Genomic DNA, 56862 nt, shown 5'->3' with positions numbered 1-56862 from the left:
ATCAGCTGGTGTCAGATGGTCGCTTGAATGCGCCTGAGGGCATTGCGCATAGCTTAAAATCACTCACCTCCGTCAAAGGCCAGTTTTCCGAGTGCGGTATTCGCGGCCCGGAAGGCTGGCTCTTTGGCCGTCTTCTTCTCGATAAGTATTCTCTGGCGATTTTCTCGACCACCGGACACATGGTCCAGAAGCTGAACGACCTTGTAAACGTGCGCGGCATGAACATGGGCGACGCGCTTGAACAGCTGGTTGAGAGTGGGGAGGTCATCTGATGCTTGATGGGCTCACCATATGGTTTGCGATGGTCGGTGTAGCGACCATTGCAATGTTCACATTTGACGGCCTGTGCTGGGTTTGGCGGAAGCTCTCTAAGGCGTTTCGCCAGGTCTCGGCAATTGCTTCTCGTCGGTCGGTGAAATCCGATGACTGATCAAACAAGCAATGTCAGCAATGCTGACTTATTTAACATAACCAACCTTATTGGCCTTTTGGCTGGGGCCGCCTGTTTCGCTCTTGTGAACGTCGCAATCACCCTGACTGTGTTGGATCGTACCGGCAATCTCGGGCGCCCTGAAATTGTTTCGATTGACGCAGCTGATCTTATTCGCGGGTTCGTTGATGCTCAGGGCCGCGATGTATCTGATGAAGAGCTGCAGGCGCGTGTCAGAGCATTGAACGCCAACCTGGATCCGATTGTCCAAGCCTACGCGAGCGAGCGTGGCCTGATGATCGTCAATTCAGCCGCGGTGCTTGGCGGTGTGCGCGACATCACCCCTGACCTTCTTCAACAAACGGGGCTCTTGCAATGACTGACGGTTCTCAGACGAAATCGACAAAATCTAAGCCTTCACGCGCACGCCGTGCATTTGGGTACGGGACGATCATTTTCGGCGTTGGCTGCATCTTTGTGTTGGATCAGTTCAACCTCATCATGAATGCCTCGCAGTCGCTGGATGAACCTGCTTTTGTTGTGTTTGAACATCCCATTCTGCTTCGCCGTGGCGCTGTTATTGCTGCTGAGATGCCGGAGGTGCTTCAGGATCGATTTGGTGAATTTCAGTTTGTGAAGCGCATCGGCGGTCTGCCAGGCGATGAAATCACGATAGACGCCGATGGCAGCCCGTGCGTCAACGATCAGTGTTACCCGCTTTGGATCAAGGACGGTCAGCCTGTTGCTGCCAGGATTGCGCCCGGCGTGATACCAGATGGCCACTACGCTGTTTTCGGCACGTCGCCAGACAGCCTCGACAGTCGCTACAGCGTAATCGGTCTTATTTCCGATGATCAGTTGATTGGTCGTGGCTGGCCTCTTCCTGTGATGGCGGATTTCCGGGAGGCAGGGCTATGAAACCTGTCTTGCGTGCTTTGGCTTCAATTCTCTTTTTGGCCGGTCCTGCTCACGCCGTTGACTATGGCGTGTTCGGCGCATTGTTCCCTGTCGAAGAGCCCTCCATTCTTGATATCATTCTGGGTCGCCTGTCCGAGATGGATGCGAATGGCGAACTTGCGCAGATGCAACAAGATATGCAGGATAAAGCGCGTTCGTGGGTCAACCGGCCGATCCCCGTCGCCGGCATGCGCCCTGCAGAGGTTTACAGAAGCTATAACGTGGATCTGTCCATCATTCTGGATCGCGATCTGGTGGACCATCGCGGCGTTGTGTTCGCCCGAGCCGGAACGCGCGTGAACCCGCTTGAGCATAGCCGATTTAATCAGCGCCTCGTGTTCATCGACGGCGATGATCCTGACCAAGTCGCATTTGCCGTGGATCTTGCGAACCAAGAGCCGGTGAAGCTGATCCTGGTCAATGGCGCTCCATTGGAACTGACAGAAACGCATCAGAAGCTCTTCTACTTTGACCAGGGCGGCGTGATTTCTGAGCGCTTCGGTCTGACGGTCGTACCTTCGGTCGTCAGCCGGGCGGATCCTGTGATGCTCGTCGAAGAAATTCCTGTCTCGGGAGGTGAGAACCAATGACCTATATTTCAAGGATCATTCTGGGTGCATTTGCCGCCCTTTTGTTGTCCGTCAGTGTCGCAAACGCCAAATGCAATGCCCGCTTCCTGAACCCGATAACAGAAGTCTGTTGGGACTGCATTTTCCCGATCTCGGTTGGCGCTCTGACGATGAACCTCGGTGCATCACGGCCTGACACAAACAACCCAAACTTTCCACTTTGCGTCTGTCCCGCTTTTCCGATCCCTCGGATTGGCCTGTCGATCGGCATCTGGGAACCTGCGCGTCTGGTCGACGTCTCCAATGAAACCGGGTGCTTCTCAAACCTCGGCTTCGATGTTGATTTCGGTCTGTTTTCACGCGGCAGGACCAGCGTCAACGCGAGTAATGGGAGCGACAACGGGTCAAAATGGCATGCCCATTACTACTACTACCCACTGATTTCGATGCTGGGAACGACGATTGATGCGCTGTGTCTGGAGACCACGGCTTTCGATCTGGCATGGATGAGTGAGCTTGACCCACTTTGGATGGATGCAGAGTTGTCTACCCTGCTAAACCCAGAAGGTCTGCTGTTCGCCAATCCTATCGCGCAGGGTGCTTGTGCTGCCGATTGTGCCGTTGCCTCGTCAGGCAACCTGCCACTTGATGAACTTTTCTGGTGCGATGGCTGTTCCGGCTCGCTTTACCCCGTAACCGGTGACGCGAATAATCACACCGGCGGTGTGCAAGCGACGTCTGTTGTCTCCGCGAAACTGCTTGCCCGCATGCATCGGATGCTGCTCGCGCAACGCACAGCTTCAAGCACCTCGCTCTGCACGCCGCAACTCGCACCCATTATTCCGAAAAGCCAATATCGGCGTCAGATCACGCGCCCCTTCCCATCCACGTCCGGCCGCTACGCATGTGCGCCAATCGGGGCAACCACCCAGTTTTACGACCGATATAAAGAGACCCCCTACGTTGGCGAGTCATTTGGATATCTATTTTGGAGGAAGAGAAATTGCTGCGCACTTTAACCCTTCTCATTGGCTTTTCAGCTTCCTCTCTCTCCGCCGATCAACTGCCAAGAGCTGCCACTCACGGAGCCTTGATTGATGATCGAATGGAAGAGGCAGACGCGATCGGAGAAGATCTCCAGTCGCGTCTGCGCCTTCTTCAACAGGAATTTGACCTTCCCGATGATATCACCGCGCGCGCCCTCGACAGCCTTGAAAATGGTCGCGTGCGCGAGATGCTGAACATTGGTCCCGGGGACCTACCGGAGGGTGCCGGTGAAGATCGTCGTTATCCAGGGGGCGTGTTTGTCTTTGCTTCTTTTTCGATGCCAGAACCGTCATTGAAAGCTGTTCTTACTGACGCGGCCAATCTTGGCATACCCGTCGTCTTCAATGGCTTTGTCGACAACTCGGTGTTGGCAACTGAGGAACGCGTTCGGTCCATCTATGAAGGCTCTGATATCTCTCAGGGATTCATTATCGATCCAACCCTGTTTACACGATTTGAGGTTTCAGCGGTCCCTACCCTCGTTTCAACAATGGTCAACCTTGATGTCTGCGAGACCCAAGGTTGCGATGCCGACGTGGTTCCGGAGCATGATCGTGCCGCTGGCAATGTGCCCCTTCGATTTCTCCTGGAAGTGATTGCCAAGGGCGAAACTTCAAACGCCGTGCCGGTGCAAGTGATTCTGGAGTCTGAACAATGACTAGATCAATAGTAGTCGTGCTCTCAATCATAGCTTCAATTGGTCCTGCGCAAGCTGACAATCATTATCAGGGGCTTGCTCAAGACGCGTTGGGGAACGCTCAACGTTTCACCGACTACGACAGATCTACCGCTGAAGATTTACTCGGTGTTCCTGTTGAAACCGATCTACCCCAGTCGGACATGGGTACCGGGGATCTCGAAGACGGCGGGTTAATCCTGTCAGGCTCGGATACTGCGGAAGGCAATGCGTATTCAACATTTACGAACAACGTGCACGATTGGAGTGTATCAGCCGCTGATCAAAGCCTGTTGGGTGTTGCTGATGGCGCTGTGTCCAATCCTGAAGCACTGATTGATCCTACGACGTTCTCGACTTCTGGTGGGACCTGCAGCGTAGAGAACTTTGAAGATGCGCCGCTCTTGCAGCGGGTCTGCAATCGTTCGCGCACGCAAACGACATCGGTTTGCATCTCAACTGCCGAAATCTCCGTCATTAAGACACAAGCGCACCGCTGCGAGACGCTTGGTGGCATCTTTGGTGATGATAGCAGCTGTCACGATGGTCTCACTGCAGCGCCCTATTGCGCAATGACTTCTAATGAATGCGAGTCCTTCTTCTTTTTTGGCGAGTGTTTCAGGCGCGTCTCAGAGTTTGTTTGCTCCAGCGACGAGCCGATGACTGTTGTTGGCAATCCAGTTGGATCCGTCATCGTCAATGACCCGATCATCACATGGTCTGAAACCTGCGAAGATGGCTTTTCATCAATGTTGTGTGGTGCGCCTGAAACGACTTGTACGTCTGGTCCTTCCGTCGAAGTCGTGAACGATGAGCTTGTCCCAATGGAGTGTACGGAAGAGCAGACGGAATGGACCTGCGCCTCCACTGAATACACGAGCGATTGTGGCCCTCTCGAAAGCGATCCTGGATGCAGTTTGACCAATTCAGTTTGTTATTCGATGGACGAAGACGGCGTTTGTGGTGCCTTTGAACAAACCTATCAGTGTGGTTCGCCCGATAGCCAGGCATTCGATGCGACCTGCGACGCGGTCAACGTGACCGTTGGCGGTGTCACACAGTCCATCCCGCACGACACCAATGATGATATTGGTTACGCGCTTGTTGGCATCGAAGCACTGAACACGATGGCGACCGAATTTACCCATGATATGTCGATTATTGATCGCTTTCTTGGCAACGTCGAAGGCGATTTTGACGTTCAATATTTCAGCGCGACCCGCCGGCGTTGTCGTATTGGCATACTGGGGACCATTAACTGCTGTGCCGACTCGGGTTGGGCGCTTGGCAGCATCGCTGAATGCACATCCGACGAAGTCGCTCTTTACGGCGCAAAACAGGCCGGAGCTGCCATCTACATGAGCACTTATTGCTCTGAACGCTTTCTGTTTGTCTGTGCCCAACGTTCCCGTCGTTTCTGCACGTATAACAGCCGCATCGCCCGTATCATCTCTGAGCAAGGCCTTCGTCAGTTGTACGGCTCGTTTAGTTGCCGCGCGATGACCCAGGCGGAGATGGAAGCCATCGATTGGAGCCTTATCGATTTTTCATCAGCGCTTGGCGATGCCTTTGAAGGCGTTGGATCAATCGCGCCGTCCGATCTTTCAGGGTTGATCCAGGACAACATTCTTCTTTCGCAGCCGGAGATTCGAGATGTCTATGAATAGGCGTAAGTTTGTTGCTGCTTTGCCAGCCGCACTGCTTCTGTCCGCCCAAAAAGCCAATGCTTCACCTTCGGGATTGGGTGTGATTTTTGTTGCGCAAAGCACTTGCCCATACTGTGCGGCTATCGCGCCAGTTTTGAAGCAACTTCAAGACGAGACAGGCATCGATGTTCTCCTAGCTTCGATGGACCTTCAGCCGGTTTTGCCATTCACCAGCTTTGAGGACGGCCTAAGGCATCCACTCACAGCCCATTTTCAGTCTGTTCCGCAGGTCTTGATCTTCAACGGTAAGCATCAGCGCATCACGCATCATGTCGGCGGTGTCAGGACCATGCGCCACTTCCTGTCGCGCCTTTCATCAGCTCTTCGAGAAAGTTCGGTATTATGAACCGGTTCGGCTCCACCCTCGTTGCCACGTTGGCCCTTGCTGCTCCCGCGTTTGCCGATCTGACCGAACCGAACTCGAGTCGTGGCTTCGCCTGCGATGATCAGCGAACCAAAGGCTGGAACTTCTACTGCGATCCCAACACAGTGGTTGAGGAGGAGCCGGAAGCGGCTGCGGAACTTCCCCCTGCCCCGCCGCCGGCTCCTCCGAAAACGTACACCGAACAAATTGAAGAGTACCGCGCCCAACTTGATGAGCTGAAGCATCGCGCGATACTCGAACCGACTTCGGATAATGTTGTCGCTTACATGGAAGCTCAAGCCGCCATGGTCCGTCAGGCAGGCTTGTTTACCGAGGTATGGCAGCGCAGCTTGTTTGCGAACCCTTACCTTGATGCAAATGTCGATCGGCCGCTGTCACAAATTGGCAGCAACCTCTATCAAGATCGGCTCGATGTTGACCGTGAATCGGCGTTTGAGACAGCCACGACGGAACGCGCGCTTATGTTCGTCTACGATGGTTCACCGTCTTGTCTGGTTTGCGCCACGCAAGGCGAGGTCCTTCAAGCACTCGTTCAACAATATGGTGTCTCCGTCCTGGCTGTGACGCGGGATGGCATCGTCTTGCCGACATTTCCAGAAAGCAAAACCGATCAAGGCGAAGTGCGAAACCTCGGTTTCGCAGATGTTCCATCGCCATTCCTGGCGTTGGTAGAACCACGTTCTGGTCAGGTAGATCTCATTGGCGCCGGCCTGATGACCCAAGACATAGTCTTGGATCGCATTCGCATCATTACCAGCATTCCAGAAGGAGAACTCTATGATTAAGTTTCCGCTCTCGGCCTTGGCAGTTTCTGTCTCTTTGCTGGCACCTGGTGCAGCGTTTTCCCAAGTTGAAAGTGACCTCGCTGATTTTTGGTCGCGTTCATCTGGCGGCGTCAATGTGACCAGGCCATCGGCGTATGATGGTCAACGCGCGGGGTATGTTTCTTTGGGGTCATTGTATGTCAGGACACAGCCGCGCAACAGCCAGCTTGCCTCAATCCAACTCCCAAGTGTACGTTCCGGTTGCGGCGGCATCGACATTTTTGGCGGTGCGTTCTCGTTTTTGTCCGCCGACGAGCTGATCGCGATGATGGAAGCGATCATGGCGAATGCATCGGGATTTGCCTTTGAGCTTGCTCTGGAAAGCCTCTCCCCAGCGGTCCAGGAAGTCGTCGGCAAGCTGCGTGACCTTCAGCAACAGGTCAATTCAATGAACATCAACTCATGCGAGGCCGGCCAGGCTTTGGTCGCTTCTGTTTGGCCACAGACCGATGCCGCGTCTCAGCACATTTGTCAGTCCATCGCGACCCAAAGCGGATTGGTGGCTGACCGCGCCCGGGCCCGTCATGGGTGCGGAACTGGGGGTGACCACACAAGCACACTCGCTGCTGGTGATCCCGAAATGCAGGCCCAGCTTCCGGTCAATGTGAACTATGCCTGGAAGGCATCACGCAATAACACGTTCCTTGCTTCAGACGATGAATTGGCCGAATTCTTCATGACGATCACCGGCACGATCATCGTCATTGGTGGCGCAGACGATGACACGCCGCGCTCTCACACCAATTACCCGCCTCGCGCATTTTCATCGCAGATGATCCGGACGATGGTTGAGGGTGGTGACGTCGAGGTGTTGCGCTGTGACTCTGATCCCACTGATCGCTGCCTGAACCCAACCTTTGCTACTTTGTCTCTTGCCGCTGACCAGGCTCTTTATGCGCGGGTGACCGAGATCCTTGAAGGCATCAACAATGCGCTGGCGACCGACACTGGTTTGCCAACTGGATCAGAGGGTTTGATTGGTATGACGTCGGTGCCGGTCTATGAAATCCTGAAGACTGCCCGCTCCTACAAGTACGAGTTTGTTGGCGACGAGATCGCTCTCATGGCCGAACTGGTCGCACTAGACTTTGCGATGCTTTACACGCGCGAAGCCCTTGAAGAGATGCTGAAACTCGCAGGCAATACTGAAGGGTTGGGTCCGCAACTTGGCGAGTATCGCGAGCAGGTAACCGACAGCTATGCGAACTTCTCCGCCATGCGTCGTGAAGCTGCAGAGCGCTTCAATGATGCTGTTGCCACCCTGACAAGGCTGATGAGCGTACAGTCAACCCTGTCTGGCGAGCGCGCCGGATGGCTGGCCACGCAAGTGGTGGAGTTCTGATATGCTGGAAATCTACTCAACGGGTGGCGGCGAGTATCTAACCACCACGCTCAATGCCGTTGCTGCGTTCTTCAATACCGGAAATGCTTTAGCGATGGTAAACTTGGCGCTACTGGTAGGGCTCATTGTTCTGGTTTTCCAGCTCGTCTTTGGTGGTGATTTCAAACAAGCGATCAAGGCATACGTCGTCATAGGCCTTGTTGGTGGTCTGAGTGTTGCTGACAAGTCGGACGTCATCATTTTCGACAAGACGAAGGGTCCACTATGGTTTGCGACGGTAGACAATGTACCTACGTCCGTTGCCTATGTTGGCTCGTTCACATCGCGCGTGTCGGATGTTCTGACCACCCAGATGGAAACGCTTTTTTCGCCGCCAACCAACCTCGCTTATCAGCGTCACGGTATGCTCTTTGGGGCAACCCTGATGACGAAATCTGCTCGCTGGCGTGCCGTTACATCGAGCGTGCACGAAAACCTGACAAACTTCTTTGATCAATGCGTCATCGATGCCGTCGATCTTCGCTACATCTCACCCGAACTTGTGACCCGCTCTGGAAACCTTGAAGCCACGATCACGGCCAACATGCCGGCGTCTCTTGCTTACTATGATGTCGTCACACAGACGACGCGGACCTGCGCTGACGGGTGGCCCGACATTGTCAGTCAAATCAATGCTGAGGTGGACGTCGTGTTGGGTGCACAAGCGGCGTCGACCTTCCAAGGTGGTGATCCCACTCTTGCCATCAATGACTTGCGGGCGACGATATCCGATTTTGCGACTTTCGCTGGCTATGCGTCGACCGCTGCTGAAGACCACATCAAGCAATCGATGCTGATCGCCGCCTTTGATGACGCCGCAAATCGTGGCATATCCGCAACCGGCAACGCAGCCGCGCTGCAACACCTGCAGTCGGCGCGCGCCGAAGTTCAAACCAGGTCGAGTTATCAGGCGATTGGATCCAATGCTCTGAGTTGGGTGCCCTACCTCAAGATCGTCTTCGAGAACCTTTACTACGGCGCGTTTCCGATCGCCCTGGCTCTTATGATGACCCCGTTTGCCCTGACTGTTGTCCGGGGGTATTTCGGCGGTTTTGTGTGGCTGGCTTCGTGGGAACCTCTCTCGGCAATTCTGCATTCCTTGATGATGAACGCCTCCGTGGAGCGTTTTCAGACCATTACCTCCGCCTCGACCAGTGGTGCTTACACGGACAGTGTCATGAATTGGGCCAATCATTTTGGGGTCTATTCGATTGGTCAAGATGTCGCCGTTATGGCTGGATATTTGATGATGTCTGTCCCATTCGTTGCTGCCGCAATCTTCTTTGGCACCCAGAAGATGGTGGGTCTTGCCACATCGATGTTGGCAGTGTCGCAAAGCGCCGCGTCGGAGACCGGTCGCGAGATGGCGACAGGTAATCTCGCCTATGGCAATACAAGCGTTGGTAACCGCAATTTCCGCAACGTGAGCATGGATAACTATGCCCGGAACAACGTCTCCTATGACAACACTTCAGCCAATCGCAATGTCACCTCGCCATTCACAGATACGGGACGCTCAAGTTACTATGGGCAGGATGGTTCTCTAATAACGTCAAACGCGAATGGATCTGTCGGCATTGATGGCGGTAGTTCTCGTGTGAACACGGCCGCAAATCTATCGATCGGTCAGAGCGTCGTTTCTTCTTTACGTGATACGGCAAGCAATTTGCGCGAGACTGGTAGCAATCTTCGCCAGAGCTGGGAACGATCCGTGTCGGAGCTGTCCTCGAACACCAGCTCATTCATGCAATCCATCACGACTGGTGAAGCCTGGTCAACTGGATCTGGTGTCAATACCAGCTCTGAGGAAAGAGCGTCGCTTACAGAGTCCATGGATGTTGTCGATCGATTTGCGGAAACACATTCCATTTCTCGCCAAACCGCAATCCAGGTTGGGACATATGCAAGCGCTGGCATAGGGTGGGGCGGGTTGTCAGCAGGTGTCCGTGGCAGCCTTGAGCGTCAAGGAGTGTCCGCAGAGAAATACGATTCCCTCTCTGAGGCAAGTCGTCGTCAAGGCATCGACAATGCCATTAGTAACCTGTCTCGTGCTTCTGAATCTGCCAGTCATACCGAGAGTGGTAACCTGAACACGACTGGCGACAACGGTTTCAGGGACACTGTTGACGATATCGAGCGCCAGGGCCGGACTGCAGATAATTATTTCCGAACCGCCAACAGCTACAGTGAGGCTGCCGATCGCGCGCAAAGCGACTTCTATGACAGTCGTCTTGACGTATCTGGGGCCTTCGCCAGTTGGATGATCGACGATAGAGGCATGAATGCCGGTCAGGTCGCTGAGTTGATGAACGGTCGCACCGACAACCCCCGTTTGGCGGAGCTGCGTGGCGAGTTTTCTGCACAGTACATCGATGAAATGGTGAAACCACAAATACAGCAGGATTTGAGCGGTTCCGTAGGTACACCAACTGATCCAGGCCATGACGGATTGCCTGTACCTGGTTTCCCCCACAATCATATGATGCCTGAACATGCCCCACTCGCGGAACGATCAGTGGCTGCAGAGAGTGAAATTCTCTACCAATCAGGCAGGATTGATGATGTCGGACCGGGTGCTGCCGGAATCGAAGGCCGGGCTTCCAACATTGCCGGCCGCAACGCGCAAGCCGACACCAATTCTTGGGCCAATGGTGCCGGCGAACTCATTGACCGGGCACCAGGCGGCGAGTTAGTTCAAGACGGCAACAGAGTTGAGTGGCGGCCATCGGCTGCAAATGCACCTAACTCTGTGAGCCTCGATGCCGGCGACCGTGACTTGGTGATCCGAACGATTGCAGCTGAAGCAGGTTCTGAAACTCGTCAAGGTCAGGTCGCTGTTGCATCTGTCATTCGGAACCGGGTCAATGATGATCGACACCCCAATGATGCCTCCGAAGTTGTTTTTGCTCCTAACCAGTTTTCCGCATGGAACACTGATGGTACCGGCAACAACATTGGTCGGGACCTTCGGACTGATTCAGAGCTGTATCGCCAAATCGGTGACGTTGTTGACGACGTGTTCTCAGGCAATGCCATCGATCCTACTGGCGGAGCGACGCACTACTACAGTCCGGTTGGGATGCAGGATTATGTGAATAACGGTCATCAAAGCAATCTTGTGCCGACGTGGCAGAAAAACACTGAGGCGGAAAGCGGCGGGACGGTCGGCATTGGCAACCATGTCTTTTCTGGACGCACACAGGACGAGCGCTAGGCGCTCATCCTCCTCTTTTCAACGGTGACGACTGCGAACGTCTCGCATCCATGCGAATTGTCCGCTTTGGTTAGTTTGATCCATCTCCTCTAGATCGATCCCAGTTTTTTTCATGCTGGGAAACACGCTTTTGCGCCCAAATCCGCCGTGAAAAATGCCGTATCCTAAGACGGCAAAGAACGCACTCACCATGCATACGAAAACGATCAGGTTGCTGTCTACTGCCAATGCAACTCCGTTCTCATACGCCCAAAAGGCATATGGAGCCAGAGCGCCCAAAAAAGCACCCAAGACGCCGCGACGGCGCGCATTATGGATCACAGAATACAACATGCTTTTACCATATCAGACAATCGACCTCGTTGCTACTTTGGGGCGAACCATTGTTTGACAGCGTGTCCTTTTAGGGGTCGCTTGCAGGACGGGGCGAAATACTACTGTAGGCACTCATCTCAGACCAGCCGTCCAAAACGCGCGCAGAGAACGACGGCAAAGAGCCCAAAGTGACAATTTCATTCAGGTAGACTAGACTTAAAGCGGGCCGCGTCAGGAGAGTAAAATGCGAGCACTTTTATTCACGACCGGATCACCATTTGCGCGGGCAGTGCGGATTGTACTTGATGAGCTTGGTCTCGACTACGAACGGCGCGAAGAAATCACCACGCCAAGCGCAGAAGAACGCGCAGCAGCAACGCCAACTCTGCAGGTTCCGACTTTCTGGGATGGTGATCAAACGCTATGGGAAAGCGGAACCATCGTCGAATACCTTTTGTCGACGTATCGAAGCCGACTAGCAGTTGAGCCACCTCTTGCGTTGCATGCATTCCGCCCCGACAATGAGTGGCAGGATAAATTGATATTTTCTACGATCCAAACCTTTGGAAATGCGGCAACAATCATTTCTCAAATGAAATGGTCAGGTGTCGAGGCCCCGCAAAACGGGCATATGAAGCGATCAGCTGAGAAGCTCGCGCACATACTTGGTTGGCTCGAAGGGCAAATACACCAATCTGCCGTGGGGTTCATGCCTGATTGCATTTCTATGCAGGATGTATTCCTTGCAGCGCATGTGCGTTTTGTACAAGCTCGACCGCTTGGCATTGACTTGGAACTCTCTCACTACCCGAAACTTGAGGCGCTGCTTGACCGCTTGGACGATCGAAGCAGTTTCATGGAAAATCCTGTATGGTGGTGGGAGCCGGGCGTTGTCGGATATCAGCCAGACGGAACGCCCGTTCATAACAGTTGAGGGAGCAATCTAACGGCAGCTTCGTCCCGCTTAGCAGACCTTATGCCACTAGATGCGTGGAGTTTGACAGACTGTTTCCGTCAGATGACTGGTTTGAGCCCAACCCGGTCATAGTGATTTCGCGCTGCGCGCGCCCGCAGCAGAAAGAATGGAACATGAGCCAAAATATCCATTCTGCCGTGCAGCGGGACAAGCGGCCATTCGTGGAATTGCCAGCACGGACCACGCGTCGGATTTACAAAAAGCGACCCTCGGTTTCATCTCGTCGCAATTGGCTTGGCAATTTGCGAAATTCGTCGGAATTTCTTTCGGTACGCAGCCGGAGAAAGTCCGACACCACGCTTAAACACCCGACGGAATGATGCTGGATCTTCGTAACCAACTGAACATCCAACATCGTCTACAGATTGGGCATCCGTTTCTAGCATCTGCTTCGCTTCTTCTATTCTGAGCGCCTGAACATATTCTATGGGCGCAAAGCCAGTTGCGGACCGGAACCGGCGCGAAAAGGTTCGAGGGTTTAGGCCGGATCGCACAACCATTTGCTCGACCGGCTTTGTAAGAGCGTAGTTGTCAGCGATCCAAACTTGACAGTCGGAAATTTGTGCATCTGATGTTTCCATCGGTCGGGTCATGACAGAATAAGGTGACTGGCCTTCAGAATGACCGCTGATCAGGAAGACTTTTGCTGTTTCGACCGCATGTTGGTAGCCACAGAACCTCGCGATCAAGTAGACGGCCAGATCATGCCACGCGCTGACGCCACCCGCCGTCACGAGGCGGTCAGTCTCAGCGGCCAAACACAAAATCGATTCATTGCGAAAGGCGATCTTGGGATAATGGCGCTGAAACATATCACGATACGCCCAATGTGCTGTCGCTTCTTTACCGTCCAAGAGACCTGCTTCGGCAAGAAGGAGTGATCCGGAACAGACGGACGTAAGGATCGCCCCATCCGTGTGCATCTTTCGTAACCAAGCAATTTCTCGGGGATACCGGCCCTTGGGGACATCATAGATCGACGTGTACATATCACAGATAACGATGGCATCGGGTGTCACTTGGTTGTCAGCTGACATATGCGGTTCAACCGGGATATTGCCAATGCAATGAAATGGTTTTCCGTCTGCAGACGCGATCTTAATGTTCAACAATTCGTCGCCTGGCGATCCAGATACCATATCGGAATAAACTGCGCCTACTGATAGCAAGACATCATACAGTCCATAGAGAACAGAGGCTGATGTTTCTGGTGCAGCGAGAAGCACAATCAGGGGCTTTTTAGTTTGGGTCATGACTGCTCCTTGTCCAATTAGGCGCGGTATTGGCAAATATGCCATGGTCACTTGTCTATTATGCCCCTTTCTTGGCCGTGATGCCACTCTGCTCAACTGTTGTATTGGGATAGCCCGGAAACAGGTTTGAAAAGGAAGTACAAGATGGATGACTTTAGAAAAACGGTCGATACGCTGTCACTTGAATTTGGTGGCGAAATGATTGGCCCCGAGGACGCGAGATTTGATGACGCGCGAGGCGTTTGGAATGCGATGATTGATCGCCGCCCTGCACTGATCGCTCGATGCAAAGCGACGAATGACGTGCAGACTGCAGTCAAGTTCGCGGCGGCCAGTGAACTGTCTATTTCCATTCGGGGTGGAGGGCACAATGTAGCAGGCCATGCCGTTTGTGACGGTGGTGTCATGATCGACCTTTCTCTTATGCGCAACGTGACCGTTGATGCATCGGCACGTATTGCAAAGGTCCAGGGCGGCGCGTTGTGGCGTGACGTAGACGCTGCAACGCAGGCGCATGGGCTGGCGACGCCCGGTGGGTTGATTTCCGATACCGGAGTTGCCGGATTGACGCTTTCCGGTGGCATCGGTTGGCTGCGCGCGCAGCACGGTTTGTCGATCGACAATCTTGTGGGCGCCGATGTCGTCACGGCGGACGGCAATCTGATCCACACAAGTGCTGACGAAAACCCTGAGCTGCTTTGGGCTCTGCAAGGTGGAGGTGGCAATTTTGGTGTCGTCGTACAGTTCGAATTCGCGCTTCACGCCATTGGTCCAGAAGTCATGTTCGCTGCTCCAATCTACCTCGTAGAAGACGGTCCCGAACCCATTCGGGCATGGCGCGACTTTCTTGCTAAACACGGTGACAAAGTTGGATCGCTTTGCGAGTTTGCCACCGCAGGGGGCGAGGACTTCCCTGAGGAACACTGGGGTAAGCGAGTCTTCACCCTCGCTTGCGTCTACAACGGTGACGCCGCTGAAGGAGAGGCGCTTCTCCAGCCGCTTCGAGAACTTGGCGAGATGTCGGCCGATTTTTCCGGACGGATGAACTACTGCGACGTACAACAACTGTTTGACACGCTTATGCCTGCCGGAGAGTTTCGCTGTTACTGGAAAGCCCGCTATCTGACCGACCTCACTGACGAGATGATTGATCTTGCCATGGCCAACGCTTTAGCAGCCCCTTCGGATAGCTCACTTTCTTCTCTTTGGAACTTTGGCGGCGCGACAGCAAGAGTACCAGCAAACGCAACCGCGTTTGGCGACCGGTCTATGGGATGGATGTATTCATTGGATGGCGTCTGGACCGATCAAGTGGACGATGAAGTGAACATCGCTTGGTCTCGTGACGGCTGGTCCAATTCCGAGCGCTTCGGCCATCATGGGCGTGCTTACCTTAACTTTGCAGGACATGGTGAGGACAACGCGTCGCTGACGCAGACCAGTTTCGGTCCGAATTACGAACGGCTTGTTAAAGTAAAGACCAAATACGATCCGCAGAACCGTTTTCGCTTCAATCAAAACATCGCGCCGCAGACTTAGGTTTTGCGTAGCTTCTAACCAACAAAAACTCCGTAAGAATTTCAAAAGGGGAGCAGACGATGTTGCAGCGATCACCTCGATTACCGCATCAAACGGACGAAATTTTCCTGACCGATGGCGGGTCGGAAACTTGGCTTATGTACAAGCGCGGGTTCGAACTTCCGAATTTCAGCGCCTTCCATCTGCTGAACGACAAACGGGCGACCGTAGCATTGCGGGAATATTACGCCGCCTTCGCCCATGTTGCAGTGGAACTTGGAACGCCTTTCATCTTCGACAGCCTGACCTATCGTGCAAGTCGGGACTGGGGGGCGTTGCTTGGATACTCAGCCGAAGGACTGGCAGAGATGAACCACAAATGCCTTGAGCTTTATCGCGAATGTGCTGCAGCGGCCGGTCTGGCCACGGAAGATACTGTTCTAAGCGGTTGCATCGGGCCGAAGGGCGATGCCTATTTGAGAAATCTTGGCTTAAGCGCAGAAGGTGCCGAGAGCTACCACAGCGAACAGATAGAGACATTCAAAACCGCCGGCGCCGATGTCGTAACAGCACTTACGCTAAGCACGACCGAAGAGGCGATTGGTATCGCAAGGGCCTCAGCCAAAGCAGGGTTGCCTTCGATCATAGCATTCACAATCGAAAAGGATCGCAAGCTTCGAAGTGGAGAAACGCTAGAACAGGCTATCCAAAGTGTTGACGCCGCGACATCCAAAGCGCCCGCTTATTACATGATTAATTGTTCTCATCCTGTAGATTTCGGCCCTGAACTGACCGACGAGCCTTGGGTAAACCGCATCCGTGGTCTGCGGGCCAACGCGTCCTCTTTGGATCACGGTACTTTGTGCAAGTTGGGTCATCTGGAAGAAGGCAATCCAGATGAATTGGCGGGGCAGTATGTTGACATCCGGGCTACGCACCCAAAAATGAATGTATTTGGCGGGTGTTGCGGCACGGATTTTGTCCATGTTGAGAAGATTGGGCGGGCGCTATTAGCTGCCACATGATCAGCTTACGCCATCAAACTGGGCCGCAAGCGAGCGAGGAAACCAGATGTGAATGAGCGCAGGTCATTCCGATACCAAGTCGCCAATATCGACGATGGCCGAAGGCCCAGTTCCCTTGTCTCTTGTATAACGCATCAGCCCTCTCGCCACCTCAATTACTTCACAGTCTGCGCCGAGGTCCTCTCCTTCAAGCTCGGCGGTTCGACAGAAAAAACCGTCACGCCATACCCATGCTCCAGAAAAACTCTTGCCACCGGCTGTGCCAGAAATTTTGCCGTCGGGCGAGATGATGAATTTCAGGCCGTCTCCGGTCAGAACCCTTCCCGTGACGCATTCACGAAATTCCCTTGCCGTATTCACACGGAGCCAATCTATCTCGTCGTTCATCTATGTTCCCTCGTGTCCTTGGCGTATTTCACAGTACCTCAACCCTAGCTCCACTTGCGCGGCAACAAAGGGGTCGGCCAGAAAATGAGGCAGCAAAAATACTGGTCCCTCATCTAAATTCCGTGCTTCTCTAAAAAGGCCACGGTTTCCTCAACGCATCTCAACCACGCAGGTTCATGCCCAAGCAGGATGTGGTTCTTACTTTCCAAGGGAACAAATTCAGCGTCGGGAATGCCAGCGGCAAGTTCACGTCCTTGATTGATTGAAATTCGCTGATCGTCGCGGGCGTGGAAAACAATGGTGGGCGCGCCAACTTTGCGAAGGCTCTCACGCACATCAATATGACCGAAGGCTTCTTGAAAACGAACTGCGTTTTCGGGCGAAGTCGTCTGTCGTTGAAACTCATCGAACCACTCCAGGTCTTGCAGGTTTGAATCGGGCATGAACGTTTGCGAAAATATGTGCCGATAAGCTGGGTTCGACGTCCCCCAACCGTGCTGCGTGAGCGTCAAGACGGCTTCACGACGCGCTTGTTCCTCAGCGCTGGCCCCAATACGCCACCCGGTCGCATAACCTCCTATGAGGATAAGCCCGGAAACCCGTTCAGGATGGCGCACGGCATATTCGATTGAAACCGCGCATCCCTGCGAGATGCCCAAAAGCGGAAACCGTTCAAGTCCAAGCGCATCAACGACAGTTTCCAGATCACGCACAAAGGCTTCAAAACCGATGTCATTCACGTTCCAGTCTGAAAGACCATTACCGCGTTCATCATAACGTATGAAGGTCCTTTCATTCGCACAGGCGGCGAATGTGGGCCCCCAGATCGGGCTGTTCCAATCAAGCTCTAGGTGGTTCAACCAATTGGCTGCTTTGACCAGCGGTGGTCCGTCTCCAACCGTTGCATAGGCAATGCGTGCGCCATCACGGGCCCGACAGAAACCGATCTTCTGCTTGCGCAACATGCGACTTGGTGTGGTTTCAGCGGGGCGTTCCACGGCGGTGGCCTCATCTGATAGCTCTTGCAAATCAGGCAGAAGCGATCCGACCGCAGGCAGTCCTGCCTCCTTTGCAGATACATGAAAGCTCGCGTCAGACTCGCGCGCTTCTTCAAGTCGACCGGACATGGCCAGCGCCTTTATCAAGCTGCGCGCAGCTTCTTCCTCAACCGGTGTCTCGTCCTGCCACCGCCTAGCCCACATCACACGTTCCTCGTGGGATAGTTCTGGATGCAACGCCAACCGCCGCAGAACATTGAGGTGCATCAGCCGCACATTTTCTCGTTCTGAGACAATCCAATGCTGGAAGATTTCAGTCCCCGTACTCTCCAGCCCATCCAGAAATGGACGTTCAAATAATTCAGCCATATCGCGAAGCTCGGACGGCGGAATAAACGGTGGATCATCGTGCAACCTGACCCAGATATGGCGCAGTTCAACATGGAAGTCGTCCAGCGCAAGCGTGACCCGCTCTCGATCGGCAATGATGCGCCTTATGCCGTCTCTATCGACAATTTTGCGGACCTTGCTAAGTGCCCAGCGAAGCGACGCTCGCGGATCGTCAGGCAGGTCCCAAAACAACTCGCAAAGACGCTCGCGGCGGATTGGTCGTCCTGTTGCTGCTAGATAGCCGAGCAAAGCGCGCGTCTTTCGCGATGCAGGCAAAGCGATCTCACCGCTGTCTGCAGTCACTGTCAGCTCACCCAATAGAGACATGTGTAAAATAGAGGTCATTCTTCTAAAAAAGCTCATAATTCAACGGAAATTCTACGCAATTCCAACGCTCGTTACAACGCTGGTGCACACGGTCAACCGTCACAACGGTCTCAACTCAATCAGACCGGAGAGCAAGATATGACTACGACAAACGGCCAAAAACTGCCGCACCAGACCGATCGGACATTTGTGACAGAGGCCGGTTTTGAAACCTCAATGTTGTTCCACAAGGGCTACGACATGCCCCACTTTGCATTTTTTCCGATGCTCCGCACCGAAGATGGCCGCGCTGCGATCAAGGAGTATATAGCCCCGCTCATGGAAACGGCCCGCCAACACGATGCTGGTTTCATCCTCGACACCAATACGTGGCGGTCTAGCCCTGATTGGCTAGACCTGCTTGGCTATGCCAAAGGCGATCACGTCGAGATTAACCGTGAGGCCGTAACGTTTGCCCACGGGCTTCGTCGGGAATTCGGACAAGGTGCCAACGTCATCGTCAACGGTGTGATCGGTCCGCGCGGCGATGGGTATGACCCGTTAAGCATCATGACCGCAAGCGACGCTGAAGAGTATCACGCGTTTCAGGTCGGCGTGTTTGCAGACAATGGCGTAGATATGGTGTCCGCAATCACCATCACAAACACGCCCGAAGCAATTGGCATTGCGCGGGCGGCTGCTGATCGCGATCTTCCCAGCGTGATCAGTTTTACATTGGAGACTGACGGACGCCTGCCCACAGGCGAAACGCTGGCTGACGCAATTGCAGAAGTCGACGCGAGCTGTGTTCGTAAGCCGGCTTACTACATGATCAATTGTGCCCACCCGGACCACTTTAGCGACATGTTGGAGCAAGGTGGGGACTGGGTGCAACGCATCCAAGGGCTGCGTTGCAATGCGTCACGCATGTCCCACGCGGAACTCGACGGGAGCGCCGAACTGGATGACGGAAACCCGAGCGAACTTGCTCAGCAATATTCCGAAATCACGCGCCTTTTGCCCAATCTAAACGTTTTCGGGGGGTGTTGCGGCACCGACCATCGGCACATCGCAAATATCTGCGACGCGCTGCATGCCGACTGATCAAAGGAGAAATGCAATGACCCATCTGCTTGGTGACTCGCTCCGCCGATTTCGTGACAACTGGACCGCCCGCAAAAAGTTCGCGGCACTGACCAGGTATTTGGATGCCCAGGCATTGACCGAATTGGGTTTCCCACCGGCGCGACCGAAATCTCAACTGCGCGCTTGGCAATCTACGAAAATCTAGAGCCAAGCCGCTGAAATAATTAAAATGGAGAGCATCATGCTCCGCATCCTCATTATGGCCTATGCCATTGCGTCATATGTCGCCTTCCTGGCCGTTTTTGTTTGGCTTATGGCATTTCTGCTTGATTTCGGTTCAATCCGTACGGCGAATACTGGCTCACCTTTGCCTCAGGCAGCCGCGATCAACATTCTTCTGATCTCGCTCTTCGGATTGGTACACAGCGTAATGGCGCGTTCAGCGTTCAAGCGGCAATGGACCAAGATCATTCCAAAGTCCGCTGAACGCGCAACATACGTTCTGCAATCTTCGGTCCTGTTGGCAGTGATTATGCTGTTTTGGCAGTCGATACCGGATGTGGTTTGGCGCGCCGATGGCATTGCTCAGGTCGTACTGCTGTCCGTCTTCTTCAGCGGGGTAGTTCTGATCGTCGTGTCAACCTTCGCACTCGACCATTTCGAGTTCACCGGACTGCGTCAGGCCTGGTGCAATCTGAACGACACCTCTGCCTCTACCTCACGTTTTCGCACGCCACTGCCCTACAGAATTGTGCGCCACCCCTTGCAGCTGGGGATCCTGCTTGTCGTCTTCTCGGTGCCCGAGATGACCGTCGGGGGTCTGCTCTTTGCTGTCGTCATGCTCGCCTACATCCTGATTGGCCTGCAATTCGAAGAACGCGCCCTCCTTCGCGAGTTTGGCGACGATTACGCGGCCTACCGCCATCGCGTGCCGATGCTGGTGCCGCGCCTGCGTAACGGCTCGAAACACCGGGCAAGACTTCGCGATTGACCAATTTAACCGGGCGCATCCGAGCGTTCGCTACACATCAAAGGATTAACCATGGAACTGACATTGAAATCACGCGTCGACGCACCCTCCCGTTTTCTCGTGGCCTTGCGCCATCGGATGCGAATTTATCGGGCTGATCGACGGCACCGCCAAGAACTGAGGCGTCTTACCCAGCTCCCCAATCATGTCCTGCGCGACATCGGGTTCGAAGACCTGGTCACGCATCAGACCAGTCCTGGCCCTTACGGCCTCTAATCACTCTGACAAGCGACATTTTTAAAGATTATCGGCTCGCCTTACAGGCGGGCCGACACCAAGCGACGTGCCAAAACGGCACAACCGCAAACCCAAACTTGAATCGAAAAAGGAAACTCAATGAAACCCCACAAATTCACTCTTGCTGCGGCGTTGGCCTCGACCGCGTTTTCTGCGCAGGCTGATGGAATGCTGACGTCTTTTGACGTGGCCGAAGACATCAGCCGTTTTGCCTTCGCCGAAGCACCGGTCTTCGATGACGGAATGCCTGCCTATGGCAACGCATTCATTACCCAAGGGTACGTCTATCCGGCTGGGACGCTGGATGGCGGCCTCGAAGGCACTCTTCCCAACGGAAAACCTGCATTTCCGGACTTCGTGATCGGTACCTGGACTTGCGACGGCTACCTAGTGGGCGATGGCATGCGCACTGAATCCGGCACAATCGTCATCACGCGCCAGATCATCCAGTTCACCGACGGTGATCTCCTGATCACTCACGGCCCCGAACTGGCAGATGTTGACGTCGCTGTCACACGCGCTGTCACCGGCGGCACAGGCGACTATGCGGATGCACCAGCCGAGATCAGCCAAGTCATGCTTGGTATGAGCGACGGCTACGGTGTGCGCCTGCAGATCGAACTTGGGCAGCAGCAGGACGCGTCCTAGCCAGATCCCAAATGCCACTGTGGCGGTACTGGTGTCTTGGATCAAGAAACCGTCCTTGGACCTTCGTGAACTTACAAGTCGGCGCGCAAATCTGCCCGCCGACTCCCACAACTGCATTCATATTCACCTTGGCGCAGCCCGACATTGGACAGGGGCTACAGCTTCATTCTTCGGTATCATCATGAATTCCTTCGACATATCACATGCGCTCCCCGCTAATGCCGCAAAAGGCGCCGCCAGATTTGCAGAGGCACGGTCGCTTCTTCGGTTGGCGACGCCGATCGCCGCAATCGCGCTTGTCTCGATGGGGATGAGCGTTACCGATGCGGCCATGGTCGCGCGACTGTTCGGTGCCGAGGCTTTGGCAGCCGTTGCAGTCGGCAGCGATCTTTACTCCATCCTCTACTACTTCGGGGCCGGTATTCTTGGCGGCCTCGCCCCTTTCTACACAGCTGCTGTCGTCCGCGCCGACGCAAACGCACAAGTCCGCTTGCAAAGGATCGGCTGGGTTGGAGCGCTGCTTGTCGCCGCCCTTCTGGTGCCAATCGTTTGGAGCGCCCCAGACTGGTTGCGCCCGATGGGTATCGATCCCGCGCTTCTGGACCACGGGCGTGGCTATACTCAGGCGATGGCGGTGACATTACTTCCAATGCTGGGCGTGGTTCTCTATCGGACAATGCTGACCGCCGCAGAGCGGCCACGTGTTTTTCTTTGTGTCACGCTTGTCATGCTGCCCCTGAATGCAGGCTTCAATTATGCTCTGATGGTGGGCGTCGGCCCGGTGCCAGCACTTGGTGTGACTGGCGCAGGCGTTTCGTCATTTTTGGTCGCTTCGACAATCCTTGTCGTGATGGTTGTCATCGGTCGGGTTAAGACGACGAAGTCAGAAACCATTCGGTTTGATTGGAGCGAGCTGTTCGCCGTACTACGGGTCGGGCTGCCAATCGGCATCACAGCTGTCGCCGAGGTCGGTGTCTACCTTGGCGCCACAATCTATGCCGCGACGCTCGGAGCTGCCGAGGCCGCTGCACATGTTCTGGTACTAAGGGTCGCGGGCGTGGCCTATGCAATCCCCATGGCACTTCTTCAAGCCGCGATGGTGCGCATGGCGCGCGCCGAAACACTGGGCGATCAAGCGCTGCAACATTCGGTCATACGGTCCAGTATCTGGCTGGGTTTGGCTGGAGGCGTTTTGTTGTTTGCATGTTTGGCCGCGGGAGCCGACCCACTTGCCACGGCATTCCTCGGAGCCGGTCAATTCGGTGCCACGGCTAGTCTTGCGGCGGGACTTCTGCTTTTGCTTGGCGTCATCGAGCTATTTGAGAGCCCCTGTCTGGCCGCGGCTGGCATTTTGCGCGGGCGCAAAGACACGCGCGCGCCCATGCTGTTCACCATCGCCGGTAACTGGGTCATCGGCGCGCCTTTGGGCATCTATCTTTGTGAAGTTGAGCAGATGGGGATCACAGGCGTTTGGACCGGTTTATTGTTTGGAATGGTTCTGACAACGCTTTTGACATTGGTGCGCCTCGCCCAATCAGCAGCGCACACGCGCTGGTCCCTGCCGCGCATCTATCGAGCATGGAGAGCAGCATGACCGGCGCGAGCGCCCAGTTCCAGCTGCCCAACAGACCGCACCCAACCAGGAGACAACGTATATGTTGATCAAACACAGCACATTCATCGCCTGTCCGATCCAGGAGGTCTGGGAGGAAACAACAGACATCGACAGTTGGCCGTATTGGGCACCAACAGTTCAGACCGCACGCCGGTTGGACAAGTTAAGCTTTGGGATCGGCAGTCAGGCCAGCATCAAACAGCCGATGCAATCAAGAAAAGTCTGGACAGTGACAGAGATTGAGGACGGTCGTTACTTTGTTTGGGAAACCTCTGGCAAAGCCTTTCGTTTGCAGGCGACCCATAAAGTGGCCAGCCAAGGCAGTGGAACCAAATGCACCTTGAAGGTCCAACTAATTGGGCCCGTTGCGTTGATATCTGCGGTTTGCCTTGCCCCGTTGATCTGGCTTGCTCTGATGCAAGAGAACCGTGGACTAAAGCGTTGGTGCGAGACGGTCCGCACGGCAAAACCCAATCCAGAAAGTCACACACTCACCCGGTTTTCAACTGCAGAACAGCAGATCTCCGACTCCGTCAAACTAAACAAAGGATAGACCTATGAAATTGAATGGACGTCACATCTTGGGATGGCATGCTGCTGCCCTAATGACTCTCACCCCGGTCCTGACTTGTGCCACATACCTTGGTGGGGCTATGGGCGTAGGACCCTATGGTGGACTTGCTGGAAACGACATGGCCATTGTGGGTCTCGTGCAGGCCTACCCTTTGATGGGGCTTGTCGCTGTTTCTATGTGGATGGGTTCTCGCGGCTCTGCGCCGGGGCGTTACAGCGCGCTTGCAATTGCGGCTCACTGTATCCCGTTTTCAGCGATCTTTTTCTTGTGGGCACCAATCATGGAAAGCCCTATCGCACCAGCGATCCCATTCAGTTTTGTCATTCATGGCAGCGGGATTCTAGCGGAACTGATTTCGTTCAGGCTGGGATATGACGATGCATAGTCTGCGAATTGATCAGGAAACGGAGTAACCGATGGGCATTGCGAAATTCTCAGAACGGCTCATGAGCATGGATGATGCGGCATGGGTAAGGCATTCCAACCCTTGGAGCGGCTGGACGCGTCTCACCATTCTGCCGTTTCTCAGCCTTGCTGTCTGGAGCCGCGTTTGGCTGGGTTGGGGCGCAATCTGGCTCATTTTGATTGTGATTGTCTGGACATGGGTGAACCCACGTTTGTTTGGTCCACCTATTCATAGCCACGCTTGGATGACAAAGGCGGTTCTGGGAGAGCGTGTTTGGATAGATCGGGGCATAAATCCCATCCCGGCCCACCATGTCCACGTTGGCCGGATCTTAATGCTTGTCACAGGAATTGGCGTTTTCGCACTCATCTACGCCCTTTGGCAGCTTGACCTTGGTTGGCTCATCGCCGGGCTTGTGACTTCCATGGGCGCGAAACTCTGGTTTCTTGATCGCATGGTTTGGCTTCTGGCAGATCAATACTCAAAAATGCAGTGAAGGCTCGTTTCATGACAAAATCGCAGGCGACTATACTCGGGTTTTGTGCTGTGCTGATGTGGGCTTTGCTTGCGCTTCTAACGGTAAAGACTTTCCCGATCCCCCATTTCAACTGACTTCCATGTCGTTCGCTATTGGAGGCGCGCTCGGCCTCGGGTGGGTCATAGTAACTGGGGACAGCAGATCTCTCGGAAGGGTGAGCTGGAAGATCTACTTCTTTGGGACGGCCGGGTTGTTTGGCTATCACTTTTTCTATTTCTCGGCCCTGCGGCTTGCTCCTGCGGCGGAGGCCGGGTTGATTGCATATCTTTGGCCACTCTTGATTGTACTTTTCTCGGGCCTGCTTCCGAGCGAACGCCTGAAATCAGGGCATATCATCGGCGGTGTGATTGGATTTGCAGGAGCTGCAATCTTGATAACCCAAGGCGGAACAAGCTTTGAAGCAGGTGCGATGTTTGGATATGGCTCAGCACTTTTATGTGCCGTCATTTGGGCAAGCTATTCAGTTCTGTCACGAAAACTCGGCGGGACACCCACTTCAAGCGTCGCGGTTTTCTGCCTTGCAACATCTGTCTTGTCGGGTATCGCGCACTTGGGTCTTGAGACCACTGTTTGGCCTAATGAGGCAATCGGTTGGCTCGCTGTTATTGGGTTAGGTGTCGGCCCAGTTGGGTCGGCATTCTTCGTTTGGGATATCGGTGTAAAACGTGGGGATATTCAGTTGCTCGGCGTCGCGTCATATGCCGCCCCATTGCTTTCGACATTTGTGCTTGTGATCGCCGGCGTCGCTGGCCTAACCGGAGCCCTGTTTGTGGCAAGCGGACTCATCACACTAGGTGCAGTAATTGCAGCCCGCGCAAGCCGATCTGAGGCATAGTAGATGTCGTCACTGGCGGACACTCGCGGCACTGCAGTATGCCGAGAACTTGGGCTCATAGCCAGATTGAATGACCGCATTGGCGACGTGACCTGCAAGGCGGTGGCGGGCCTTCCGCAAGCGCGAAGCGATGCTGCGTCAGCGAAGTACGAAAAACGAATGGCTGGAAAGTCCGCTTAGCAGACCTTATGCCACTAGATGCGTGGAGTTTGACAGACTGTTTCCGTCAGATGACTGGTTTGAGCCCAGAGCGGAAATATCAGATCTGTGCTGCGCGTGCTCGCCGCATGAAAATCGCCGCAGATGCATAGGTTTCGGTGCTGTCATGCAGCGATCAGACCAGCCGTTCATGCAGCCTGCAGCGAGGAACTGAGGGCAATTTTACACATCGCGGGCTTTGCCGTCATCCGCTGCAGCTGCGCCAATGGCTGCTTCGAGGCAATGCCGGAAGCAGCATCATACTCTAGGGTCATCCAAAGTCGAGCGCTGCTGTCGTGCGATAATAGTCGCCGATGATGTGCCGGGTGAACCACGCTCCTTGGTCTCTAACTGCAAATTTCGGGTACCCATCTCGGTCCAAATCGTTCGCATCCATGGCCGCAATGAAACGAAATGACCCAATCAACAATTCTCTCCCATCTTCGAGGATTGGCTCCTTAGGCCGATAGGCCTCTAGATAAGGCAAACTTGCGTTAGCAATGTCTTTACCTTTCTTCCAAAGACCTGAGTCTTCCCAAAGTTGCTCGTTTAGGAAGTCAAGCGCTAACCCATTTAACAGCGCCAAGCAGCCTCGCTCAAACAGCCATACGTACCGTTTGCATTCAGCGTAGCGTTCCGTGAAGAAAACAGACAGATACTTCCAATACTCAAGCTTAGCGTATTCTGGAATGACGTACACATTCACAGGCTCATGCAAGTTTTCTTCATAATAGTGCAGGATATCTCTTCGAACTTCGTGCATCTCCCGCCAATCAATCGGAAGAACTTGTCCCGTTAGGTCAGTTCGAAACAGAATTGGTTGTGTCATAAATGGACTTTCAAGCACCATGCAGCATTCGTCAATAGGGGCTAATTGTGTCGAAAAAATTCTGCTTGTTTGGGGGACTGAACGCTGATTCAATCTTTGCATTGATGCTGGGGGTTTCCCGCGGTGATGGGGCCAAAGCTGGAAGCGCAAGCGGCGTGGTTTTATGAATTTTCGCTTGAGGATCACGTTCGGCAAGATCACCTGTTATGCGATTGATCGGTTCACAGTTCTAAGCAGCATTCGTATACATCTTGCGGATTGAGGCGATTAGCAGTCATGCGTCAGCCGACGCGATTGACGTTTCCCAGTCCTTCGCCAATCGGCGACACCGGCCGAGCCATGCAAATGTGCGCTCGACGACCCAACGGCGGGCGATGACAACGAAGCCGGTCACCTTTGGGGGTCGTTTGACGATCTCGATTGTGGGCCCATCCCTTTCGCGCAGAGCGGTTTGCAGTTTTTCCCCTGCATACCCTCCATCGGCGAACACATGGTCCAACGCGGGGAAACTGTCGCGGGCCTGTTCGGTGACGCCGGGCGCACCGTCACGGTCCTGGATGTCGGCGGTATGAGTGATCAGAGCCAGAAGATTGCCTTCGGTGTCCGTCACGATGTGCCGCTTGCGCCCCTTTATTTTCTTGCCCGCATCATAGCCTGTGGGGCCGCCGCTCTCTGTGGTCTTCACCGATTGGCTATCGATGATCCCAACCGTCGGCTCCGCTGTGCGGCCTGATAACAGGCGGGAGGCGGCGGCAAGGGTCTCGTTGAGGATATCGAGCAGGCCGCTGTCGCGCAGCAGGTAGAAATAATACTGCACTGTGGTGAAGCGCGGGAATTCTCTTGGTAGCATCGCCCATTGGCACCCCGTTGCCGCCATGTATTGAATCGCGTCCTAAACCGCCCGCATGTCCGTCTAGCGAGGCCGGCCGACCTTCGAAATCGGTGGCATGAACGGTTCCACGAAACCCCATTCATCGTCGGTGCTATCGCTTGCGTATCGCTGGCCTCGCCGGTCATACTGCGGGCGAGTAGTTTCTGTCCAAGGCATCGTGCTCTTCAGGTTTGTCACCCAAGGAAAATCACAACTGACTGAAATCACTCAACTTAGTTTTCGGTTGGGCTCAAAAAAATCAGCCTCCAGCAAACCCGGTGCGGTTCACTTCAGAACGTCTTCGTATATGTGTCGCTTCCTCGACATGCCAAATTGCCCACTCACGGCCAATCTAGTGGCCGACTGCTTGCGGCTGTCCGATCTGTTGGTATACTTCTTCATATGATGCTTTCTGAGCCGACTGGCATTTCCAACACGGGCGCACGCGACCCCGGGATCTGACATTGCGTTGACTGCGGAAAGGAGGGGTCGAGACGGAAGGATTATCACGCCATGTTTCTACTCTTTCCACGCATTCTGAAGAATTGTTGTCCGATCCTGGTCGCGTTGGTTCTATCTGCCGGAGCCACGGCCCAGACCGTTACGGATGAACTCGATCAGCGCCTCGACCGGCTTGAGGGGCTGCTGGACCAGAGCCAACTTTCGGTCGCCGGCCTTGCCGCGTCGTTGCCTGATGACCCCGAATTGATTGCGCAGGAGATCGCAGCCCGGATCGCCTGGCGCATTTATCCGGGGGTCCTGCGTGGGGCGGAAGGGGCGCTGGCAGCCGGAGCCGGAAATTCATGGGATCAGGCGCTGCTGCTCCGGGCGGTGCTGGACCAGAAAGGCTATGAGACGCGCCTTGCGTTGGCGCGGCTCGAGGAGGAAACGGCGATTCGGCTAGTGGCCGGGATCGAATGGCCTGCCACACGGCCCGCGACTAGCGATCCGACCGCATTCGAGTCGGCCGTGGTTGCCCTTGGCGGCGGCGATGTCGAGGTGCCCGGTCCCTTCCTGGACCTCATTGCCGGGCGTCCGCCGACAGCCACGCCAAGTCCTGCGGCCGAAGAAGCGGCCGGGATGCTCAGACAGGCGCTGGGGCCACAGTTGCCCAACGGCGCGGCGCAGGGTGAGGCGAGCGTCGAAGCCGCCCGCAATTACGCTTGGGTGCAAGCCAGGATCGGCGGAGCCTGGCGGAACCTGCACCTCGCCGGGTTGGCCATCGACCCGGCGCCCGATACCACTCTTACCGATGTGCCAGACGAGGCTCTCCAGTCAGTGCGACTGACATTGAGCATCGAGCGGAGCGATGGCAGTTCCGATGTCATTCTTGAGACGCTTGATGTGCACGCGGCCGATGTGCTGCACTCCGATCTGCCCTTTGTCATCGCTCCCCTGCACGAGATCTCGGGCGACCCGGCACCCGAACCGGGGGCGGAAATCTTCCTGCCGATCGTCGCCGGTCGGCTTCTCGAAGGGACGCATCCGTTCGGTGCGGACGGCACGCTGCGCGAGCTGGACGACGTCCTCGCAGGCGGGGCGAGCGAGGCGATTGGTGGCTTTGCCTCGGCGCTTGGGGGCCTTTCCAGCGAGATCGGCGGGGGACTGGGCGGCGAGCTAGCGGAGAGCCTGACCTCGTCAGCCGACCTCGTGGCCGTCACGATGGAACTGGAGATACACGAACCCTTTGAGGCTTGGAGGGTTGACTGGCGGCAACTCGCCGCCGAGGACGGACGCCTGCCGCGCGACTGGGTGCCGGGCTACTGGAGCGTGATTGTTCACACCGGTCGGGCAACCCCAGCCCATCTGCTCGACGTGCAGATCGCGTCGATCAAGGGGGCGCTCCGTGTCTGGGAGACCGAAGATTATGTGCCGCTTTCCACCTTGCCGCTGTTGAACGGCTATGATCTTGCTGCGGGGAGGGCAGCGGGGGCCGACGGTCTGATATACCGCGGTGCGCCCCTGATCGCCGTTCGGACGCTGCGCGCGCTGGCCGGCGGCCGAGAGATCGAGACCTTCGATATCCGTCAGTCGGGCCTCAACGCGTGGCGCGAGACCGCCGGCGGCTGGGAGCCCGCGGCGGATATTGCGATCCTGGCGGGGGTCGAGGAGACGCTTTTTGAGGACCTGCTCGTGCTGGGGGAGGACCCCGTGGAATCTTCCAGCGCCTTCCGAGTGCTCGCCGATGCCGAGTCGCTGCGTCTTGTTGACGTGAGCGACGTGCTGACCAGCGGGGCAGACCAAAGCGCCCGACAGGCGGCTTTGGCTGACTTGGGGGCCGGCAGTCTTGTCGTCGCGCGCAGCAATGATCCTCTAGCTTGGTGGCGAGTCGATCCGGTCACCGGCACGGCAACCGGCATCGACATCACCGGCCGCGGCGGGTCCTTCATCGATCGAACCATCATCCTTGGCGAGTACACCTTCGAAGTCGCGAAGACGCTCCATTCGGTCTACTCGTTCAAGAAGGCCGCCGAGGCCTGCAATAATCCGTTGGCCCGACAGGGCATGGCCCTGATGTTCCTTTTCAATCTCTACATGCCGGTGATGAGCCCGACGACGGCCGGCATGCTGGATGCGCCCGGCTCGATCCGCGGTATGTTGATTGAGAATTCTGGTTACGGTGCAGGCGGCAAGCTTTTGTTGAACACTTATGATTTTCTCGGTGGGTTGGTCTACGACGAGTTGGGCGGGGAGACCTATGGTGTAGGCTCGCAGCTTGAAGGCGCGGCATTCGAGGCATGGTGCAATGCGTAGAGGCTGGTTTAAGCGGGCCGGTGCGGTCGCTGCGGCGGTCTGGCTGTGCAATCAAGCGGCGGTGGCCCAGAGTATGCCCGAGGCCGCAGATTTGGGTGACCCCGCGACGCTTGCGCCGTGGCTGGCAAGGTCAGAACTCTCTGACTGGAATCTGCCCGACCGACCCGTGAACATCGCGGCATCCTTTCTTGGTGGTACGGTTGCGCCCGCGACGTCGTCTGACAAGCGCGGCCGATCTGCCCTTTATCTGAACGACGGGCTTGGGGTGATCGTTGATGACCGCGGATTTGGGAGTTGCCTGATATGCGGCTGGTTGGCAGAAGATTCGCGTTTTCCACAGTCCATCGAGGTGGGATTTGCCGGGGGTGCAGTGGCCGAGGTCTCTGCCGTTGTCCTTGATACGCGGATGCCCGAGATCGGCCCGTTCCCGTTTTTCAATATCCCCACCACGGTGGAAATCCTTGTTCGTCGGGACGGCGGGTTCGAGACAGTGGCCCGGGCAGAAATACCCAAGGACCAAAGGCAGAATTTGATCCCACTTCCGGCGGGCACATCGACCGACCGATTGCGCGTCGTGATCGAGGGAACACATTTCGACAGCGCCCCCGCGCTTGCAGAAATCGAGGTCTGGGAAGCCTCAGATGCCGCGCCCTCGGTTGTCGAGGACTACCCAGCTAACCTGCTAGGTCCGGGTGCAGGCGGTCGGCTTGTCGCGCTAAGCGATATGGGCCGGCGCCGTAGCTTCCCACTTGTTCTGACGATACCAGAGCCCACGTGGTGGGGCACGTCGCGCTATGACCGCTCGGAGGCAGCCGAAGCGGTATTTGCCTTCCGCGACTTTGAAGAGGCGCTTGTAGACAAGATCGTCCTCGACGTTCTGGGAGAGGACCCGCCGGTGCGTGTTGCTGTCGATGTCTCCACCGCCGGACCCGATGACTGGGTGAGGATCACCGAGGCGGCAATCGATCCGGCGGCGGATCGGCATGAGATTGCCGTCGATGCTGATGCCCGCTGGCTCCGGTTGACAATGATCGCGGGGCCGAGCGGCTTCATTGGCATGGGGCGCATACAGGCCATTGAGGGGCGACGGGAGGGCTACGTGCCACTCTTTCGTCGGACCATGACACAGCAGGCCGTGGCCCCGGTTGCAGACCTGCCACCGACTGACGCGGCGGGCCCACGCGACCTGTCAGCTGGGATGAACATGCAGGGCCGGACGGTGTCACCCGCCACTGCTGACCTCTGGCGTCCCTCACCGCCACCCGACGGTGCCTCTGCGGCAAGGATCACAGTTACTTCCGAAGGCGTGCCGTCCCACCGGCTGACATGGGGCGAAAATAGCGCCTTGCCCCCCGAGGCTATCATACCACTTTCAGACCTACCGGACACGCTTGTGGTTAAGCAACTTGCGGCCTCCACCGTCGTCGTCTTCGATGTAAGCGGCAGCATGGAGGACAGCGCTGATGACCTATCCAATGCTCTGAACAGCTTCATCGACGCGCTGCCGGATTGGCAAGAGGTGGCGTTGGTCCGCTACTCCGACACGGTCGAGGTCCTCACAGACGGTTTCACCTCTGATCCCGCCGTCCTGCGGGCCGCACTGGAGGGTAAGGTGACGCCCGATGGCGGTACCGCGATCTTCGATGGGGTTGGCGTGGCGCTCGACCTTCTGGCGGATCGAACCGGGGAACACAGCATTGTGCTACTAGGCGACGGTCAGGATACGGCGAGCGAGTCCAGCTACGGCGTCTATTGGGACCGGATCAGTGGCTCGGGCGTGCCGATCTACAGCATCGGACTTGGCGCTGAGTTCGAAACATTTTCCCCAACCTATTCGGTCACTGGCCGGCAATTTTTTGAAACAACGGCGGTCGCGACCGGCGGGCGCAACTACTACACTGCCGACAGCGCCGCGCTGGCCGCGTTCTATCTGACCGTCGCGCAGGACTTGGCGCGACCAAGAGGGTACACGATCCGGCTGGACTACGAAGGCGGCGAAGGCCGCGTGGCGGTCGTGGCCGATGCCGAGACTGCCGCGGTGCTGCCTGCGACGCATGTAATCTTCGATCTCTCCGGCTCAATGTCACGGCGGTTGCCTTCGGGTCAAAGCCGGCTGGACGCCGGTAAGGAGGCTTTCCGCGCGCTGGTCGATGGGTTGCCGGACGAGGCTGTCATTGCGCTGACGGTCTATGGCAGCCGCGTGCCTGAAAGTGCGGGTGTTGACGTCGCCTGTGACGATATTCTCACGCTCCGCAACGCCGCGCCTCTCGACCGGGAGGAATTGGCCGGCCTCGTCAATGGCCTGATGCCGATCGGTGGCACAACCCCCATCACCGCCGCGATCTCGCAAGTGGTGCAGGGCGGTGGTCTGCCCTCTGGCAGCAAGCTCGTGGTCATCACCGACGGTCAGGAGGAATGTGACGAGACCCCCGAGGCCACGATGCGCGCGCTCGCCGAGGCCGAACTGGGAGACCTCAATTTTACCCTAATCGGCTTCGATATCCGCAACCCTGCCGCCATAGAACGGATCCGATCGCTGACGACGGCTGGGGGCGGACGCTACCTTGATGCCGCGGATGCCGGGACGGCCGCCGCGGCCTTCCGGCGGGCGGTGTCGCGCGAATTCACACTGACCGATGATGCTGGTGCAACCTTTGAGGGCGCGGTCGACGGGATTGGCGTTGCAGTCTCCGGCGGCCGCTACAACCTTCGAGTCGACGGGTCGGAGCAGGTTATCGACGTGGACGTGCTGCCCGGCCAGCTGTCCCAGATCTCCCTGCGCGGCGATAGCGGATTCGACATTGCGACGGGCCCCGATAACGCCCTGCCCGACGGGGTGGCCTGCAACGTCGAAGCGGCGAATAGAGACGCGACCCAGCGGGTGCGCCGGGTCCAGGAGAAACTGTCAGCGCTTGGCTTCGACGTGGGCACGGCAGATAACGCCATGGGGCCGACCACCCGGCGGGGCATCGCCGACTTCGTCGCGGAGAGCGGACTGGTCGACGGTGCTGACCTGGCGGTCCTCGAAGGGCAAATCGATTGCGTCATCGCGATCGGAGCGCCGGAACCCGGATGACGCACACGGCTCGAGGAGGGTTTATGTCCCGCCAATCTCTCAGACTTTCCGCGCTGGCCCTTTCACTTGTCCTTCTTGCTGGCGCCTCTGCCCAAGCCGAGGATCTGTCTCTTCTCGCACCCACAACCGGGACGTTCGAGCGCGGACTGACCCTGGCCAGCCGCGTGACGGACGTCGCGGCGTTGACCGATGGCGACCCGGCGACGATTGCCAGTTTTGATACCCCGGTCGGAGAGCCGGTTGATCTCGTCTTTCGCTTTCCCGACGGGCCGGTCAGCCCGAACCGTGTCGAACTCATCTTGTCTCCTGCTGCGGACGACGCGTCGCCCGTGCGGATCGACATTCTGGTTTCCACGGTCTCTCCCACGGCGGGGTTCCGGTCGCTGCGTGAGGAGGGCATCGACCCGCTGCGGGTCAATCAGGGTTTCGACCTTCGCCCTGCCGCCACGGGTTGGCTGATGCTGCGCCTGCATCCCGGGATCGACACGGACCGTGTCGCGCTCGCCGAGATCGCCGTCGCCGGGCATACGGGGCCGCCCGAAAGCAGCTATGCCTTTGGGGAAAGCCCGGCCAATGCTCTCCAGTTGCTTGAGGGTCTCGGCACGCTTGAACCGGCTGAGTTCGCGCTCTCCGGCGCCGAGCGGGAGATCTTCGCCAGCCGTGCCGAGGGCATGTTCGATCAACGGGCCTTTGAAGAAGCTGCACTGCTGGCTTCGGGCGTCACCAATCCCGCCGCACGGCAAGGCTATATCGCGCGGCTTGACGCGATCGAGACAGCGGCGCGCAACGCGCTCGACACCGAGGCGCCGCCCGCCCGCCTCGGGGCGGACTTGCTCGCTTGGTTGCACCTGACTGTGATGACCGGCGGCTACGTCGAACGGCAAACCGACTTGTCAATCGTGCTCGACGACGGGCAGTTCAACTGCGTCTCTTCCGCAGTGCTCTATGCCGCCATCGGCCGGCGGCTCGGGCTCGACGTCCGCGCCATCGAGGTGCCGGACCATGCTTTCGCCATCGTCTATGACGGCGTCGATCACATGGATGTGGAGACGACGACGCCAGAAGGCTTCGACCCTCAGCGCGAGCGGCTTGTGGCCTTCGAGGAGCTTACCGGCTACGTCTACATCCCAGAAAGCAACCGCGCCAAGCGGCGCGAGATTGGGCCGGCAGGGCTCGTCGCCCTTATCTACTACAATCACGGGGTGGAGGCCCTGCGCACGGATCGATACAATGATGCGCTGCTGCACAATTTCCGCGCCTTGAGCCTGGATCCTGAATTCACGTCCGCTGTCCAGAATGCGCTGGTCGCGCTTGGGAAATGGAGCGCGTCCTTCGCCGATAGCGGCCAATGGGAGGCCGCTACGCAGGTTGCCGCGCTCGGGACCCGGCTCGCGCCGGAAGACGACGGGCTTGTCGCGCGGGAGCGCGCGACGTGGGAACGCTGGGCTTATGCCGTCGCAGAGGGCGGCGACGCTGTGGAAGCCATCGCGATCCTCGATCGAGTCGCGACTGCCTCGCCGGGTGCGGATTACGACGCGGCGAAGGCGGCAGTCTTCCTGCGTCCGGCCGAGGATCTGATCAAGTTGGGGGATTGGGCGGCCGCCCTCGAAGCGGCGGAGAGCGGTCTTTTGATCCTTGACGGCACCGCACGGACGAACCTCAACGAATGGCGCCGCGGTGCCTACCTGCGCTGGACGAACGATGAGATCGACGGCCGGGATTTTGCTGCCGCGATGGACGTTCTGACCAAGGGGCTCGCCACCTTTCCCGACGACGCGCGGCTTAGCCGGAGCGTGCCCTACCTCGTCCAAGAAGCAATGCGCGCGGCGCCCGATTTTGCCGCCGGGCTGGCGGTGCTCGCGGCCGCGCTGGACCAGGTGCCGGAGCCGGGGGCGCTCGACGGAGTGGCCGAAACCTACGTAATGCGACACGTGGACGAGGCCGCCCGAACCGCGCCCATGGCGGACGCGCTGGCCTTAACGGCACAAGCAATTAAGGGGCTTGCGGCGGCGGGCGTCGATGATCCAGATTTGGGCCCGCGGGTCTACGACATATATGGGCACAGCCTCATCGACGCGGCCGACTGGCCCGCTGCTGCCGAACTCTATGCCGCCGGGCGCACGGCTTATCCCGGCGACCGGCTCCTGTCCCGGAACGCCCGCTACGTAGCGCAGGAATGGCGCCGTTCGGCATATAACGCCGGCGGGGCGGTGGCGCTGGCCGAGATTGTGGCGCGGCTCCGGGTGCTGTTCCCCGATCTTGATAGCAACCAAGGCGAGAATGAAATCGTCCGCGCTATCTCGGACGCGCTTGCTGTCAGCCACTACGACAGCGCCCGGCAGATACTCGACGCCGCACAGCTCGTGGTGTCACAGGACAGGTTCGCGGAGCTGCAGCACCATATCGTCGACAGCGAGGCGCAGGTTGCGATGCGCGCCCGAGACTGGCCGAAGGCGGCTCAGGTCTATGCTGACGCGCGGGTCGATCTGGCCGATCCGTCGCTTTTTTCCAACAACGTCGCCTATGTCGCGCAGCAATGGACCGGCGACGCGGCGGCGGACTCGGGTGCAGAGGGGATCGTCACAGTGATGTCGATGCTGGTCACGCTGTTCCCTGGCGACGCTAAAGTCGCGGACATGGGACGCCGGGCCGTGCGCCGTCATATCGTCGCGCTCGTCGAGTCCGGCGATGTTGCTGCGGCCGAGGGGGAGCTGCGCCGGGCACTCGGTTTCCTCGCGACGGAAGAGGTCGAAGGGCTTGCGGTGGACCTCTACCGCAGCTGGGGCGACGGGCACCTCCAATCTCGCGAGTGGGAGGCCGCGCTCAGGGCCTATGCCAATGGCTTCGCCGTCGTCCCCGCGTCACGCGATTTACGGCGCAACGTTCCCTATGTTATGCAGGAATGGACAGCCTCGGCCTTGGCAAGTGGTGGGGAAACGGGTCTGATCGCGGCCGTTTCCGCAATCCGGACCATCTTGCCCGACACGACGGGCCTGCAGGACGTGCTGGAGCAGATCGTCGCCCGCCATGTCGGGGGCCTCGTAGCTTCGGGCGAAGCAGAGGCAGCGCTGCAGCTGGTGGACAAGCTGTCCGAAGTGCTGGCGGACGAGACCGATCACGAGGTCCGAGTGTACCTCTACAACCAATGGGCGCGACGACATTTAGATGCGGAGGATTGGGCCGCCGCCGTCGACGTCTACAAGCGTGGGCTTGCCGACGTCGGATCGAGCAGCCTGTTGGAAAACAACCTCGGCTATGCCCGCAGCCGGCTCTAGCGCGCAGGGGGCAGAGTGCGGCTCTGCCGAGCGGGTTGCGCGCGGGGTGGACTGAGATAGCGCGAAAGTTGGTGACGCACGATAAGGCGGGGGTGAAGCTGGCGGACGGGTACCTCTGGCAGGAGCGTCTCGGGCCGCTAATCACACAACTAGGTAGGCTCGAAAAGGCCCGAGCAGAAATTGCTTGGGCCTTTATTGCTCTTCTAAAGCGCCCCGCCGAAAACCTGAGTCGTTGGGATTCCCTTGGACGGTTTGAAATTTGCCACCCTGGACGACTTTGAATGTTTGGTCCCTTGAAAACCGCTGCGTTGCCGAAAGAGTGCTGCCGCAAGTGCGAAGGAATGCTGCGCCAGCGAAGGTAGGACATCCAAGGTCGGTTTTGTCCCGCGACTCGGTCGTCCGTGGACCACGCCATTGATGTCCGCTGTTAGCGATGATCAATTTCATGAAGACTGGTGAACAACTTCGTGACCGTCGCCAGTCTGCGGCAGAGCCATCACAAGAAAAATTGTGGAACAAAGAAGGAACATGTGCAATTTGGCAGAATGCCATACGAACCTGTCACTCTCGGCTTCAAGTTTGCGATCCGCCTGAAACAGCTGACGGCGCGTGACGTTTTAGTCGTCACCTGCCCCGCCTGCCATAAAGCCTACTTTGTAGCACCACACATTCTTTTGGAACGATATCATGAACATCGGCCGATCGAGAGCTTCGCGAGCGACTTCGTTTGCAAACGATGCGGAAATCGTCACGACATGTCGTGGCGTATCGATCGCGCTGTCGGGCCTGAGTTTCCGCGCTCCGCCTAGCTGTCCGAGACTGCATGTCTTTTAGCAATCTCGGACGCCGGCCAAAGGATGTCGCCGTTCTCATCGCTTATCAGCTTGACCCCCAAGAACGGCAACATCGGTGTCTGTTCGAGCCGCGTGATGCCATAGAGTACAGCCGATTTATGCTCTCCAGAAAACATCTCTTCGCGTCCGTCCTCAAAGATAACCTTAAAGCGGTTCATGACGTCGGCTGCGCTGGAAATGTTCGGATTTTACTTTTCTTGGCCCATGAGAACTTTAGACGTGCCTCGAACTGCACTTGTCTGGCACTTCTCAAGATCCTCGTTGAAATGTCGTCAATCGTCTCTGTCCGCCGCAACCGAAACCATTCGGTTCCTCGGCGATCGCGGCGCCCAAGCCAGCGCCCGGCCAAGCCCTTAAGGGTCTTCTGCTCAGTGACGTAGGCGTGTGGCATTGAAACAGTAAACACAATTCGCAGACCTCCGTCCACAAGGCGCTTGAGCTCGTTTCTACGCGTATTCGTCTTCCGCTTCGTGAAACCGACTTTGAACAACTCAGGCTCGGAGCGAGATTGAACTAAGTAGACTGTTCCCCACCCTCTTGTCTTGAACCAGGGGACATAGTTTTGCCGGTGCCGTCGCCGCTTTCTCATCGCACTAAGCCCATGCCGGCGGTTTGGATAGTTCATCCACAATTAGCCCTGATATGCTTGCGAATGACAGTGTTCCGTCATGGTTTTCTTTGCGCGCCAACGATTTTGCCACATCGTCCGGCTCCATCCCATGCTGGAGCAAAAGCGAAAACAAAACACAGAAGTCCTGCACCTGAAACTCAAGCATCGACCCAGACTTGAAACCTGAGGAATAGAAGACCTCTCTTGGTTCATCCGGTTGGTCCGGGTCGTATCCGACTGACAGGAACACCGTTTGGCCGAGGTCCGTCTCAACCTTTCGCGTTTCTGTCAATCTCCGATCTGGCAGTTTTTTGCGTACCTTCTTTGGCCCCATCTTCTTAGATCCGTTGTTGTTGAGTTGGACGTCAGAGCGTCGCTTTCGCTCTTTGGTTCATGATCAAGTATAGCCAGAACGCTTCCTGCTTGGCCGTTGCCGGGTCCTGCTCCACCAACTCCGCTACAGATCTCTTTATCCAGTCGGAGGCATGTTCCGACGCGAGCACCTGCTCCACTGATGGCACTTCAAATGGACCCAACACCGTTAGCAGCCCTTTTCGACGTAGGCGCGCTGCAACTCCGCGGATCGCTGTAGTAGCGCCAAGGAGTCCGTCACATTTGCGATGGACCCTTGGCCTTGCTCCGCCCTACGCACTGCATCTACACCCTGCGCGGTGGCAGACGCCGCTCGTATACCGTTGAGGCCGCCCTGCGCGCCTGCGCCAAGAACGGCTGTGAGCCCAACACCAACAACGGCATCGGTTAGCGCATTGGCGCGTGCTGCACGTTGCTGTTCTGCTTCAAGCTCTCTTACTCTGACGGTGATATTGTTGTTCCTGGTCGCCAGCTCGTTGCAGCTGAGCGCCAGTGTAGATGCATCACTTGTTCGTTGGCCGACCGTAGGCAATGCCTGAACAGATGGCTGCCCAGTGTTCATGCAACCGGCCAATGTCGCGGCGGAAATCAATACAATTGGAACTCTCATCAGGATTCGTCCTTTTCAGTATCAAGAATTTCCACAAGCTCTTCGGGGTTCAGCAAACCGTCGTAGATCTGATCCCGTCCAACAAACGTTGGCGTCCCTCTGATCCCGAGGGTTGCCGCAAGCCTCTGGTTTCGAAGAATCTCAGCAGCCACATCGTTGGACTGCGCCTCACCGGCAATGGCGTCGGCGTCGTATCCAAGGCTCGCTGCAAGCCTTATGGCGCTTGCTGTATCCCCTACCCTGCCCGCCGCATCGAACACCGCATAGTGGAAACGCTGGTATGCATTATCGCCCTCAACGTTGCGGACTGCGATCGATACCTTCGCTATGTCGGTCGATTCTTGTCCCAAGATCGGGAATTCGAACAATCGAACGCCTTTCGTCAACTCATGAGGTAAAGTCTGCATCTGTGATGCGCTCTGCGCACAGTACCCACAGCGGTAGTCAAAGAATTCCACAAGCCGAATCTCAGGGTCGTCGCCAAACAGCTGGTCAGCTACCTCCGCGATCTGACGCCTTTCAACTTCCGTTGCTGCCAATTCTCGCTCAGCCTCCAACCTTTGGATCGCAAGCAATACTACCTCTGGGTTATTCAGTATTGCCTCGATGACCCGCTGATCAAAGTCATCTTCTGCCGCAAGTGGCGAACCGGCCAGCAATACACTTGCAAAAACCAAAGCACGCATTTTTTCATCCCTTAATAGTGTAAAAACTCTTCTCTAACACTTTTATGGACTAGTCTAGCCACAAATACATCAATTTTTTGGGGATCTGATGATGGCCAAGACAGTAAGCTCAGCTTCAACACTCATCCGCGGCGGCCAAACGGCACAGCATTGGTGGCGGATGGGATGGCAAGTCCTTCGGTTTGCGACTGTTGTCGGCGCCTTGATCTACGTCTGTAGCTTCGTCTTCTTAGTCGCGCGCGCATACAACCCAAGCGAGATGCGTTTCGCTTTCTACTATGAAATGGCCGAACGCGGTGTCGTAGGACAAAACGGCTTCGACCAGCTCTACACCTTCAAAGATCTGACAGGAGACACCGTCACCGTTCCAGCCGTGCAGATCTATCGAAACACTCAATATCGGCGCATCAGGGATGGGTTCTTTTACACATTTCATAGCTCGGCCAGGCTTGCAGGCATTCCTGCCATACTCTTGGGTCTGCTTTCCCTGCTTATCTTCATCAAAACGGGAAACCGCGTTCAGGAAGATGAGTTCGTTCGCGGCGCGCGCCTAGTCTCTGCCTCTCAGCTCAAAGGCTGGAGTGCTCTCAAATGGCGGAAATACAAGAAAAAGCACAAGGGACGGAAGACAGCGAAACCCTTGACGATCGCTGGCATTCCATTTCCTCCAGACGCCGTCGAAGCCCAGACGATGCTGAATGGTACCGTCGGTGTCGGTAAAACCAATGCCATGATTGAGATGCTTTCCATCATCCGTGAGAACGGTGGAAAGGCCATTATCTACGATCGGATGGGTGGCTTTGTTTCTCGTTTCCACGACGAAAGAACAGACTATCTCATCAACCCGTTTGATGATCGGTCTTCATCCTGGAACCCATTCGATGATGTTCTCGACGCGGCGTCTTTCACCCAACTTGGCGAAGTCATGATCCCAGAACATCGCGGCGCTGCAAGCGACCCTTTTTGGTCTCAGGCGGCGCGTATCGTCTTCGATTACGCTGCGCGGGAACTGTATAAAACCAAGCGTCGTACTGTTAAATCGTTGATCCAACACTTGTTGCATCTCGATTCAGAGGTTCTCGCCAAACTCATTGCCGGCACACCAGGCTCTCACTTCTTCAACGAGGATATCGTTAAGACCGCCCAGAGCATTCGCGCGAACCTGATTTCTGAACTGCGTTTTCTTGAATATCTCCGCGACGATGCTGAGGCCTTTTCAATCCGAGAATGGATGAAATCGGATGAGCCATCCTTGTTGTTTCTGACTGGTGACGCCGAACACGCTGCGGCGACGCGCAACATCATTTCTACGATGCTAGAAATCTCTGCCAACGCTTTGATGGGGATGGGGCCTGCAAGCGAGCCACGCTGTTACTTCTTCATGGATGAGGTCCCTACCCTCAACCGTCTCCCCTTCCTAATCAGCTCACTCGCTGAAATCCGTCAGTTTGGTGGGGCTTTCGTCCTTGGCTATCAGGTCTATAGCCAGCTGGAAGACATCTACGGACGTGAAGCCGCCCAGACAATTTCCGGTACAGTCAACAACCGGATTGTCTTCAACACCCCCGATTTTCGGACAGCAAAGCTGTGTTCTGAAATGCTTGGCAACCAGGACAAATGGGAGTCGAACACAAATGTCAGCGTTGGTGCGCATGAGGCACGCGACGGCGTTGGCTTCACTCAACAGCGTGTCGAACGCGCAATCATCACACCTGCAGAGATACAAAGCCTTCCGCAACACCGGGCCGCCGTCAAATTCGCCTACGACTCTCCAACTGCGGTTGTCGATATGAAACAGGTCTTTGTGGATGAAACACAACCGCGGTTCTTGCCCTACATGGGGAACGCAGCTGGTTTTGCGGAATATGTTGAGCCAAAGGCCAAGACGCCGAAAGAAGATCCGGCAAAGGCTGTCGAGATTGTTCGCGCGTTCCACCAATGGTGTGGTTGGCGATTTCACTGCGATGCCAGTGAATTTCCCCCAGATGCAACTGGGCCCTGCTCTGAGTACCGAGTCTATTTCGAGCACTTTAAGAGTTGCTTCAATGCAGGGACCCACCCCGAAAACATCCATCCTGTCGTCGCATTGGGTGATGGGTTGGCAAGGAACGCACCCATTTGTCCCCAAGGTGATGACGAAGAGGCATCGGGGACGGCCGGTGCCGGCTCGGAAGTGGTTATCAGAACTGAAGGGCCAATTCCCCCGCGTTATGAAGGTCCTGAACCTGATCAGCCCCCGGTTCAGATCAACTTGTTTAATCACTCCGAGAACCATGATGATGAACCCGCTGCCGTTGAAGGCGAACCAGGCGACGGCGATACGAAAGCCGCAACCCCATCCGAGCCGCCCCAACGCAATCTTCCACTGCCAAGCGGCTGGTCCCCAGATGCGCCGTCGGGTGCTTGATCGATGCTGTCAATGTCGAACGTATCGTCTGGCCATGCGTCCAGTGGATATTACAAGGCCGAAGGCTATTATTTGGAAGGCAGCAATGACGCCGAGAAGTCATCGCAGTTTTATGGCAAGGCAGCTGAAGAAGCTGGCCTGACTGACACTTTCTCTGACGATCGCTTTACCGCCATACTGGATGGTCAGACACCCGACGGAAGGATGCTTGGCCGATACCGAGATGGTGAACGTGAACATAGGCCCGGAATAGACCTTACATTCTCCGCACCAAAGGCCGTCTCCATTGCAGCTCTGGTTGGCGACGACACGCGGATCCTCAAAGCGCATACTGATGCCGTGAAAGTTGCCTTGGACTATGCAGAGGCAAATCTTGTTCAAACCCGTAAGTACGTCAATGGACAGGTCCAGACGGAGAAAGGCGGCAAGATCATCGCTGGCCTGTTTCAGCATGACACGTCCCGCGCTCTCGATCCCCAACTGCACACGCACGCAGTCATTGCCAATATGGTCAAAGATAGCACCGGCACGTTTCGATCCCTGTCGAATGAAGCGCTCTACAACGGAAAGATGCTCCTTGGTCAGATTTATCGCTCGGAATTGGCCGGCAATCTCCAGGACCTCGGTTACGAGACCAAAGCGTTAGACAAGGGTCTTTTTGACATTAAGGGTGTTCCCCAGGAGCTGGTCGACACCTTCTCAAAACGACGGGAAGAGATCGAACAGGCTCTCAAGAACAAGAGCTACGAACCCACGGCTGTTGCTAGCTCCCTCGCGGCACTAGCAACCCGATCGGCAAAGAAACCGGTTCAACGCTCTGAACTTCGCGCCGCCTGGGCCGCCGAAGTCAAGTCTCTGAACATTGATCTTCAGCAAGCTCTTCGTGAAGCGTCCAAGCACGAGCAACCCTCATTCACCGTGAGAGAGAAATCCGCAGCTGATGCAGTCGATTTTGCCATTGCGCATCACTCTGAGCGAGAGGCCGTCTATTCGGAAAAAGATCTTCTGATGACGGCCATGAAGTTTGCACCAGGCGTCACGGAAAAGTCGGCCGCAACAGAGCTTAAAGGATACGTCAAAGACCGCATCCTTCACCCCGTCGATCTTAAAGAAGGCCGTTTCTACACCGATGTCGAGAACATCCGCCTGGAAACGGAAAACAAGGATCTGATGCGAGCAGGGATGCGGCGTGAGGTTGTCGATCTTCGTAACACAATGGAACGGGCTACACGACGCAGATCTGACGCTGTCATTTCACGAAAACTCGACCGCACAACACTCACTGATGGCCAGAAGGAAGCCGCCGGCATGGTTCTTTCTTCGACGTCGTATGTGACTGCTGTTCAAGGCTATGCTGGCACAGGCAAAACCTACATGCTGGAAACCGCTCTTCGGATGGCGCAGGCACGTGGATACGAGATTGAAGGCTTGGCCCCATCCCATAAAGCCGTCACAGCGCTCAACGACGCCTTACCTGTGGCCTCTACCGTAGAAAGCGCATTGGTGCGTCATGAGAACGGCGCAAACCTCGGTGACAAATCCAAAACAATTCTCGCCGTTGATGAAGCCTCAATGCTCTCATCGGATTCAATGAACCGCGTGCTCAAGATGGCCGCCGCCCAAGGCTATGCCAAAGTCGTTCTCATCGGCGATGTGAAACAGCTCGAAGCCGTCGGCGCCGGGTCATCTTTCCGTGCTCTGCAGGATGCCGGAATGCCAACCGCTTTGATGACCGACATTCAACGGCAACGAACGGATGAGGGTCGGTCCGTCGTTCTATCGGCTATTGCTGGCAATATAAAAACGGCCATGGCTGGCGTCAATCAACTCACGGAAGTTGGCGGCGGGAAACTGGCCGCGGTTCGCGAGCAAATCGCGACGACGATGGCCGACTCCTACATGGCAATGACGCCAGATCAACGCTCTGCCACCGGCCTGATCGTTCTCACCAACGCTCTGCGGAAGGATGTGAATGAGCAGATCCAAGGACAGCTTCGAAGTGCCAACCTCATAGGTGAAGGCGCGGTGAAAGTCGCGTCGCTTATTCCCCGCAATTTCAGCCAAGCGGAGGCCAGAGAAGTTGGCAGCTACAAGGTTGGCGATATCGTCGTTTCGCCTGTCGCCTCTTCCCAATCTCCGATGAACGCGAACGTCCTTTACACTGTGACCAGCGTGTCTCGTGAGGACCAAAGACTTAACCTTCAGTCTCCTGACCGAGAGACCATCTCTCTCAGTCTTGCGCATGGCAGTAGCGATGCCCGCAAGCTGGCTGTGTTCTCGACCGACAAGCAGGACTTTCATGTTGGCGATGCCATCAAGTTCAAGATCACGGATCGCGAAAACGGCATCTTCAACTCAGCTGAAGGTCACCTCAAATCCATCGGCAAAGACACCTTTACGGTTGTCACAAAAGACGTCGATGAACTGACAATTCCCACCGACAGCTTGGCTGCCCGCGGCATGCAGTTGGCCTACGCCTCGACGGCCCATGACTTCCAAGGCAGCACCGTAGATCGCGTTCTCTTGGCGATGTCGTCAGCCGAACAACTCACCACGCAGAAGAGCTTCTATGTCTCTCTGTCGCGGATGCGCGACACGATCCACCTGGTAACCGATCACGTCGACAAACTGGCGACCACAATTGCTGACCAAACCGGCGAACGCATGAACGCATTGGAGGCGCTCGCCGCCCAACGCGACCAAGCAAAACCGGACGCCAAAACGCCGAACAAAGAGCGCGACGAAACCGGCCAAAACGAGCGCGATATTCAGGTCGGAAAAGCCAACAAACAGAAGTCCGAAAAACGCTCGGAAAAAGAGCCCAAAGATCAGGACCAGGATGACAAGTCGAAGGACGCTCAAATGAGCTTCGCAGACCGCCTGATCGCCAGCATGACCCAGGACCAAAAACAGCGTGACGAACGCTCCCGATAGGAGACCCAACATGAGCAATGACAACACCCAAAACATCCGAATGACGCTCGGAACAGAACTGTCCAACTACCTCCGGCGTATGCCTGACTCTTCCGCAAAAGCACTGGATGCCGAGTTCGTCTCTCTGGTCCAAACACGCGATCGCGTCAGCCACCTCGAAATGCAAGCTGTCGCAAACGCCGACACCGTCACTCGCTTTCTCAAAATCAACAGCGCACTTTCATCAGCTCTGTCCAGCACATCGGACTCGGTGACACACCTCACAGACATGATCGACCATCGCACAAGAGAGTTCGAAAAACTGCTGATCCATATCAGCACTATGGTTGGCAGCCACATGAGCGATGGTGACGAACGTGATCGTCTCCATGTCCGCCTACAGGAAATCGAAAAGGACTTGGGCAAACAACTATCCGCCCTGTCTTCGCTCGTGCAGGACCAGAACAAGTCTCGCCAGGTTCAAGTTCAAAATGCCATCGGCCGCGCGGAAGAAGAACGCTTGACCATCGCAGAGCAAGAGGCGGCCCTCACGAAACCCCAGCTTGAACGCGCAGGAACGGAACGTTGAAAATGAAAAGACTTTCCCCTCATGTCACAGAAAATCTCGAAAAAATGCTGACGCAAATGCGTCAATCAGCTAATATTGGGTGGCAGCGGCTGCCGATGGTACTGGCAGCCGCTGCCAACGCAGTTTGTAAACCGTTGAAACTAAATGATAAAAAACGACTGTACCACAGAAAACAATCGGTTTTTGCTCATAGACCCCTTATTTTATTGAGCGAAACGCCCCTGCAGCTTCAGCTGCGTCAGGTGTGCCGTCCTGATCGGTCCGAAGGGCCGAAACCCTATCTCCTCCCGCTTCTCATCCACAACCTCTGCGCTGCTGCTTCCAAAATCGCGCAACAGTTTGGGACTGCCGCTCAGCTGGTGGCTATCACTGCAGTCGTCGGTTCACCTCTCTCAGCTGAAGGCTGGGCACCTGTTTCCAGCGGTGCGGGCTGGTCATCAGCTGACAGGTTCTCCCCGGCATCAGCTGCGGCGGCACAGACTGCTTCATCCCCTGAAGCAATGCGCCGGATTGTCCCTTTCGTGCGTGCTGTCCAGCAAAGCCAAGGTCCACAGATGGATCGGCTCCTGACGCTGATCAGCCAAGCGGAAAGCCCGGTCCATGGATATGACAGTGTGCATCACGGCGCGACCATCCGTCCGCCGAAGCCACTCAGTCAGATGACCATCGCCGAGATTGTCGCATGGGTGCGTGCCACGCCTGGACAGCCCCATGCCATCGGTCGCAACCAGATCATCCCTGCGACATTCAACCGGGTGGTTCGCGCATTGGGTCTCTCAGGCGGCACGCTCTATGATCGCCGGACACAAGACATGATGGGTCGCTACCTGATCGAAGAGGCCGGCTACTCCGACTTCATCAACGGACGCATCACCCGTGATCGGTTCATGGACCAGCTGGCAAAAGTCTGGGCTGGTCTACCGCTGGCGAATGGCCGGTCTCACTACCACGGATATGCCGGTAACCGCGCGACGATTACTCGCGCTGAATACACCTCGGCCATGGCCGCAATTTTCCCAGTGCGGAGGGCGTCAAATTGATCGATATTTTCGCAGTCTTTTTCGGGGTCATTCTGACTTTCCTCATCGTTGTTGTGCTTCATGAGTTGGGTCACTTCTTTGCCGCCCGATTGGTGGGTGTCAAACCAGAGATTTTCAGCGTCGGATTTGGCAAGCCAATCTGGTCGCGCAAAGATCGCCATGGGATCATCTGGCAGGTTTCCCGCATTCCAGCGGGTGGTTATGTCCGCTTCGTTGGCGATGAGAATGCGGCCTCTCTTTCGTCGGTGGCTGACGGTCCTGTCATTGACGGGTCGCTCAAGGCCGCGTCAAAATCTGCGCAGGCTTTTGTCGCCATTGCCGGGCCTCTGGCGAACGTCATTTTCACAGTCGTCGCATTGTCGGTTCTTCCGTTTATGTCGGGTGTCACCGCCTACCCTTGGACCGTGGCGCATGTGACGCTTTCCTCGGATGTGACCGGCCTTCGGGTGGGTGACCAGATCGTTGCCGTAGCTGATGCGGACATCCAATCGCAGGACACGCTGTCTTCAGTTCTCACTGGCTTGCCTGCCCATTCCGAGGTGACCTACCAGATTGTCCGCGATGGCTCTCCACGCGCAGAACTGGCACCCCGTCCTGACCTGCCCTTGATCGGCAATGTGGCTGTCGGGTCAGCTGCATTTGAAGCTGGAATGCAAGCCGGTGATCTGCTTCAAACCATCGACGGCCAAACGGTGAATGCTTGGTCTGATCTGCAACGGATCGTCGCCGCTTCAAATGGTGATCCGATGACCATTGTCTATGACCGTCAAGGTGTGCCGATGACCACCCAGATCACGGCGCGGCAATCAGATGGCCGGTGGCTGATCGGAGTTGGTGGTCTGCCCCTCTTCACGCTTGCCACCGAACGGCCTGCCTTTGGTGATGCGGTTCAATCCGGTGTCTCCCGCTCGTGGGACCTGCTGACCAATCTGGTGACGGGTCTTGCAGGATCACTCACCGGCCAGAACGATAGCTGTGATCTTGATGGCCCCATCCAGATTGCATCGGTTGCCGGTCAAGCCATCCAGCTTGGCCCGGAAACCTTCCTGTTGTTCCTTGCTATCATCTCGCTCGGCCTCGGCGTTCTGAACCTCTTGCCAGTCCCGATCCTCGATGGTGGCCATCTCATGCTGCTCGGCTATGAGGGAGCGACAGGTCGGCCCCTTGGCAAGAAGATGCAGGCTGTCCTGTTCATCGGAGGCGTCACGATCATCGTGTTCCTGATGCTGACCGCAACCGTAAACGACTTGACGTGTTAGCGATCATCACACCTCAGCAAGTCACCCACCTGATGCTTGACGCCATCGACGTTTGGCGCACGTGGTGTTTCACCGGCGTTCTCTTTCACATGATCAAAGGTGACTCTGAACGCTGCATGTTCTGGGTCATCGTCACCGTCGTCTCGGTTCCTGCTGGTGCGCTACTGCTGTTCGTCATGCGCTTGGTTGGCCTCCCTCTCCCCTGACACCTCTCAACCTTCCTTTTCGGTCTTGCTTTGATGCCAGAGGTGAGGGAGCGCACCGGCCCCCCTCGGGGGGCCAAATAAAGATCGTGGCCGCTTGCGGCCTCTTTGTCAGGACAGCGGCCAGGGTGCGCCTCGTCTGGCTTGCTCGTCAGCCGTCGGATCGGTCGCGCGTCATTCCTCATGTGACGGAGATGGCGCGGCGCACAAGGGGGACCGTGGAATAACGAGCACGCGAAGCGCGCGCAGCTTATGCCGCGAAAGCCCCCTTGGGTGGCGTGACAGCTTCGGCTAAATGAGGTGCGCGACTGATTGACGGCTGACGAGCTGCACGGCGCTTTGGGTACATCGGACCAGGATCTCCAACGTATCAACAGACACCACGCAGCCGCCCAACAAAGGCGGCGTCTTACAGCACGCAATGCCCCGCCCGCGCAAAGCCGCCCAACAAGGCGGCCAGCGGGTGGGTGATCACACGCGCGGTGGACACGCAGTCTGATGCAATCAGTTCGCGCTTGCGCAAATGGGGGCGCGCCCGGCGTAGGGGCCAAGGCGCGCCCCCCTCCCACGCTATCAACACTGCCAAACGGTTCATTTGAGAAGGCAGACCGATCCGATTGGACCGCTCTGCCCTCTTTGCCTCTCAGAACGGGAGCCTGTCCCATTCCGCCGTATCGATCTCGGAGTGACCGTCGTCTTTGTCGATGAACCGTACCGGTTTTTCTTGCGGCCTGAGGATGCGGAAGTTGTCGCCCTGCAGGTTGTACCAGAATTCGCGACGTGCTGCCTTTGCTTCGTCAGTCATGTCAGTTTCTCCCATGTTCAACCGTACATTGCCTCTGCAGCGTCTTTCACTGCATCTGCCGCGTAGCGCGTCAGGTCTTGTTCACCCGTCTCGGCGATTTCTGGCATGGACAGTTGCCGCGCCCACTTTGCCTTGAAGGCCTGATAATCGGCGACCTTGGCCGTGACTGCGGCCGCGCGGATGATGTCCAGGTGATCCGCCACCCACTGTTCGTAGACCTGGCTTGGCCGTAGGTTTTCCAGTTTCCGTTTCACGATCGCATCCGCGTTGCGGACTGTCGTCCGCCGTTTCACATCGTCCCAGTATTCGGGTGTACTCGCGTTGAGTGTGATGGTGTCAGTCATGTGTCCTGTCCTTTGTCTCAGCTGCTCCACGGAATGCGGAACATACCGACCGCCCCCGTCCAAAGTGGTTCGGGTCAAGGACGCCGCAGGCGCCAGCTTTGCTGGGCGCGTGGGGATGGCAAAAATACGGAGGGTCCGCCCCAACGGGGTGGAAACCGTCTTTTTGATATGCCCATGCGATCCTTGAGGCGGGCCGCTTTGGGTGCCATGCCGGAGGCTATGCTTCCGCTTTTCGTAGGAGGAGGATTACGTGAGGCAGTCGATACCGGCGCAGGCAAAGGCTGGTCTGCTGCGCAGCGCCGATGACGGAGTGGAGGAACGCCTCATCTGAGCTTGCTCAGATGATGGCTGACGGAATGCAGTCTTCGGCCAAGCGGCAGATCAGACTGCTCGTGCCGCAATCGACTGACGGGCCACCCATCGCAACATCCACACGACCGTGTGAGCGCGCATGGCGTGCTTCAGGCTTTCGCACGCGAAGCCGAGAAAGGCTGGCCGTAAGGCTTTGCCACGTCTAGTTTGGATCGCGGTGGATGTCCAAAGCGCCTGGCGAAGGGATCGTTACCCCTTGTGGGCCGAGACACGCAGTGGCTCGGGTGAGGCTCCGCCGAACTAGAGCCCGGTCCAGCTTTGCTGGACGCCCCACAATCCACGACGACAAGGCCTATGAGGTAAGAATGCGCCAAGGCGGACGTGTCCTTTACTGCCAAGCCCACTATTCGGTCCGCTTGACCTCTTGGGTCTTTCTGGCGCGGATGGCCTCGGCGAAACGGCCAGCCATGACCTGCACGAATGCTTTCGAGAATGATCCGATCTCGGCGTGTGGCTCAAAGTAAAAGCTCGTTTCCAGTTCGTCGCGGTTGTACTCGTCCATGATGACCCACAGCCGCTTGTATTCGCTCAGCCCTGCCCGGCGGATTTCGGTTGCCGGGATTTTCAGTGCGTTCTGATCGGCGAATGGTTCTGTGCCCGTGATGGGCAAGAGGTAAAGCCGTGTTGATTTCTGTGATACCGGCACAATAGCCGCGAGTGCCGTTGGCCTCAGTTTGCGTCCGGCCTCTTCGCCGTCCAACGCTTCGCGCTTCCAGAGATAGGGATAGCGCCAGATATCTCCGATTTTCGGCTTAGGCATCGCTGTTGATCACGTCGTCCAGGACCTGCAGCAATGCGTCGGCTTCGTCGTCTGGCGTTTCAGACGTTGCGCGCACAGTGCGGGGATCGGCCCGCGATGTGAGGTCATCGAACATATCGCGCGGCATCAGGACAAACCGCGATGTGCCGTGATCAGACAGGCTGACGGGACCGCGCGATGCAGCCATCCATACATCGGTGGCCTTGCGGTTCATGGCCGTTTTGGGAAATTCGTCTACGATCTTGACTGGCATGGGTGCCTCCATTGCGTAATACACGTAAATTACGTATTTTACGTGTGAATGTCAAGGATCGTCGTCTTGATCGCGCGCTTTTGCGATCACACCATCTTCGGTGATGGCCGCAATGCTGTCGTCCGTCCGGCGCGATAACTCCACGCCGTCTCCTGACATCAGTGCATCGACAAACTCGGTTTTCTTCAGGACTGCGCCGTCACCCTCGATGTAGGTCGTTGCGCCTGCGTCTTCGTGGCTGATCGACCCGTCGTGCTTAATGCGGATGCGGACGCCATTGACGCGGACGGCGATCTCATCCTCGCGGACAATGATGCCTTCCCACGCGAAGCCCTCGTCCCGTCGGACGACGATCTGATCCGGGCGCAGTTTGATCTGTACGTCACGGCCATGTGTCTTGTCATCAGCTGCCAGTTGCAGGAACACCTCTTGCTTACCCTCGTCGGGGTGGATGCTGGCTTTGCCGTTCTTGGGTGGCCAAACCTTGGGATGTTCCCGGACGTTGCCATTCTGATCGGTATGAAACCCGATGTAGAGCTGCGCCGATTTCCAAACGCGCTGTGCCGTTTTTGCAATTTTGCTCATTTTTGGTCCCCTTGGGCCTGCCGGTTGTTGAAACGTCGCTCTTAACTTGCTCTTGATGTCTCCCCCCCACAAGGGGTGGGACGTGGACGCTTACTTAGCGCCGTGTGATGCAACGCCAGATGCCATCCGCTTGGGAGGCCCTTTCAAACAGGCCAAGGAAACGGCCTGTTCTGCGCTGCCATCTGCCGGTGTTCCCCCTCCCCGCGTTTTTCCGGCGCAGAGGGGGGCCGGTGAAAGATGACCCGTGCCGATTCAGGCTGGCGGACACCCGCAGGGCCGGAACGCAGAGGAGGACCGCGCCCCGCGCGGTTGGGAGCCAGAATGAATCTGCTAAGGGAAATCGCCGGCCACCCGACAGACGGAAATTAAGCACAGCCGCCCTTTGGGCGGCAACGCGACAGCCAAATATCGTCAGAATTGCGAGAGCGTCAGCGGAGGCAAATCTGTCTTGCGCACATGCTCGATCCTTGCACTTGGCAAGGATCTCGACTGAGCTGACTGAACCATCTGACAAAGGGAGCATTCGCATTGGATGTGAAACATGAAAATGGACGGCCCCTACGCGGGACCGTCCGATGTTCTGTTCACTCCACTTCGAAGTGACCGACCTTGATGCGCTTGGCTTCAGCTTTCTGACCGAGGCTCATCGCAACCCCATTACCCCCGAAGATCAGGACACCGATGGGCTTTGCAGCGATGATCGCGTCATTGGCCTTGAACGGGGCCGCTTTGCCATGCCCCTGCCAGTTCGGGCGGAACAGGATCTGGCGAACCTTGTTATTGCGGGCCCATGTGGCCGCGATGCGCTCGACGCCTTTGCCGTGACCCTTGTGACAGAGAACCATCTGCGGATGTTTTGCGAATGTCTGATCCAAAATGCGGTAGATTTCGCGGCAGTCCTTGGTCTCGATGTCTCCCGTGATCGCAATCTTCGGTCCCTCGACCCTGTAGCGATCTGCCTGTTCGCGGTCGTGACGGTTCAGAAGCTCTTTCGCTTCGAACACCGCACCCGTCGCCTGGGCATCTTTTGTTGTACGGCTGCCCGTGACTGGCGTGTATGCCGTGCCGGTTTCGACCTCGTAGCACTGCGCGGCTTTTTCAGCCATGACCTTCAGCGCTTCGGCTTTCTCCCAAAGAGTCTCGAAGCGGCTGGTTGTCTTTTCCAGTTCCATTTCGGCAACCTCGGAGCCGTCTTGGGCTTCGATCAACCCTTGGATTTGGCGCTTGTGCTTGTCAGCTTGGCCAGCCAGTGCCGTTGCGCGGCGCTGTAGCAGTGTGGCCAGACCATGTGCCAAGGCTTCAATCTCGGACGCAAGTCCAGTGCCCTGCAGCCCGCCGATCAATGTCTCGAAGGTCTCAAAGACGATTTGATCGCGCAACGCGTCATCATTGGGGATGATGAGGTCGTCAGTGCCGTTTTCAGTCAGGCCAAAGAGTTCAATCGCGTCATATGTTGTTGTTTGGTCAAGCATCTCATTTTCTCCTTAGGATGTCTCAGCTGCTCCACGGAATGCGGAACATACCGACCACCCTCGTCCAAACCGGTTCGGGTCAAGGACGCAGAGCGCCAGCTTTGCTGGGCCGCAGTATTTTCAGTGTGCGTCGTTTCAAGATGCGCCATCTGTCCGATCGGCACTGTCATTCCCACGCCCCCTGCCCTTTTCGAAAATACGGAGGATCCTTGAGGCGGGCCGATTTGGGTGCCATGCCGGAGGCTATGCTTCCACATTCAGTAGGAGGAGGAATACGTGAGGCAGGCGATACCGGCGCAGGCAAAGGCTGACGGGCCGTGCTGTGCCGATGACGGAATGGAGGAATGTCTCATCTGAGCCCCGCGCAGATGATGGCTGACGCTATGCAGTCCTCGGCCAAGCGGCACTTCTGCCTGCTCGTGCCGCAATCGACTGACGGGGCACCCGTTGCCACATCCACACGACTGTGTGAGCGCGCAAGGCGCGCTTCAGACTTCCGACACGCGAAGCCGAGGACAGTCTGGCTGCAAGGCATCGTTATTCTTGAAACCCTAGTCTACATCATCCAAGGTTTGAGTTGACCGTTTTGAAGAAATTTGATGTGAACACGCTTTGGCAGATCATCGTCGTTTTTTTGGGAACAGCATTGTTTCTTTTCGTAGTGGCGATGCCACTAGCAAACATTGCGTTGGCATTGATTGCTTGGTTCCGATATCATCTTTTTGGCATTCATTCGCAGATTATCGACGACCTTTTTTATCGGTCTTCGCGCGGAGAGTTTACTCCGCCGCCCAGTCGGTTCAAAGCAGTTTTGGTGATAGCTGTTTTCGCGGTTGGAACGCTTTGGCTAATTGCCCGGTTTTTGACATAGATCGCTGCCCGGCGAAGGGATCGTTACCCCTTGTGGGCCGAGACACGCAGTGGCTCGGGTGAGGCTCCGCCGAACTAGAGCCCGGTCAGCTTTAGCTGATCGCCCCAGCCAAACTTACTTATTGCAATCGATCCACCTGGACATGAGGCCTTTGTCGCGAAAGCACTCATGTGGCACCTCACTGCGCTTGTAGCGTGCGATGCGCTCGGCAAACTGCACCTGTTTTGACGATGGATAGTTGTCAAACTGGCCTATGACTGGTCTGGCAGACTTTTGCGCGTCGATCCAATCAGACAGACTGCGACGGTCCTGTTGCGCTTCCCATGGCAGCACTGTTCCCGTTTTTTGTGACAGGAACCTTGCATATTTGAGCTGCTTTTCCGTCGCGGGCAGTTGGTGATAGTCGTTTGACTGCATGGGGTCGTGGCTTTGACCATGTGAATGTTGCATTGCACCCTCCATCATGCTGGGAATATAGAACAAAGAGTGAACACAAGCAACTTTTTCTCTGCAAATGGGCGGCTGCCCATATCGAAACCTCCGGTCTTAAGACCGCAAGGCGGTCTTTGGGGGCCAAGCCGGCCCCCGGTGCCTCATCGAGGCACTTCCCGGCTTTGGTGCTGTGCTGCGATGGTTGCCAATAGCAAATGGGGAAGGCTGATAGCCTTCCCCTTTGAAGCGACCGCTATTCCTGATCACCATCGCGTTCTTTGGGTGGGAAGATGACCATTTTGCCGTTGGTTGGCGTTGCGAAGAGTTCGATGGTCATGATGGCTTTGGAGTCCTCCTTTGCGGGAAAAGCGACCCCGACCCGGTTGAAGCGTGTGACGCCATCGCTGCCTTCGACGGGTGTAGTGACGTTGTAGAATGTTTTAGACATATCGTGTTCCTTTCGTTTTCGATGCAAATCTCCCACGGCCCCGCTTGTGGGCAGATGTCAGGCGCAACTTTGTCTCGCGAGGAATGGGCGCACAGCGCACAGGGGAAAGTTGTGCTTGAAGGCACCCGCGTGCCGCCATCTGGTCCAGGGGCCGGATCTTGCATCTTCCAGAAAACGAAAGGGATGCGATCTGTCTGATTGGCCGTCTACGTCACCTCAGTCGATGCGTCGTGGGCAAGTCCTTTCCGGGGATCGGTTTGCTGCTCCGCAAGGTCTGTTCAAAGCCATCATAGCCATCTCTGCCGCACCCCGAAGCGACAGCATGGTCAATCGCATCGGCACCTTTGCGCGTGCACAATAGGTCAGTTCGCAAAAGTCGGTGAACACCTCCCGTCGCGATTTTGACGGGGCGATGCTCTGGATTGCCTTGGTGAAGGCGGCGATATGCGCCCCGCTCATGCGTCTGATGCCTCTTCAACGGCTCTCCTCAGGGCGCGAATAACGCAGTTTGCGCTGTGACGGGAGGCATTGGTCAGTTGACGCTGCCAAGCGCCTTGTGAAGGCGCCCAGCGAAACGCATGATCCTTCAGCACCTGTCGTGTCGCGGCATCTGGCTTGCCTACGAAAATGAACTGAAGCCGGTTTGCTTCGACGTTCTCGATCACTTCGCATAGCCCGGCAAAGACATGCGTCTTCGTCTCTTGCTCAGCTGCCTTTTCAAGCTGCTTGATCCGGTCTTTCAGGCGTTTGATTTTCGCGTTGTTGTTTTGCAAGGAATAGCTGGGAAAGCCCGGCTCCAACCGGTTGCCGGGATCAATCAGCCGACGTGCGACGGTTTCATCGAAGTGATCTGCGATCTCTGCCATCGCGTTCAGATACGCTTCTGTGTCTGGACCGCTGCTGCTTTGATCTACGCCAAACCGCCGATGCTTGCGGATGAGCTTGTTGGCTGCCTTCATGTTCTTTTGGCTGGTTTCGAGATCGGCAACGCGGGCCTGCAGTTTTTTGATGGCATCGGGGTCATCACTGCTGATACCCGCCTGCCCGACTCCTGCTGCCTTTGTGCGCAGATCTTCTGCGCGTTTGCTGTGGCTGACACAGCGCTCCATCGCACGGTGGGCATGTTCTATCGCCCCGCGATGCCGACGCTCGCTGTGATGGCCGACGAGGATGGGTTGGCCAAATGGAATGCCGGTTGCGCCTTCGCTCATATCGGACGCTTTGTAGGCCGCGTCTGCCTTCGCATCTTGCTTCTCGGCAGCGTCCAGAAGGCGTTGCTGGCGACGGGCCTGTTTTGCTTCATAGCTGTTCATGGGAAGTGTCCTTTCGGGTACAAAAAAGGCGTCACGCGGATGCGCAACGCCGTGGTGGTTTGGTGATGAGAGGTTTGGTCAGATGCCGGTGTTGGGCGGTGCGATGAATGCAAATCCGCCGCCATTGCCTTCAGGATCGCGCGACAGTTGCATCTCCATCACGTTGCCGCCGGGCATCTTCACAGTGAATGTGGGCCAGGGGTCTTCGCCGAACTCATCGGATATGAGTCTGAAGGCTGTAATTTCTGCGCCGACAAGTTGCGCATAGTAGGCGTTTACATCGGTCATGGTCTTTCTCCTCGCTGCTAATCATCAAAGACGGAAGCCGCCTTTGCTCTTTTGGTGCTCATGATTGATGCGATTTAAGCGGCGGCGTGGCTGACGCCGCTGGCCGCTGCGATCGTTGCGTTGATGTGGTCTACGGCTTTTTGCGCCTCAGCCGCCGCCTTGAAGATGAGATCATTGTCTTGCTTCAGGGCGTCCAACCATCGTTTCAGATAGGCAGCACTTTGACCGAAATCGGGCTGCACCCCGAGCTGGACCGCAAGGAAGCAAGCACCAATCTCGGCGACTTATCCTGACAGTCAACAGATAAGCAGCATCATTTCTGTTTTTCGGCGCTCGCGATCAACCATTTGCGTAGCTTTGGCGCTTGGTCGGTTTTGGTTTTGCAATCCGCCGCCTCTTCGAGGAGCGTACGCATGGCTTTGCTGTCTTTTCCGAGAGATTTTGCGGACCATTGAGGTTTGTGGGCTTCCCAGGCTGTCAGATACCCGTCGGCCCAGATTGAAAACAGGATAGGGTCTGCCGGAAACAGGGCCTCTGATGGCGCGCCTTCACGCAACAGGGACAGGCGGTGATTGTAGGCCAGCACGATCAGGTCGAGGAGCTTTTGCATGTCGTCTTCTGAGGCAAGGTCTTCGGCAACGACATTGAAGATCGTGACGATCCACTCGGAGGGTTTGATGAACTTGGGCGCGGTGCAGAGACCGGTCAGAAAGCCTTCCATCCAGGGCAGCGTGATCTTCGCGGGGCGCAGGAGTTTATCCAGCGCCTTTTGTTCCTTTGCACCAAAAGGTGCGACTTCAGCATAGTCTCCCGGTGGCAAGCGCTCTTCGGTGACCTCAAGGCCACCAGACGACATCGGCAGCCCGTCCTGATGGACCCAGGCTTCAAAGCTCATGCCATGAACGAAGTGCATGATCGGTGTCTTCTTCAGATCGCGGCCCTCGGTCATAGCCTGGGCTACGGCGACAAACTCGGAGGCTGTGGGGTCTTTTGCGGCCGCCAGCAAGACGGCGTTGCGGGCAAAGACCATGGCCCAGAAATCGCGGC

General features: G+C 56.6%; 57 protein-coding genes and 3 pseudogenes (1 of these 60 only partly in view). 35 read left to right on the top strand and 25 right to left on the bottom strand.

Features of this window, described 5'->3' with window-relative positions:
• From DHN10_RS17215 to DHN10_RS17165, 11 genes are all read left to right on the top strand, one after another.
• Positions 1–272, top strand: partial view of a TraC family protein gene (locus DHN10_RS17215; protein WP_108816600.1) — the 3' end only. Its footprint begins 2209 nt before the window's first position; only the last 272 of its 2481 coding nucleotides appear in the window; the start codon falls outside the window, past its left edge; its stop codon occupies positions 270–272.
• Positions 273–422: 150 nt separating this feature from the next.
• On the top strand, positions 423–809 hold the full coding sequence (locus DHN10_RS17210; protein WP_108816599.1) for a TrbI F-type domain-containing protein: 387 nt from the start codon (positions 423–425) through the stop codon (positions 807–809).
• Positions 806–1348, top strand: a complete 543-nt coding sequence (locus DHN10_RS17205; RefSeq protein ID WP_108816598.1) for a S26 family signal peptidase — start codon at positions 806–808, stop codon at positions 1346–1348. The genes DHN10_RS17210 and DHN10_RS17205 overlap by 4 nt, the downstream gene beginning before the upstream one ends.
• Positions 1345–1977 carry a type-F conjugative transfer system protein TraW gene (traW, locus tag DHN10_RS17200; protein WP_108816597.1) on the top strand — a complete coding sequence of 211 codons (633 nt, stop codon included), beginning with the start codon at positions 1345–1347 and terminating at the stop codon, positions 1975–1977. Before DHN10_RS17205 ends, traW begins: the two co-directional genes overlap by 4 nt.
• Positions 1974–2975 (top strand): conjugal transfer pilus assembly protein TraU, encoded by a 1002-nt coding sequence (gene traU / locus DHN10_RS17195; protein ID WP_108816596.1) that lies wholly within the window; start codon positions 1974–1976, stop codon positions 2973–2975. The genes traW and traU overlap by 4 nt, the downstream gene beginning before the upstream one ends.
• Positions 2945–3661, top strand: coding sequence for a type-F conjugative transfer system pilin assembly protein TrbC (gene trbC, locus DHN10_RS17190; RefSeq protein WP_159087045.1), 717 nt, complete (start codon positions 2945–2947; stop codon positions 3659–3661). Before traU ends, trbC begins: the two co-directional genes overlap by 31 nt.
• Positions 3658–5346, top strand: a complete 1689-nt coding sequence (gene traN, locus DHN10_RS17185; protein WP_108816594.1) for a conjugal transfer protein TraN — start codon at positions 3658–3660, stop codon at positions 5344–5346. Before trbC ends, traN begins: the two co-directional genes overlap by 4 nt.
• On the top strand, positions 5333–5731 hold the full coding sequence (traF, locus tag DHN10_RS17180) for a conjugal transfer protein TraF (RefSeq protein WP_108816593.1): 399 nt from the start codon (positions 5333–5335) through the stop codon (positions 5729–5731). The genes traN and traF overlap by 14 nt, the downstream gene beginning before the upstream one ends.
• Positions 5728–6555, top strand: a complete 828-nt coding sequence (locus DHN10_RS17175) for a conjugal transfer protein TraF (protein ID WP_108816592.1) — start codon at positions 5728–5730, stop codon at positions 6553–6555. Before traF ends, DHN10_RS17175 begins: the two co-directional genes overlap by 4 nt.
• Entirely contained in the window at positions 6548–7936 is a 1389-nt protein-coding gene (locus DHN10_RS17170) for a conjugal transfer protein TraH (RefSeq protein ID WP_108816591.1), read from the top strand. Before DHN10_RS17175 ends, DHN10_RS17170 begins: the two co-directional genes overlap by 8 nt.
• Position 7937: 1 nt before the next feature.
• Positions 7938–11189, top strand: a complete 3252-nt coding sequence (locus tag DHN10_RS17165; protein WP_108816590.1) for a conjugal transfer protein TraG N-terminal domain-containing protein — start codon at positions 7938–7940, stop codon at positions 11187–11189.
• 18 nt (positions 11190–11207) lie between these two features.
• Here the strand turns inward: DHN10_RS17165 and DHN10_RS17160 are convergent, their stop codons facing one another.
• Entirely contained in the window at positions 11208–11522 is a 315-nt protein-coding gene (locus DHN10_RS17160) for a hypothetical protein (protein ID WP_108816589.1), read from the bottom strand.
• 226 nt (positions 11523–11748) lie between these two features.
• On the opposite strand from DHN10_RS17160, the gene DHN10_RS17155 reads away from it, so the two are divergent.
• Complete coding sequence (locus tag DHN10_RS17155; protein WP_108816588.1) at positions 11749–12438, top strand: glutathione S-transferase family protein; 690 nt, start codon at positions 11749–11751, stop codon at positions 12436–12438.
• Between the two features lie 257 nt (positions 12439–12695).
• Here DHN10_RS17155 and DHN10_RS17150 read toward each other — a convergent pair whose 3' ends face one another.
• On the bottom strand, positions 12696–13733 hold the full coding sequence (locus DHN10_RS17150; RefSeq protein WP_159087043.1) for a GlxA family transcriptional regulator: 1038 nt from the start codon (positions 13731–13733) through the stop codon (positions 12696–12698).
• A gap of 144 nt (positions 13734–13877) precedes the next feature.
• Here DHN10_RS17150 and DHN10_RS17145 point away from each other — a divergent pair, with 144 nt between their 5' ends.
• The gene (locus tag DHN10_RS17145) at positions 13878–15272 is read left to right on the top strand and encodes an FAD-binding oxidoreductase (protein ID WP_108816586.1); all 1395 of its coding nucleotides are present in this window, start codon (positions 13878–13880) and stop codon (positions 15270–15272) included.
• 59 nt (positions 15273–15331) lie between these two features.
• On the top strand, positions 15332–16276 hold the full coding sequence (locus tag DHN10_RS17140) for a homocysteine S-methyltransferase family protein (protein ID WP_108816585.1): 945 nt from the start codon (positions 15332–15334) through the stop codon (positions 16274–16276).
• A 63-nt stretch (positions 16277–16339) separates the two neighbouring features.
• Here DHN10_RS17140 and DHN10_RS17135 read toward each other — a convergent pair whose 3' ends face one another.
• Together DHN10_RS17135 and DHN10_RS17130 are read right to left on the bottom strand one after the other, a co-directional pair.
• A complete protein-coding gene (locus tag DHN10_RS17135) occupies positions 16340–16663 on the bottom strand; it encodes a dihydrodipicolinate reductase (RefSeq protein WP_108816584.1) in 324 nt (107 codons plus the stop codon).
• Positions 16664–16776: 113 nt separating this feature from the next.
• Positions 16777–18396: an alpha/beta hydrolase gene (locus DHN10_RS17130; protein ID WP_108816583.1), complete on the bottom strand. Its 1620-nt coding sequence runs from the start codon at positions 18394–18396 to the stop codon at positions 16777–16779.
• Positions 18397–18516: 120 nt separating this feature from the next.
• On the opposite strand from DHN10_RS17130, the gene DHN10_RS17125 reads away from it, so the two are divergent.
• From DHN10_RS17125 to DHN10_RS17120, 3 genes are read left to right on the top strand one after another with little or no spacing between them, the layout of a single operon-like run.
• Positions 18517–19461 (top strand): homocysteine S-methyltransferase family protein, encoded by a 945-nt coding sequence (locus DHN10_RS17125; protein ID WP_108816582.1) that lies wholly within the window; start codon positions 18517–18519, stop codon positions 19459–19461.
• Between the two features lie 16 nt (positions 19462–19477).
• Positions 19478–19648 carry a hypothetical protein gene (locus tag DHN10_RS19795; protein ID WP_159087042.1) on the top strand — a complete coding sequence of 57 codons (171 nt, stop codon included), beginning with the start codon at positions 19478–19480 and terminating at the stop codon, positions 19646–19648.
• Between the two features lie 36 nt (positions 19649–19684).
• The gene (locus DHN10_RS17120) at positions 19685–20434 is read left to right on the top strand and encodes an isoprenylcysteine carboxylmethyltransferase family protein (protein ID WP_199910708.1); all 750 of its coding nucleotides are present in this window, start codon (positions 19685–19687) and stop codon (positions 20432–20434) included.
• A 69-nt stretch (positions 20435–20503) separates the two neighbouring features.
• Here the strand turns inward: DHN10_RS17120 and DHN10_RS19790 are convergent, their stop codons facing one another.
• Positions 20504–20659, bottom strand: a complete 156-nt coding sequence (locus DHN10_RS19790) for a hypothetical protein (protein WP_159087041.1) — start codon at positions 20657–20659, stop codon at positions 20504–20506.
• Between the two features lie 150 nt (positions 20660–20809).
• Here DHN10_RS19790 and DHN10_RS17115 point away from each other — a divergent pair, with 150 nt between their 5' ends.
• The 6 genes and pseudogenes from DHN10_RS17115 to yddG all read left to right on the top strand — a co-directional run bounded on the left by DHN10_RS17115 (position 20810) and on the right by yddG (position 25326).
• Positions 20810–21358: a hypothetical protein gene (locus DHN10_RS17115; RefSeq protein ID WP_199910707.1), complete on the top strand. Its 549-nt coding sequence runs from the start codon at positions 20810–20812 to the stop codon at positions 21356–21358.
• Positions 21359–21626: 268 nt separating this feature from the next.
• On the top strand, positions 21627–22952 hold the full coding sequence (locus tag DHN10_RS17110; RefSeq protein ID WP_159087040.1) for an MATE family efflux transporter: 1326 nt from the start codon (positions 21627–21629) through the stop codon (positions 22950–22952).
• A gap of 61 nt (positions 22953–23013) precedes the next feature.
• Positions 23014–23526, top strand: a complete 513-nt coding sequence (locus DHN10_RS17105) for an SRPBCC family protein (protein ID WP_108816580.1) — start codon at positions 23014–23016, stop codon at positions 23524–23526.
• A 4-nt stretch (positions 23527–23530) separates the two neighbouring features.
• Positions 23531–23932 (top strand): hypothetical protein, encoded by a 402-nt coding sequence (locus tag DHN10_RS17100; protein WP_159087039.1) that lies wholly within the window; start codon positions 23531–23533, stop codon positions 23930–23932.
• Positions 23933–23963: 31 nt separating this feature from the next.
• Positions 23964–24449, top strand: coding sequence for a DUF6653 family protein (locus tag DHN10_RS17095; protein ID WP_108816578.1), 486 nt, complete (start codon positions 23964–23966; stop codon positions 24447–24449).
• 11 nt (positions 24450–24460) lie between these two features.
• Positions 24461–25326, top strand: a pseudogene (gene yddG, locus DHN10_RS17090) (aromatic amino acid exporter YddG).
• Between the two features lie 469 nt (positions 25327–25795).
• Here the strand turns inward: yddG and DHN10_RS17085 are convergent.
• Positions 25796–26353: a hypothetical protein gene (locus DHN10_RS17085; protein ID WP_108816577.1), complete on the bottom strand. Its 558-nt coding sequence runs from the start codon at positions 26351–26353 to the stop codon at positions 25796–25798.
• A 123-nt stretch (positions 26354–26476) separates the two neighbouring features.
• Between DHN10_RS17085 and DHN10_RS20035 the strand changes: the two are divergent.
• Positions 26477–26612 (top strand): annotated as a pseudogene (locus DHN10_RS20035) (IS5/IS1182 family transposase); the annotation flags it as partial.
• 15 nt (positions 26613–26627) lie between these two features.
• Here DHN10_RS20035 and DHN10_RS17080 read toward each other — a convergent pair.
• Positions 26628–27401 (bottom strand): annotated as a pseudogene (locus DHN10_RS17080) (IS5 family transposase).
• 336 nt (positions 27402–27737) lie between these two features.
• On the opposite strand from DHN10_RS17080, the gene DHN10_RS17075 reads away from it, so the two are divergent.
• The 4 genes from DHN10_RS17075 (at position 27738) to DHN10_RS17060 (ending at position 37138) form a co-directional block, all read left to right on the top strand.
• Positions 27738–29978: a hypothetical protein gene (locus tag DHN10_RS17075; RefSeq protein ID WP_108816576.1), complete on the top strand. Its 2241-nt coding sequence runs from the start codon at positions 27738–27740 to the stop codon at positions 29976–29978.
• Complete coding sequence (locus DHN10_RS17070) at positions 29971–33054, top strand: vWA domain-containing protein (protein ID WP_108816575.1); 3084 nt, start codon at positions 29971–29973, stop codon at positions 33052–33054. Before DHN10_RS17075 ends, DHN10_RS17070 begins: the two co-directional genes overlap by 8 nt.
• 23 nt (positions 33055–33077) lie before the next feature.
• On the top strand, positions 33078–36329 hold the full coding sequence (locus DHN10_RS17065; protein WP_108816574.1) for a hypothetical protein: 3252 nt from the start codon (positions 33078–33080) through the stop codon (positions 36327–36329).
• A 455-nt stretch (positions 36330–36784) separates the two neighbouring features.
• Entirely contained in the window at positions 36785–37138 is a 354-nt protein-coding gene (locus DHN10_RS17060) for a hypothetical protein (protein WP_159087038.1), read from the top strand.
• Here DHN10_RS17060 and DHN10_RS17055 read toward each other — a convergent pair.
• From DHN10_RS17055 to DHN10_RS17035, 5 genes are all read right to left on the bottom strand, one after another.
• Entirely contained in the window at positions 37135–37341 is a 207-nt protein-coding gene (locus tag DHN10_RS17055) for a hypothetical protein (protein ID WP_108816572.1), read from the bottom strand. The genes DHN10_RS17060 and DHN10_RS17055 overlap by 4 nt on opposite strands.
• Positions 37338–37772: a GIY-YIG nuclease family protein gene (locus tag DHN10_RS20215; RefSeq protein ID WP_373456721.1), complete on the bottom strand. Its 435-nt coding sequence runs from the start codon at positions 37770–37772 to the stop codon at positions 37338–37340. Before DHN10_RS20215 ends, DHN10_RS17055 begins: the two co-directional genes overlap by 4 nt.
• A 4-nt stretch (positions 37773–37776) precedes the next feature.
• Positions 37777–38085 (bottom strand): TSCPD domain-containing protein, encoded by a 309-nt coding sequence (locus DHN10_RS17045; RefSeq protein WP_159087037.1) that lies wholly within the window; start codon positions 38083–38085, stop codon positions 37777–37779.
• A gap of 249 nt (positions 38086–38334) precedes the next feature.
• Positions 38335–38775 carry a hypothetical protein gene (locus DHN10_RS17040; RefSeq protein WP_108816569.1) on the bottom strand — a complete coding sequence of 147 codons (441 nt, stop codon included), beginning with the start codon at positions 38773–38775 and terminating at the stop codon, positions 38335–38337.
• A complete protein-coding gene (locus DHN10_RS17035; RefSeq protein ID WP_108816568.1) occupies positions 38775–39461 on the bottom strand; it encodes a DsbA family protein in 687 nt (228 codons plus the stop codon). The genes DHN10_RS17040 and DHN10_RS17035 overlap by 1 nt, the downstream gene beginning before the upstream one ends.
• Positions 39462–39552: 91 nt before the next feature.
• On the opposite strand from DHN10_RS17035, the gene DHN10_RS17030 reads away from it, so the two are divergent.
• Genes DHN10_RS17030 through DHN10_RS19785 form a run of 6 tightly spaced genes read left to right on the top strand, consistent with a single transcriptional unit; the run spans position 39553 to position 47875 of the window.
• Positions 39553–41868: a type IV secretion system DNA-binding domain-containing protein gene (locus DHN10_RS17030; protein WP_159087036.1), complete on the top strand. Its 2316-nt coding sequence runs from the start codon at positions 39553–39555 to the stop codon at positions 41866–41868.
• Between the two features lie 12 nt (positions 41869–41880).
• A complete protein-coding gene (gene mobF / locus DHN10_RS17025) occupies positions 41881–44802 on the top strand; it encodes a MobF family relaxase (protein ID WP_159087035.1) in 2922 nt (973 codons plus the stop codon).
• Between the two features lie 10 nt (positions 44803–44812).
• A complete protein-coding gene (locus DHN10_RS17020; protein ID WP_108816565.1) occupies positions 44813–45370 on the top strand; it encodes a hypothetical protein in 558 nt (185 codons plus the stop codon).
• Between the two features lie 2 nt (positions 45371–45372).
• Positions 45373–46410 carry a hypothetical protein gene (locus tag DHN10_RS17015; RefSeq protein WP_234417169.1) on the top strand — a complete coding sequence of 346 codons (1038 nt, stop codon included), beginning with the start codon at positions 45373–45375 and terminating at the stop codon, positions 46408–46410.
• On the top strand, positions 46407–47669 hold the full coding sequence (rseP, locus tag DHN10_RS17010; RefSeq protein ID WP_159087033.1) for an RIP metalloprotease RseP: 1263 nt from the start codon (positions 46407–46409) through the stop codon (positions 47667–47669). The genes DHN10_RS17015 and rseP overlap by 4 nt, the downstream gene beginning before the upstream one ends.
• A 32-nt stretch (positions 47670–47701) precedes the next feature.
• On the top strand, positions 47702–47875 hold the full coding sequence (locus tag DHN10_RS19785; RefSeq protein WP_159087032.1) for a hypothetical protein: 174 nt from the start codon (positions 47702–47704) through the stop codon (positions 47873–47875).
• Positions 47876–48281: 406 nt separating this feature from the next.
• Here DHN10_RS19785 and DHN10_RS17005 read toward each other — a convergent pair whose 3' ends face one another.
• The 7 genes from DHN10_RS17005 to DHN10_RS16980 form a co-directional block, all read right to left on the bottom strand.
• Complete coding sequence (locus DHN10_RS17005) at positions 48282–48467, bottom strand: hypothetical protein (protein ID WP_108816562.1); 186 nt, start codon at positions 48465–48467, stop codon at positions 48282–48284.
• 48 nt (positions 48468–48515) lie between these two features.
• On the bottom strand, positions 48516–48677 hold the full coding sequence (locus tag DHN10_RS19780) for a hypothetical protein (RefSeq protein ID WP_159087031.1): 162 nt from the start codon (positions 48675–48677) through the stop codon (positions 48516–48518).
• Between the two features lie 17 nt (positions 48678–48694).
• Entirely contained in the window at positions 48695–49021 is a 327-nt protein-coding gene (locus DHN10_RS17000; RefSeq protein ID WP_108816561.1) for a hypothetical protein, read from the bottom strand.
• 715 nt (positions 49022–49736) lie between these two features.
• On the bottom strand, positions 49737–50153 hold the full coding sequence (locus DHN10_RS16995) for a hypothetical protein (RefSeq protein ID WP_108816560.1): 417 nt from the start codon (positions 50151–50153) through the stop codon (positions 49737–49739).
• The gene (locus DHN10_RS16990) at positions 50146–50406 is read right to left on the bottom strand and encodes a type II toxin-antitoxin system prevent-host-death family antitoxin (protein WP_108816559.1); all 261 of its coding nucleotides are present in this window, start codon (positions 50404–50406) and stop codon (positions 50146–50148) included. The genes DHN10_RS16995 and DHN10_RS16990 overlap by 8 nt, the downstream gene beginning before the upstream one ends.
• Positions 50407–50457: 51 nt before the next feature.
• On the bottom strand, positions 50458–50991 hold the full coding sequence (locus tag DHN10_RS16985) for a hypothetical protein (protein WP_108816558.1): 534 nt from the start codon (positions 50989–50991) through the stop codon (positions 50458–50460).
• Between the two features lie 584 nt (positions 50992–51575).
• The gene (locus DHN10_RS16980) at positions 51576–52463 is read right to left on the bottom strand and encodes a DUF2493 domain-containing protein (protein WP_108816557.1); all 888 of its coding nucleotides are present in this window, start codon (positions 52461–52463) and stop codon (positions 51576–51578) included.
• A 577-nt stretch (positions 52464–53040) separates the two neighbouring features.
• Here DHN10_RS16980 and DHN10_RS16970 point away from each other — a divergent pair.
• A complete protein-coding gene (locus DHN10_RS16970) occupies positions 53041–53334 on the top strand; it encodes a hypothetical protein (protein ID WP_108816555.1) in 294 nt (97 codons plus the stop codon).
• Positions 53335–53448: 114 nt separating this feature from the next.
• Here DHN10_RS16970 and DHN10_RS16965 read toward each other — a convergent pair whose 3' ends face one another.
• The 6 genes from DHN10_RS16965 to DHN10_RS16935 all read right to left on the bottom strand — a co-directional run.
• Positions 53449–53751 carry a hypothetical protein gene (locus DHN10_RS16965; RefSeq protein ID WP_108816703.1) on the bottom strand — a complete coding sequence of 101 codons (303 nt, stop codon included), beginning with the start codon at positions 53749–53751 and terminating at the stop codon, positions 53449–53451.
• A 268-nt stretch (positions 53752–54019) separates the two neighbouring features.
• Positions 54020–54214 carry a hypothetical protein gene (locus tag DHN10_RS16960; protein ID WP_108816554.1) on the bottom strand — a complete coding sequence of 65 codons (195 nt, stop codon included), beginning with the start codon at positions 54212–54214 and terminating at the stop codon, positions 54020–54022.
• 455 nt (positions 54215–54669) lie between these two features.
• Positions 54670–55527 (bottom strand): DUF3560 domain-containing protein, encoded by an 858-nt coding sequence (locus DHN10_RS16950; RefSeq protein WP_108816552.1) that lies wholly within the window; start codon positions 55525–55527, stop codon positions 54670–54672.
• Between the two features lie 78 nt (positions 55528–55605).
• Positions 55606–55815: a hypothetical protein gene (locus DHN10_RS16945; RefSeq protein WP_108816551.1), complete on the bottom strand. Its 210-nt coding sequence runs from the start codon at positions 55813–55815 to the stop codon at positions 55606–55608.
• A 74-nt stretch (positions 55816–55889) separates the two neighbouring features.
• Positions 55890–56057, bottom strand: coding sequence for a zincin-like metallopeptidase domain-containing protein (locus DHN10_RS19775; RefSeq protein WP_234417168.1), 168 nt, complete (start codon positions 56055–56057; stop codon positions 55890–55892).
• Between the two features lie 71 nt (positions 56058–56128).
• Positions 56129–56862 (bottom strand): UPF0149 family protein (locus tag DHN10_RS16935; protein WP_159087030.1); only part of this gene is annotated, 734 nt, incomplete at its 5' end.

The organism is Loktanella sp. Alg231-35, assembly GCF_900143545.1.
Classification (GTDB): domain Bacteria; phylum Pseudomonadota; class Alphaproteobacteria; order Rhodobacterales; family Rhodobacteraceae; genus Yoonia.
The sequence above is the reverse complement of the archived record's forward strand: the minus strand, read 5'-3'. Positions and strand labels throughout refer to the sequence as shown.

Excerpts from the sequence above, each read along its gene's own strand:
- DHN10_RS17210 (WP_108816599.1), top strand. The coding sequence starts at position 423 with ATGACTGATCAAACAAGCAATGTCAGCAATGCTGACTTATTTAACATA.
- DHN10_RS17205 (WP_108816598.1), top strand. The coding sequence starts at position 806 with ATGACTGACGGTTCTCAGACGAAATCGACAAAATCTAAGCCTTCACGC.
- traW (WP_108816597.1), top strand. The coding sequence starts at position 1,345 with ATGAAACCTGTCTTGCGTGCTTTGGCTTCAATTCTCTTTTTGGCCGGT.
- traU (WP_108816596.1), top strand. The coding sequence starts at position 1,974 with ATGACCTATATTTCAAGGATCATTCTGGGTGCATTTGCCGCCCTTTTG.
- traN (WP_108816594.1), top strand. The coding sequence starts at position 3,658 with ATGACTAGATCAATAGTAGTCGTGCTCTCAATCATAGCTTCAATTGGT.
- traF (WP_108816593.1), top strand. The coding sequence starts at position 5,333 with ATGTCTATGAATAGGCGTAAGTTTGTTGCTGCTTTGCCAGCCGCACTG.
- DHN10_RS17175 (WP_108816592.1), top strand. The coding sequence starts at position 5,728 with ATGAACCGGTTCGGCTCCACCCTCGTTGCCACGTTGGCCCTTGCTGCT.
- DHN10_RS17170 (WP_108816591.1), top strand. The coding sequence starts at position 6,548 with ATGATTAAGTTTCCGCTCTCGGCCTTGGCAGTTTCTGTCTCTTTGCTG.
- DHN10_RS17165 (WP_108816590.1), top strand. The coding sequence starts at position 7,938 with ATGCTGGAAATCTACTCAACGGGTGGCGGCGAGTATCTAACCACCACG.
- DHN10_RS17160 (WP_108816589.1), bottom strand. The coding sequence starts at position 11,522 with ATGTTGTATTCTGTGATCCATAATGCGCGCCGTCGCGGCGTCTTGGGT.
- DHN10_RS17155 (WP_108816588.1), top strand. The coding sequence starts at position 11,749 with ATGCGAGCACTTTTATTCACGACCGGATCACCATTTGCGCGGGCAGTG.
- DHN10_RS17150 (WP_159087043.1), bottom strand. The coding sequence starts at position 13,733 with ATGACCCAAACTAAAAAGCCCCTGATTGTGCTTCTCGCTGCACCAGAA.
- DHN10_RS17145 (WP_108816586.1), top strand. The coding sequence starts at position 13,878 with ATGGATGACTTTAGAAAAACGGTCGATACGCTGTCACTTGAATTTGGT.
- DHN10_RS17140 (WP_108816585.1), top strand. The coding sequence starts at position 15,332 with ATGTTGCAGCGATCACCTCGATTACCGCATCAAACGGACGAAATTTTC.
- DHN10_RS17135 (WP_108816584.1), bottom strand. The coding sequence starts at position 16,663 with ATGAACGACGAGATAGATTGGCTCCGTGTGAATACGGCAAGGGAATTT.
- DHN10_RS17130 (WP_108816583.1), bottom strand. The coding sequence starts at position 18,396 with ATGACCTCTATTTTACACATGTCTCTATTGGGTGAGCTGACAGTGACT.
- DHN10_RS17125 (WP_108816582.1), top strand. The coding sequence starts at position 18,517 with ATGACTACGACAAACGGCCAAAAACTGCCGCACCAGACCGATCGGACA.
- DHN10_RS19795 (WP_159087042.1), top strand. The coding sequence starts at position 19,478 with ATGACCCATCTGCTTGGTGACTCGCTCCGCCGATTTCGTGACAACTGG.
- DHN10_RS17120 (WP_199910708.1), top strand. The coding sequence starts at position 19,685 with ATGCTCCGCATCCTCATTATGGCCTATGCCATTGCGTCATATGTCGCC.
- DHN10_RS19790 (WP_159087041.1), bottom strand. The coding sequence starts at position 20,659 with ATGCGTGACCAGGTCTTCGAACCCGATGTCGCGCAGGACATGATTGGG.
- DHN10_RS17115 (WP_199910707.1), top strand. The coding sequence starts at position 20,810 with ATGAAACCCCACAAATTCACTCTTGCTGCGGCGTTGGCCTCGACCGCG.
- DHN10_RS17105 (WP_108816580.1), top strand. The coding sequence starts at position 23,014 with ATGTTGATCAAACACAGCACATTCATCGCCTGTCCGATCCAGGAGGTC.
- DHN10_RS17100 (WP_159087039.1), top strand. The coding sequence starts at position 23,531 with ATGAAATTGAATGGACGTCACATCTTGGGATGGCATGCTGCTGCCCTA.
- DHN10_RS17095 (WP_108816578.1), top strand. The coding sequence starts at position 23,964 with ATGGGCATTGCGAAATTCTCAGAACGGCTCATGAGCATGGATGATGCG.
- DHN10_RS17085 (WP_108816577.1), bottom strand. The coding sequence starts at position 26,353 with ATGACACAACCAATTCTGTTTCGAACTGACCTAACGGGACAAGTTCTT.
- DHN10_RS17075 (WP_108816576.1), top strand. The coding sequence starts at position 27,738 with ATGTTTCTACTCTTTCCACGCATTCTGAAGAATTGTTGTCCGATCCTG.
- DHN10_RS17070 (WP_108816575.1), top strand. The coding sequence starts at position 29,971 with ATGCGTAGAGGCTGGTTTAAGCGGGCCGGTGCGGTCGCTGCGGCGGTC.
- DHN10_RS17065 (WP_108816574.1), top strand. The coding sequence starts at position 33,078 with ATGTCCCGCCAATCTCTCAGACTTTCCGCGCTGGCCCTTTCACTTGTC.
- DHN10_RS17055 (WP_108816572.1), bottom strand. The coding sequence starts at position 37,341 with ATGAACCGCTTTAAGGTTATCTTTGAGGACGGACGCGAAGAGATGTTT.
- DHN10_RS20215 (WP_373456721.1), bottom strand. The coding sequence starts at position 37,772 with ATGAGAAAGCGGCGACGGCACCGGCAAAACTATGTCCCCTGGTTCAAG.
- DHN10_RS17040 (WP_108816569.1), bottom strand. The coding sequence starts at position 38,775 with ATGAGAGTTCCAATTGTATTGATTTCCGCCGCGACATTGGCCGGTTGC.
- DHN10_RS17035 (WP_108816568.1), bottom strand. The coding sequence starts at position 39,461 with ATGCGTGCTTTGGTTTTTGCAAGTGTATTGCTGGCCGGTTCGCCACTT.
- DHN10_RS17030 (WP_159087036.1), top strand. The coding sequence starts at position 39,553 with ATGGCCAAGACAGTAAGCTCAGCTTCAACACTCATCCGCGGCGGCCAA.
- mobF (WP_159087035.1), top strand. The coding sequence starts at position 41,881 with ATGTCGAACGTATCGTCTGGCCATGCGTCCAGTGGATATTACAAGGCC.
- DHN10_RS17020 (WP_108816565.1), top strand. The coding sequence starts at position 44,813 with ATGAGCAATGACAACACCCAAAACATCCGAATGACGCTCGGAACAGAA.
- DHN10_RS17015 (WP_234417169.1), top strand. The coding sequence starts at position 45,373 with ATGAAAAGACTTTCCCCTCATGTCACAGAAAATCTCGAAAAAATGCTG.
- DHN10_RS19785 (WP_159087032.1), top strand. The coding sequence starts at position 47,702 with ATGCTTGACGCCATCGACGTTTGGCGCACGTGGTGTTTCACCGGCGTT.
- DHN10_RS17005 (WP_108816562.1), bottom strand. The coding sequence starts at position 48,467 with ATGAACCGTTTGGCAGTGTTGATAGCGTGGGAGGGGGGCGCGCCTTGG.
- DHN10_RS19780 (WP_159087031.1), bottom strand. The coding sequence starts at position 48,677 with ATGACTGACGAAGCAAAGGCAGCACGTCGCGAATTCTGGTACAACCTG.
- DHN10_RS17000 (WP_108816561.1), bottom strand. The coding sequence starts at position 49,021 with ATGACTGACACCATCACACTCAACGCGAGTACACCCGAATACTGGGAC.
- DHN10_RS16995 (WP_108816560.1), bottom strand. The coding sequence starts at position 50,153 with ATGCCTAAGCCGAAAATCGGAGATATCTGGCGCTATCCCTATCTCTGG.
- DHN10_RS16990 (WP_108816559.1), bottom strand. The coding sequence starts at position 50,406 with ATGCCAGTCAAGATCGTAGACGAATTTCCCAAAACGGCCATGAACCGC.
- DHN10_RS16985 (WP_108816558.1), bottom strand. The coding sequence starts at position 50,991 with ATGAGCAAAATTGCAAAAACGGCACAGCGCGTTTGGAAATCGGCGCAG.
- DHN10_RS16980 (WP_108816557.1), bottom strand. The coding sequence starts at position 52,463 with ATGCTTGACCAAACAACAACATATGACGCGATTGAACTCTTTGGCCTG.
- DHN10_RS16965 (WP_108816703.1), bottom strand. The coding sequence starts at position 53,751 with ATGCAGTCAAACGACTATCACCAACTGCCCGCGACGGAAAAGCAGCTC.
- DHN10_RS16960 (WP_108816554.1), bottom strand. The coding sequence starts at position 54,214 with ATGTCTAAAACATTCTACAACGTCACTACACCCGTCGAAGGCAGCGAT.
- DHN10_RS16950 (WP_108816552.1), bottom strand. The coding sequence starts at position 55,527 with ATGAACAGCTATGAAGCAAAACAGGCCCGTCGCCAGCAACGCCTTCTG.
- DHN10_RS16945 (WP_108816551.1), bottom strand. The coding sequence starts at position 55,815 with ATGACCGATGTAAACGCCTACTATGCGCAACTTGTCGGCGCAGAAATT.